Source organism: Halomonas daqiaonensis (assembly GCF_900109725.1).
GTDB classification, from domain to species: Bacteria; Pseudomonadota; Gammaproteobacteria; order Pseudomonadales; family Halomonadaceae; genus Halomonas; species Halomonas daqiaonensis.
On record NZ_FOBC01000004.1, the window covers coordinates 111,878 to 167,773 of the forward strand.

Annotated in this window: 53 protein-coding genes and 1 pseudogene (1 of these 54 running past the window's edge); 23 read left to right on the forward strand and 31 right to left on the reverse strand. The window is 66.3% G+C overall.

All coding sequences use genetic code 11. From position 1 onward, the window contains the following. From BMY30_RS04385 to BMY30_RS04400, 4 genes are all read left to right on the forward strand, one after another. Window positions 1–637, forward strand: the 3' end of a protein-coding gene (locus BMY30_RS04385; protein WP_089710977.1) for a cbb3-type cytochrome c oxidase subunit I. 719 nt of this gene lie to the left of the window's left edge; only the last 637 of its 1,356 coding nucleotides appear in the window; its start codon lies beyond the left edge, outside the window; the stop codon is at window positions 635–637. 72 nt (window positions 638–709) lie between these two features. Beyond that, window positions 710–1,522, forward strand: coding sequence for a CbbQ/NirQ/NorQ/GpvN family protein (locus tag BMY30_RS04390; RefSeq protein WP_089710979.1), 813 nt, complete (start codon window positions 710–712; stop codon window positions 1,520–1,522). A 9-nt stretch (window positions 1,523–1,531) separates the two neighbouring features. Further along, complete coding sequence (locus BMY30_RS04395) at window positions 1,532–3,478, forward strand: nitric oxide reductase activation protein NorD (RefSeq protein WP_089710981.1); 1,947 nt, start codon at window positions 1,532–1,534, stop codon at window positions 3,476–3,478. 23 nt (window positions 3,479–3,501) lie between these two features. Beyond that, window positions 3,502–3,708, forward strand: coding sequence for a hypothetical protein (locus BMY30_RS04400; protein ID WP_211607232.1), 207 nt, complete (start codon window positions 3,502–3,504; stop codon window positions 3,706–3,708). A 15-nt stretch (window positions 3,709–3,723) separates the two neighbouring features. On the opposite strand, the gene BMY30_RS04405 is transcribed toward BMY30_RS04400, so the two are convergent. The 14 genes from BMY30_RS04405 to BMY30_RS04470 all read right to left on the reverse strand — a co-directional run bounded on the left by BMY30_RS04405 (window position 3,724) and on the right by BMY30_RS04470 (window position 20,299). Beyond that, window positions 3,724–4,164, reverse strand: coding sequence for a group I truncated hemoglobin (locus BMY30_RS04405; protein WP_089710983.1), 441 nt, complete (start codon window positions 4,162–4,164; stop codon window positions 3,724–3,726). A gap of 13 nt (window positions 4,165–4,177) precedes the next feature. Further along, on the reverse strand, window positions 4,178–5,053 hold the full coding sequence (locus BMY30_RS04410) for a DUF3034 family protein (RefSeq protein WP_089710985.1): 876 nt from the start codon (window positions 5,051–5,053) through the stop codon (window positions 4,178–4,180). Next, entirely contained in the window at window positions 5,050–7,284 is a 2,235-nt protein-coding gene (locus BMY30_RS04415) for a putative bifunctional diguanylate cyclase/phosphodiesterase (protein WP_089710987.1), read from the reverse strand. The genes BMY30_RS04410 and BMY30_RS04415 overlap by 4 nt, the downstream gene beginning before the upstream one ends. Beyond that, complete coding sequence (locus tag BMY30_RS04420; RefSeq protein WP_089710989.1) at window positions 7,285–7,962, reverse strand: methylamine utilization protein; 678 nt, start codon at window positions 7,960–7,962, stop codon at window positions 7,285–7,287. A 122-nt stretch (window positions 7,963–8,084) separates the two neighbouring features. Beyond that, the gene (gene iadA, locus BMY30_RS04425; RefSeq protein ID WP_089710991.1) at window positions 8,085–9,266 is read right to left on the reverse strand and encodes a beta-aspartyl-peptidase; all 1,182 of its coding nucleotides are present in this window, start codon (window positions 9,264–9,266) and stop codon (window positions 8,085–8,087) included. Next, window positions 9,266–11,896, reverse strand: coding sequence for a cyanophycin synthetase (gene cphA, locus BMY30_RS04430; RefSeq protein ID WP_089710993.1), 2,631 nt, complete (start codon window positions 11,894–11,896; stop codon window positions 9,266–9,268). Before cphA ends, iadA begins: the two co-directional genes overlap by 1 nt. Further along, complete coding sequence (locus tag BMY30_RS04435) at window positions 11,893–12,753, reverse strand: cyanophycinase (RefSeq protein WP_089710995.1); 861 nt, start codon at window positions 12,751–12,753, stop codon at window positions 11,893–11,895. The genes cphA and BMY30_RS04435 overlap by 4 nt, the downstream gene beginning before the upstream one ends. 241 nt (window positions 12,754–12,994) lie before the next feature. After that, window positions 12,995–13,288: a cytochrome C oxidase subunit IV family protein gene (locus tag BMY30_RS04440; RefSeq protein ID WP_089710997.1), complete on the reverse strand. Its 294-nt coding sequence runs from the start codon at window positions 13,286–13,288 to the stop codon at window positions 12,995–12,997. A 52-nt stretch (window positions 13,289–13,340) separates the two neighbouring features. Then, window positions 13,341–13,910 (reverse strand): cytochrome c oxidase subunit 3 family protein, encoded by a 570-nt coding sequence (locus BMY30_RS04445; protein ID WP_089711000.1) that lies wholly within the window; start codon window positions 13,908–13,910, stop codon window positions 13,341–13,343. After that, window positions 13,907–14,347, reverse strand: coding sequence for a DUF4870 family protein (locus BMY30_RS04450; RefSeq protein WP_089711003.1), 441 nt, complete (start codon window positions 14,345–14,347; stop codon window positions 13,907–13,909). The genes BMY30_RS04445 and BMY30_RS04450 overlap by 4 nt, the downstream gene beginning before the upstream one ends. A 111-nt stretch (window positions 14,348–14,458) precedes the next feature. Further along, on the reverse strand, window positions 14,459–15,727 hold the full coding sequence (locus BMY30_RS04455) for an MFS transporter (protein ID WP_089711005.1): 1,269 nt from the start codon (window positions 15,725–15,727) through the stop codon (window positions 14,459–14,461). Between the two features lie 134 nt (window positions 15,728–15,861). Continuing rightward, entirely contained in the window at window positions 15,862–17,454 is a 1,593-nt protein-coding gene (locus BMY30_RS04460) for an MFS transporter (protein ID WP_089711007.1), read from the reverse strand. Between the two features lie 268 nt (window positions 17,455–17,722). After that, window positions 17,723–18,388, reverse strand: a complete 666-nt coding sequence (gene narL / locus BMY30_RS04465; RefSeq protein WP_089711009.1) for a two-component system response regulator NarL — start codon at window positions 18,386–18,388, stop codon at window positions 17,723–17,725. A 6-nt stretch (window positions 18,389–18,394) separates the two neighbouring features. After that, the gene (locus BMY30_RS04470) at window positions 18,395–20,299 is read right to left on the reverse strand and encodes a type IV pili methyl-accepting chemotaxis transducer N-terminal domain-containing protein (RefSeq protein WP_089711011.1); all 1,905 of its coding nucleotides are present in this window, start codon (window positions 20,297–20,299) and stop codon (window positions 18,395–18,397) included. 152 nt (window positions 20,300–20,451) lie between these two features. Here BMY30_RS04470 and BMY30_RS04475 point away from each other — a divergent pair, with 152 nt between their 5' ends. From BMY30_RS04475 to BMY30_RS04530, 12 genes are all read left to right on the forward strand, one after another. After that, a complete protein-coding gene (locus BMY30_RS04475) occupies window positions 20,452–21,777 on the forward strand; it encodes an MFS transporter (RefSeq protein WP_089711013.1) in 1,326 nt (441 codons plus the stop codon). 200 nt (window positions 21,778–21,977) lie between these two features. Beyond that, window positions 21,978–25,760 carry a nitrate reductase subunit alpha gene (locus tag BMY30_RS04480; protein ID WP_089711015.1) on the forward strand — a complete coding sequence of 1,261 codons (3,783 nt, stop codon included), beginning with the start codon at window positions 21,978–21,980 and terminating at the stop codon, window positions 25,758–25,760. Next, window positions 25,757–27,337, forward strand: a complete 1,581-nt coding sequence (narH, locus tag BMY30_RS04485; protein WP_089711016.1) for a nitrate reductase subunit beta — start codon at window positions 25,757–25,759, stop codon at window positions 27,335–27,337. Before BMY30_RS04480 ends, narH begins: the two co-directional genes overlap by 4 nt. Beyond that, on the forward strand, window positions 27,330–28,115 hold the full coding sequence (gene narJ, locus BMY30_RS04490; protein ID WP_089711018.1) for a nitrate reductase molybdenum cofactor assembly chaperone: 786 nt from the start codon (window positions 27,330–27,332) through the stop codon (window positions 28,113–28,115). Before narH ends, narJ begins: the two co-directional genes overlap by 8 nt. 12 nt (window positions 28,116–28,127) lie before the next feature. Next, window positions 28,128–28,811 carry a respiratory nitrate reductase subunit gamma gene (gene narI, locus BMY30_RS04495; RefSeq protein ID WP_089711020.1) on the forward strand — a complete coding sequence of 228 codons (684 nt, stop codon included), beginning with the start codon at window positions 28,128–28,130 and terminating at the stop codon, window positions 28,809–28,811. Between the two features lie 178 nt (window positions 28,812–28,989). Then, window positions 28,990–29,811 carry a peptidylprolyl isomerase gene (locus tag BMY30_RS04500; RefSeq protein ID WP_089711022.1) on the forward strand — a complete coding sequence of 274 codons (822 nt, stop codon included), beginning with the start codon at window positions 28,990–28,992 and terminating at the stop codon, window positions 29,809–29,811. A gap of 10 nt (window positions 29,812–29,821) precedes the next feature. Further along, on the forward strand, window positions 29,822–30,406 hold the full coding sequence (moaB, locus tag BMY30_RS04505; protein ID WP_089711024.1) for a molybdenum cofactor biosynthesis protein B: 585 nt from the start codon (window positions 29,822–29,824) through the stop codon (window positions 30,404–30,406). Next, window positions 30,403–31,662 carry a molybdopterin molybdotransferase MoeA gene (locus tag BMY30_RS04510; protein WP_089711026.1) on the forward strand — a complete coding sequence of 420 codons (1,260 nt, stop codon included), beginning with the start codon at window positions 30,403–30,405 and terminating at the stop codon, window positions 31,660–31,662. Before moaB ends, BMY30_RS04510 begins: the two co-directional genes overlap by 4 nt. Next, window positions 31,622–32,365 (forward strand): Crp/Fnr family transcriptional regulator, encoded by a 744-nt coding sequence (locus BMY30_RS04515; RefSeq protein ID WP_089711027.1) that lies wholly within the window; start codon window positions 31,622–31,624, stop codon window positions 32,363–32,365. The genes BMY30_RS04510 and BMY30_RS04515 overlap by 41 nt, the downstream gene beginning before the upstream one ends. Window positions 32,366–32,521: 156 nt before the next feature. Continuing rightward, a complete protein-coding gene (locus BMY30_RS04520; RefSeq protein WP_211607234.1) occupies window positions 32,522–33,286 on the forward strand; it encodes a sulfite exporter TauE/SafE family protein in 765 nt (254 codons plus the stop codon). Window positions 33,287–33,451: 165 nt separating this feature from the next. Beyond that, complete coding sequence (locus BMY30_RS04525; RefSeq protein WP_089711031.1) at window positions 33,452–34,855, forward strand: D-alanyl-D-alanine carboxypeptidase; 1,404 nt, start codon at window positions 33,452–33,454, stop codon at window positions 34,853–34,855. A gap of 110 nt (window positions 34,856–34,965) precedes the next feature. Continuing rightward, window positions 34,966–35,841, forward strand: a complete 876-nt coding sequence (locus BMY30_RS04530) for a DMT family transporter (RefSeq protein ID WP_244516120.1) — start codon at window positions 34,966–34,968, stop codon at window positions 35,839–35,841. Window positions 35,842–35,845: 4 nt separating this feature from the next. On the opposite strand, the gene thiE is transcribed toward BMY30_RS04530, so the two are convergent. The 4 genes from thiE to BMY30_RS04550 all read right to left on the reverse strand — a co-directional run bounded on the left by thiE (window position 35,846) and on the right by BMY30_RS04550 (window position 39,291). After that, on the reverse strand, window positions 35,846–36,463 hold the full coding sequence (gene thiE, locus BMY30_RS04535; protein ID WP_089711033.1) for a thiamine phosphate synthase: 618 nt from the start codon (window positions 36,461–36,463) through the stop codon (window positions 35,846–35,848). Beyond that, entirely contained in the window at window positions 36,453–38,234 is a 1,782-nt protein-coding gene (gene dauA / locus BMY30_RS04540) for a C4-dicarboxylic acid transporter DauA (RefSeq protein ID WP_089711035.1), read from the reverse strand. Before dauA ends, thiE begins: the two co-directional genes overlap by 11 nt. 146 nt (window positions 38,235–38,380) lie before the next feature. Beyond that, window positions 38,381–38,896 carry a C40 family peptidase gene (locus tag BMY30_RS04545; RefSeq protein WP_425283421.1) on the reverse strand — a complete coding sequence of 172 codons (516 nt, stop codon included), beginning with the start codon at window positions 38,894–38,896 and terminating at the stop codon, window positions 38,381–38,383. Window positions 38,897–38,946: 50 nt separating this feature from the next. Beyond that, complete coding sequence (locus BMY30_RS04550; protein WP_089711037.1) at window positions 38,947–39,291, reverse strand: hypothetical protein; 345 nt, start codon at window positions 39,289–39,291, stop codon at window positions 38,947–38,949. Between the two features lie 231 nt (window positions 39,292–39,522). On the opposite strand from BMY30_RS04550, the gene gloA reads away from it, so the two are divergent. Continuing rightward, window positions 39,523–40,056 (forward strand): lactoylglutathione lyase, encoded by a 534-nt coding sequence (gene gloA, locus BMY30_RS04555; protein ID WP_089711039.1) that lies wholly within the window; start codon window positions 39,523–39,525, stop codon window positions 40,054–40,056. A gap of 113 nt (window positions 40,057–40,169) precedes the next feature. Here gloA and BMY30_RS04560 read toward each other — a convergent pair whose 3' ends face one another. From BMY30_RS04560 to BMY30_RS17800, 8 genes are all read right to left on the reverse strand, one after another. Next, window positions 40,170–40,907: a DODA-type extradiol aromatic ring-opening family dioxygenase gene (locus tag BMY30_RS04560; RefSeq protein ID WP_089711041.1), complete on the reverse strand. Its 738-nt coding sequence runs from the start codon at window positions 40,905–40,907 to the stop codon at window positions 40,170–40,172. 81 nt (window positions 40,908–40,988) lie between these two features. Then, complete coding sequence (locus BMY30_RS04565) at window positions 40,989–42,146, reverse strand: lipocalin-like domain-containing protein (RefSeq protein WP_089711042.1); 1,158 nt, start codon at window positions 42,144–42,146, stop codon at window positions 40,989–40,991. Window positions 42,147–42,157: 11 nt separating this feature from the next. Further along, on the reverse strand, window positions 42,158–44,671 hold the full coding sequence (locus BMY30_RS04570) for an FtsX-like permease family protein (protein WP_244516121.1): 2,514 nt from the start codon (window positions 44,669–44,671) through the stop codon (window positions 42,158–42,160). Further along, a complete protein-coding gene (locus tag BMY30_RS04575; RefSeq protein WP_089711047.1) occupies window positions 44,668–45,351 on the reverse strand; it encodes an ABC transporter ATP-binding protein in 684 nt (227 codons plus the stop codon). Before BMY30_RS04575 ends, BMY30_RS04570 begins: the two co-directional genes overlap by 4 nt. Window positions 45,352–45,456: 105 nt before the next feature. Then, window positions 45,457–46,491 carry a metal ABC transporter solute-binding protein, Zn/Mn family gene (locus BMY30_RS04580; protein WP_089711049.1) on the reverse strand — a complete coding sequence of 345 codons (1,035 nt, stop codon included), beginning with the start codon at window positions 46,489–46,491 and terminating at the stop codon, window positions 45,457–45,459. A 37-nt stretch (window positions 46,492–46,528) separates the two neighbouring features. After that, window positions 46,529–47,419 carry a metal ABC transporter permease gene (locus BMY30_RS04585; protein ID WP_089711051.1) on the reverse strand — a complete coding sequence of 297 codons (891 nt, stop codon included), beginning with the start codon at window positions 47,417–47,419 and terminating at the stop codon, window positions 46,529–46,531. Further along, window positions 47,403–48,137, reverse strand: coding sequence for a metal ABC transporter ATP-binding protein (locus BMY30_RS04590; RefSeq protein ID WP_089711053.1), 735 nt, complete (start codon window positions 48,135–48,137; stop codon window positions 47,403–47,405). Before BMY30_RS04590 ends, BMY30_RS04585 begins: the two co-directional genes overlap by 17 nt. Continuing rightward, the gene (locus BMY30_RS17800) at window positions 48,137–48,286 is read right to left on the reverse strand and encodes a hypothetical protein (RefSeq protein ID WP_170840074.1); all 150 of its coding nucleotides are present in this window, start codon (window positions 48,284–48,286) and stop codon (window positions 48,137–48,139) included. Before BMY30_RS17800 ends, BMY30_RS04590 begins: the two co-directional genes overlap by 1 nt. 128 nt (window positions 48,287–48,414) lie before the next feature. Here BMY30_RS17800 and BMY30_RS04595 point away from each other — a divergent pair, with 128 nt between their 5' ends. After that, a complete protein-coding gene (locus BMY30_RS04595) occupies window positions 48,415–48,885 on the forward strand; it encodes a TspO/MBR family protein (RefSeq protein ID WP_089711055.1) in 471 nt (156 codons plus the stop codon). A 76-nt stretch (window positions 48,886–48,961) separates the two neighbouring features. Here the strand turns inward: BMY30_RS04595 and BMY30_RS04600 are convergent, their stop codons facing one another. The 4 genes and pseudogenes from BMY30_RS04600 to BMY30_RS17945 form a co-directional block, all read right to left on the reverse strand. Next, window positions 48,962–49,354, reverse strand: coding sequence for a type II toxin-antitoxin system VapC family toxin (locus tag BMY30_RS04600; protein ID WP_211607236.1), 393 nt, complete (start codon window positions 49,352–49,354; stop codon window positions 48,962–48,964). Further along, window positions 49,354–49,584 carry a CopG family transcriptional regulator gene (locus tag BMY30_RS04605; RefSeq protein ID WP_089711058.1) on the reverse strand — a complete coding sequence of 77 codons (231 nt, stop codon included), beginning with the start codon at window positions 49,582–49,584 and terminating at the stop codon, window positions 49,354–49,356. The genes BMY30_RS04600 and BMY30_RS04605 overlap by 1 nt, the downstream gene beginning before the upstream one ends. Before the next feature lie 308 nt (window positions 49,585–49,892). Next, window positions 49,893–50,267: pseudogene (locus BMY30_RS17805) on the reverse strand (putative inorganic carbon transporter subunit DabA). Next, complete coding sequence (locus BMY30_RS17945) at window positions 50,267–50,968, reverse strand: putative inorganic carbon transporter subunit DabA (protein ID WP_211607238.1); 702 nt, start codon at window positions 50,966–50,968, stop codon at window positions 50,267–50,269. Before BMY30_RS17945 ends, BMY30_RS17805 begins: the two are co-directional and overlap by 1 nt. Between BMY30_RS17945 and BMY30_RS17950 the strand changes: the two genes are divergently transcribed. The 3 genes from BMY30_RS17950 (at window position 50,960) to BMY30_RS04630 (ending at window position 52,809) form a co-directional block, all read left to right on the forward strand. Continuing rightward, window positions 50,960–51,259: a LysR substrate-binding domain-containing protein gene (locus tag BMY30_RS17950; RefSeq protein WP_211607240.1), complete on the forward strand. Its 300-nt coding sequence runs from the start codon at window positions 50,960–50,962 to the stop codon at window positions 51,257–51,259. The genes BMY30_RS17945 and BMY30_RS17950 overlap by 9 nt on opposite strands. Window positions 51,260–51,388: 129 nt before the next feature. Then, the gene (locus BMY30_RS04625) at window positions 51,389–52,348 is read left to right on the forward strand and encodes a DUF4349 domain-containing protein (RefSeq protein ID WP_089711066.1); all 960 of its coding nucleotides are present in this window, start codon (window positions 51,389–51,391) and stop codon (window positions 52,346–52,348) included. 227 nt (window positions 52,349–52,575) lie between these two features. Next, the gene (locus BMY30_RS04630; RefSeq protein WP_089711068.1) at window positions 52,576–52,809 is read left to right on the forward strand and encodes a hypothetical protein; all 234 of its coding nucleotides are present in this window, start codon (window positions 52,576–52,578) and stop codon (window positions 52,807–52,809) included. A gap of 87 nt (window positions 52,810–52,896) precedes the next feature. Here BMY30_RS04630 and BMY30_RS04635 read toward each other — a convergent pair whose 3' ends face one another. Next, window positions 52,897–53,910 (reverse strand): aldo/keto reductase, encoded by a 1,014-nt coding sequence (locus BMY30_RS04635; protein ID WP_244516122.1) that lies wholly within the window; start codon window positions 53,908–53,910, stop codon window positions 52,897–52,899. Window positions 53,911–54,067: 157 nt separating this feature from the next. Here BMY30_RS04635 and BMY30_RS04640 point away from each other — a divergent pair, with 157 nt between their 5' ends. Together BMY30_RS04640 and mscL are read left to right on the forward strand one after the other, a co-directional pair. Next, entirely contained in the window at window positions 54,068–55,291 is a 1,224-nt protein-coding gene (locus tag BMY30_RS04640) for a YbfB/YjiJ family MFS transporter (RefSeq protein WP_089711070.1), read from the forward strand. Between the two features lie 158 nt (window positions 55,292–55,449). Beyond that, window positions 55,450–55,881: a large conductance mechanosensitive channel protein MscL gene (gene mscL, locus BMY30_RS04645; protein WP_089711072.1), complete on the forward strand. Its 432-nt coding sequence runs from the start codon at window positions 55,450–55,452 to the stop codon at window positions 55,879–55,881. The last annotated feature ends 15 nt before the right edge of the window (window positions 55,882–55,896 follow it).

The window sequence follows — 55,896 nt, forward strand, 5'->3', positions numbered from 1 at the left end:
CTGGATCGGCGCACCGAGCTACTGGCAGCCCATCGGCAGCATCTTCTCCACCCTGGAGGTGATTCCCTTCTTCGCCATGGTGGTGTTCGCCTTCACCATGTTCTGGAAGGGCAGCCGTAACCACCCCAACAAGGCCGCCATGCTGTGGGCCCTGGGTTGCCCGGCCGTGGCCTTCTTCGGTGCCGGCGTGTGGGGCTTCATGCATACCCTGCACTGGGTCAACTATTACAGCCATGGCACTCAGGTCACCGCCGCGCATGGCCACCTGGCCTTCTATGGCGCCTACGTGATGCTGATTCTCGGTATCATCACCTTCGCCATGCCGCACCTGCGCCGCGTCCAGCCCTATAATCAGGTGCTGAACATGTGGGGCTTCTGGATCATGACCGGTGCCATGTGCTTCATGACCTTCACGCTGACGTTCGCCGGTGTCGTCCAGACGCACCTGCAGCGTGTGCTGGGGATGAACTTCATGGAGGTGCAGAGCCAGCTTGGCCTCTTCTACATGATGCGCCTGGGCGCCGGGGTGGCCGTGGCCATCGGTGCAGTAATGCTGCTCTACGCCTTCTTCGGCCCGGCCCGCGAGCAGGTGCCGGCCGGAGGCACCCAACTGACCGCAGGCCCCGATCACGCCTGACCATCCGAGGGCCCCGGTCGGGGCCCTCTTTCTTTCGGTTCTTCGTCAATCACCCTGACAGGAGTGATCTTCATGCCCCTTTCCTCCGTGGCCGCCGATGCCAGCGAGCAAGAGATTCCCTACTACGAGAGCGTGGGCAACGAGTGCACGATGTTCGAGCAAGCGTTCCAGCAGCGCCTGCCGCTGCTGCTCAAGGGGCCGACCGGCTGTGGCAAGACCCGCTTCGTCAGCCACATGGCGGCGAAGCTCGGTAAGCCGCTGTTCACCGTCTCCTGCCACGATGACCTGACCGCCGCCGACCTCACCGGACGCTACCTGCTGCAGGGCGGCGAGACCCGCTGGGTCGACGGACCACTGACGCGCGCCGTGCGTGAGGGCGGCATCTGCTACCTCGATGAGGTGGTCGAGGCGCGCAAGGACGTCACCGTGGTGATGCACCCGCTCACCGACGACCGCCGCTTGCTGCCGCTGGAACGTACCGGCGAGCTGCTCGAGGCGCCCGACGACTTCATGCTGGTGGTCTCCTACAACCCCGGCTACCAGCACATCCTCAAGTCCCTGAAGCCCAGCACTCGCCAGCGCTTCGTGGCGATGTCCTTCGACTTCCCGCCCCCCCATGTCGAGCGCGACATTGTGGCCCGCGAGAGTGGACTGGATGCGCAGCGCTGCGCATCCCTGGTCAACCTGGCGGCCAGCCTGCGCGACATGAAGGGCCAGGATCTTGAAGAGGGCGTTTCCACCCGCCTGTTGGTCTACTGTGCGACCCTGATCCAGGCCGGGATGCCGGTCCTCGATGCCGCCCGCGCCACCCTGGTGGAGCCACTCTCCGACGATGTAGACGTCCAGGAAGGCTTGATGGAAGCCATCCAGGCCACCTTTGGTTGAGAGCTGATTATGCTGGACTTTCTTGAGGTCGAAGAGACCGTCGGCCGCTTCTGGCACCGCTGGGCCTCCGGCGCGGCGAGCTATCCCGACCACCCCGAGGCGGCGGTGACCCTCGAGAGCCTGCGCCCCATGCTCGGCGTGTTCTTCCGCGCCGGCGGCGGTGAGCAGGGCATCGAGGTGGCCGCCATCGCCCGTCGTGCCTCGACGCACCGGCTGAGCCTGCGTCAGCGCCTGGGGCTCGACGAGGAGGACCTCGACCAGGCTCGCCGCGACGAGGAAAATCTGCTGCTGCCACCGCGCCTGGCGCTCTTTCCCGAGGCCGCCCTCAACCGCGACCTCTACCTGTGGCTCACCGCCTTCCTGGCCGAAGCTCGGCCGGTGCCGCTCTCCTCGGACCCGCTGCAGGCCGATCTGCAGCGCCTGCGCGAGGCGCGTCGCACGACACGGGCCGCTCTGGCACGCTTCCCGGGACTGACAGATCGCTACGTGCGACTGTGCGGCGAGCTGCTCGCCATCCGTCCACGGCGCATGCGGCTGCCGCCCATGGAGGCGGCCCTGGAGTCGGCGCTACGCGCCGAGCTGGGCGCCCCCGATCCCGACGAGGCCTGGGCCGGAGCCATGCAGCGCGCCATCCGCGAGTCGGATTTCCCGCTCGAGGCGTTCCGCGCCCCGCGCGGCTACCGCCCGCCGCTTCCGGTGCCGCTGTGGGGCCAGGCCGTGATGCTGGGAACCCGCGATAGGGCCCGCGAAGCCACCGTCGACGACGATGAAGAGGTGGCGCGTGCCGGCGACTCCCCCGAGGATGATCAGGGCAAGCGCAAGGCGGACCGTCGTGAGCAAGACCAGGCAGACCGCGACGACCCTTTGATGCTCAACAACATGGAGAAAATGCTCTCCTGGGCGGAGATGGTGAACCTCAACCGCCTGGTGGACGACGAGGAAGAGGAGGAGGCCAAGAAGGCCGCCGACCAGATCGACGAGATCGTGCTGTCACCCAACCGCCAGAAGGCTGCCTCCCGCCTCAAGCTCGACCTCGACCTGGCCCCGGACGAGGTTGCCGGTGGGCGGCTGAAGGGGCGCCATACCTATCCCGAGTGGAATCACCGCAAACAGGCCTACCTGCCCGATCACTGCGTGGTGCTCAGCAACGTGCAGAGCGAGGAGGGAGAAAACTGGTCTCCCGACGAAGCGACCCGTCGGCGTATTCGCCGCGTGCGTCGCGAGTTCGAGGCCCTGCGCCCGCGTCGCGAGATCCTGCGCGGTCAGCTGGACGGTAGCGAGCTCGACATGGACGCGGTGATCCGCTCGCAATGCGACCTGGCCGCCACCGGCGAGTCCAGCGATCGGCTCTACCTGGACACTCGCACCCAGGCTCGTGACCTGGCGGTATCGATCCTGGTGGATGTTTCGCTCTCCACCGAGGCCTGGCTGGAGGATCGCCGGGTGCTGGACGTGGCCAAGGAGGCACTGCTGGTGCTGGGCCACGGTCTGGCGGGCTGCGGCGACGACTACTCGATCCACAGCTTCACTTCCCAGCGGCGCCACAAGGTGTGGGTCAATACCCTCAAGGACTTCGATGAGCCCATGGGCGAGCGCGTCTCGCGGCGTATCGCCGCCCTCAGGCCGGGCAGCTATACCCGCATGGGGCCGGCGATCCGTCACCTGACCGGGCAACTGGCCGAGCGCCCCAACCGGCACCGGCTGCTGCTGTTGCTTACCGATGGCAAGCCCAACGACAACGACTACTACGAGGGACGCTACGGCATCGAGGATACCCGCAAGGCGGTGCTCGAGGCGCGCCGCCAGGAAGTCCGGGTGTTCGGGGTGACCATCGACCGCGAGGCGGGGCGCTATATCCCGCACCTGTTCGGCCGCGGCGGCTATGCCATCGTGCAGCGTCCCGACCACCTCTCCCTGGCGCTTCCGGGGATCTATCGCCAGATCATCGCCAGCTGAACCCACTTTCGAGGAGCCCCGTCATGACGATGCAAACCCGAATCATCCTCGCCGTGGCGACCTGGTGCCTGGCCGCCGTGGCAGTAGTACTGCCACTGGTGTGGCTGATCAACAATCGCGACTGGGGCATCGGCCTGATGCTGCTGGTGCCCTTCGTGGTCTACGGCTTGATGCGCCTGGCGCGTGCCCTGGAAGGCTGGGCTCGGGCGAGCGAGCCGCCGTCGGGGTAGCGCGAGCTACCCGCTCTACTGCAACGACATGATCTCCCCGTGGAGCCGGGCCAGGCGGCCCAGCAGTTGATTGCGTGGGCCGGGGGGAATGTCCTGATCGATCAGCGTCTGTTGCATGTGCTCGACCAGGGCATTGAAGTGGGCGTTGGTGATGCCCATGTGCTGGTGGGCGCGATCCATGGGGGGCCCACTGTAGACGCAGGGCCCGTCACTGATGCTGCAGATCTGCTCCTCCAAGGAGGCGACGAAGCGATCGATATTGGAATTGGCGAAGAACACCACGATCTCGTCGTCGCCGGCCAGCCGATAGGTGAAGTCCTCGACGATCGCCGCCACACCCGCCTCGCCGCCCAACTGGGTATACAGGGTCGGTGTTGGCGAGGTGGGCCGCTGCATGCAGCCGCTCAGCACCAGGGCGAGCAGGACGAGAACGACAAGGCAGCGAACGAGTTTCATGAAGGGCTCCTGTCTAGAAGGCGACCTGCAACGACAGGTAGCCGCCACGCTGCTGGTCCAGGCCGGCGATCGAGCCCAGGTCGAGCCAGGCACCGGTCAGCGACACATGCTTGTTGAAGAAGTAGGCGCTGTAGAGATCCTGCCAGTCATCCTCGCGAGCGAAGCCGAGATTGTCGGGCTTCTGGCGATACTCCATGCCCACCACCCAGTTCGGGGTGAGAAACAGGCCCACCGACCCCTCCGCCGCCAGGGAGCGACTCTCTTTCTCGTCACCGCCGAAGCCCAGCAAGCCGCCCTGGTTCGCCCGGGTCGAACGCAGCGTGAGGTTCACCAGCAGGTTGCGGCCGGCCACGGCATCGAACAGCAGCTTGCTGCCGCTGAGGTAGATGTCGTTGCCCTGGGTCGAATCCGCACCCACTGCCCGGGCCAGGCTGCCGTCATACAGTCGCTTGTGCTGTACGCCCAGGCTCCAGATGCCCCAGGGGTGATAGAGCACGTCGCCGACCAGCCGCAGCTTGAGGCCGTGAATATCCTGTTCCAGATCGCCACCCAGCGTATCCAGGCCTAGGCGCTGGCGGGCGAAGGACACTTCGACCCGATCCTGCCAGTTGAAAGCGACACCGCTGACCGCGAGCCGATAGTCGTCGAGCCGGGCCTCGGTGCGATTCGCGGTGACGGCCCATTCGCCCTCGCTGGCGGTGCCGGCCAGCACCCCCCAGGGCGAGAGGCCGCCTCCGGCGGCGCCCTCGATCTGCGTAACGCCACCGGTGCCCAACAGCCGACTGCCGGCCAGGGCAGGGGAGGTGGTGATGATCGCCCAGAGCAGCAGACCCATTCCTGAAAAGAGGTGTTTGCAGAACAGGCTGGCGAATCGCGGCAGGTGGCTCATGGGGTCTGCTCCTCGGGCAAAGAGGCCTGATGGTGGGTAGCCCAGTCGACGATATGTTCGGCCGCCAGTGGCCGTGAAATCAGGTAACCCTGCAGAGTGTCGCAGCCAAGCCGTTCAAGCACTGCTCGCGCGGCGGTGGTTTCCACGCCCTCGGCGACGATTGCGAGGCCCAGGTTATGGCCGAGCTCGATGGTGGAACGCACGATGATCTCGTCGTCGGCGCTCTCCTCGAGCTTGAGGATGAACGACTTGTCGATCTTGAGCTCCTGGACCGGTAGGCGCTTGAGCTGAGCCAGCGACGAGTAACCGGTGCCGAAGTCATCCACGGCAATACACAGCCCGGTACGGCGCAGCTCTTCGAGTTGTCGGCTGGCGTGTTCGGGGTCCTGCATGATGGCGCTCTCGGTCACCTCGAGACGCAGACGCTCCGGCCCCATCCCGTATTCCGCCAGGCAAGCGCGCAGCCGGGCGGGCAGGTCGATATCGGTGACGTCCTTGGCCGAGAGGTTGATCGCAGCCACCAGCGAACAGCCCTGACGGTCCCATGTCTGGAGCTGGGCGCATATCTTGTTCAGCATCCAGCGGGTCAAGCGATGAATATGCCCTGAGTGTTCGGCGAGTGAAATGAATTCGTCCGGTGGGATGAAGCCCAGGCTGGGGTGATGCCAGCGCATCAGCGCCTCGACGCCGGAAAGCCGCCCGGTCCGGGCGTCGAGCTGGGGCTGGTAGACCAGCGTGAGCTGGTCCTGGGTCACCGCTTCCTGCAGGTCGCGTACCAGCGTCAGCTGACGCAGGTGCAGCTCGTCCTGACCCTCCAGGTAGCACTGATGCTCAAGCCGGGCACGACGGGTCATGTCCAGGGCGATTTCGGCGCGCCGCAGCAACAGCGTGGCATTGTCGCCATGGAGGGGATAGCGCACCTCACCGATGGCCAGCGTCAGGCGAATCGGCGAACCTTCCAGATCAATCGGTTGCGTCAGGCGCTCCTGTAACGCCGCCAGCCAGCCGGGCTCCGCAGCCGGCGCTGCCAGATACAGCATGAATTCGTCGCCGCTCAGGCGGTAGGCCTCGATCTGCGGTGGAGGCAGGCGGTCGAGGCGGTCGGCCAGGACCTTCAGCACCTGATCGCCGATGGCATAGCCGAAGGTGTCGTTGATGGTCCGAAAATCGGTGATCGAGAGGCGCAGCAGGGTAAAGGCCTCACCCTGGGCGATGGCGTCGTCGATGTCCTGTACCGCCGAATGGCGGTTGGCCAGGTTCGTGAGCTGATCATGGCGTGACTGATAGCGCAGCGTGGTTTCGCGGCTGGCGATGTCATCCTGCATGGTCAGTAGCGTATCGGCGAGCAGTCCGATCTCGCCGTTCGGCGACACCTTGATGTCGCGCATGCGCTCACCGTGACCGATGCGGCGGGCGGCATCGACGAGCGTGGTCAACGGCCGCGCCATGCTGCGCGCGCTCAGCGCGGCGATCACCGCAGTCAACAGCAGCGTCAGGGTAAAGATCACCAGTAACTGCCAGCGAAGTGCCGAATAAGCGGCGAGCAGGTCACTGCGCCGCTGCTGTGCCACCGCATAGGCCTGTCCCTCCTCGCCGTCATAGAGCAATTGGCTGCGGCTCAAGTAGCGGTCGTCCGCGATCAATGCATCGCGCTGCTCTTCATTGACGAAGCGGGTTTCCAGGCGGGTCAGGGCGCCGATCTCCTCGGCCAAGTCGGCATCGAGCAAAAAGCCCATGCCGACCCAGCCGATCAGCCCCGGGGCTCGCACGGGCATCAGCACGAACTGATAGGGGCGCCCCTCGTGCATCACCACCTCGACCGCCTCGCCCTCCTCGCGAGCCTGTTGCCACAGCTCGGGGAAGGGCAGGGGGATGTCGGGTGTATGGTGGCTGCTGGCCAGCAACTGGCCCTCGGGGTCGCCCAGCAGCACCATGTCGGCGTTGGCGCGGTCGCCGTGGTTGGCGAGCACGCTGATCAAGGTGTCGGTGTCCTGGGTGGCCACGGCACTCTTGAAGCCGAAGTCCGAGGCGAGTATCGCCACGTTATCGCGTAGCTGGCGGCCGCGTTCCTTGAGCAGTTGACGCGTGACGTCAAGTCCCACACCGAGTTCGCGTTCGCCTCTAGCCAGCGTGTCCTGCTGAAGCGTACGCAGCGTGGCACCTGCGGCCACCAGTTGAGCGATGACGACGACGGCCAGCATTACCAGCAGAAGGCGGCGGCGAAACGACATTCAGGACCCCTCGTGGTCTTGGAGCGCCTGCCTGAATCGTTCTTGGAGTGCCGAGGGCTCGGCGGGTACCGGCAGTCTGGCCTCGAGGTCGAGCGCCACGGTGCGGGTTTCTCCCTGGGTGATCTGTCCTTCCCACCACCGCTGATGCGTGTCATCCAGGCGAGGATGCCAGATCCGCAACGCATGGCGACCCGCCGGGAGATCAGGCATCGTCACTCGGCCGTCGGCGTCGGTTCTGACGATGTGGGGGGCGTCGCTGACCACGATGAAGGCCTGCATGTGGTCATGGATATTGCAACCCAGCACCACCACGCCTGCCTGGTCGAAGATCACGGGCGGTGGGGTGTCCTGCAGGTAGAGTTCCAGGTCGAAGACCTTGGCCGGCGAAAAGGAAAAGACATGATGGCGAGTGGTATCGCGGTTGGGAAAGATGACCCGGCTACCCACGGCCACCACCGAGACATGCGGGATGAAAGTGGCATCACGCTGCGTCACCTGCGTGATGTAGCCAGCCGCCGGGGACGCGTCAGGAATCTGCACCTCGATCACGGCATTCTCCAGCGGTTCGCCGGTGCTGGCATCGATTACCTGCAACTGAGCAGCGCTTACCGGTGTCGCCAGGAAAAGGCCCAGGCCTAGCCAGGCCAGGCAGCCGAAGACGGATTTGCCGTTATTCATTCGCGCCTCGCCTCTTCGGTCGTTGGAGGTATCAGCCGTCAGGAAGGCTCGGATCGGGTGTCCCTGCGATGCTAGCACGGCGCGACGTTTACAAGGACGCCGCGTCGATGAGCCAATTTAGGTCAAGACGGCGAGGCGTCGTGATAGATGCATTTCCCCGCCACGAAAGTCTGTCGTGGCTGGAGGTCGTCATCGATGAGGGTCACGTCGGCATCGAAGCCCACGGCCAGGCGTCCCTTGTGATCCTGCAGGCCCAGCACTCTCGCCACATTGGCGCCGATCACTCCCAGGGCCAGTTCCATGGGGAGCACCTGCTCACGGACCAGGCGCTGCCAGTCGCCGATCAGGGCGGTGTTGCGGGCCACCCGCATGCCCAGATACTCGCCCTTGGCGTCGAACTCGGGGAGGCTGCCGTTGCAGTCGGAACTCATGGTGATGCGCTCGGCGGGCACGCCGCGCTCGAGCAGGAAGGACACCGCCTCGAAGGCGGAGATGTCCTCCTCACCCACCTCGTCGAAGGCGGTGACGTCCACGCAGGCTTCGAACCCCAGCGCATAGTCGGCGGCCTCCTCGAGCAGGGCGCGGTGGCGGTTGACGTGGGTGGGGATCACCTGGTCGGCTGGAATCTCGGTCTCCGCGATCAGCCGGCGCAGCGGCTCCAGGCCCCGCCTGCCATCGCCGACATGGAAGTGGCAGATGCCGCGCTTGCCGGCCAGCATGGCACCGACGCGAGTCTCGCTGACCAGTCGCTCGATCTCGTCCTGCCTGGGCTGGCTGGAGCGATGGTCCGAGATCGCCAGTTCGCCAAGGCCGATCACCTCGGGAATCCACGCCAGGTCGCGCTGGAGATCGCCGGTCAGGGTCGGTGGCGGAACGCGATAGGCGCCGGTGTACATGTAGGCCGCGATTCCCTCGGCACGCAGCCCGCGCACCTTGGCGAGAAGGTCCGCCGGGGAGCGGCTGATGCTGTCGGTGCCGAGCACCCCCACCACGGTAGCGATGCCCATGGCGGCGATCTCCTCGGCGGTGATCTCGGGGCAGCGATTGCCGCAGCCCCCTTCGCCGCCACCTCCCGTCACGTGGACGTGCTGGTCGATGAAGGCGGGTACGGCAACCAGGTCGCGCGCCTCGATCACCTCGATCGGCCAGCCTGCCGGGACCTCGATATCCCGCCCCAGGGCGGCGATGCGCCCGTCGGCGATGAGGATGTCGGTGGCCTCGAGCGGTTCCGGCGCCTGGATACGTCCGACGCGCAGCAGTGTCAGCAGGGGCTCGGCCTTCCCTTTGATCGGGGCGGATGCCATCAGCTCGATTCGCCGGCGGATTCATGCACTGGCGAGAAGCGCCGCCCCCTGAAGCGCTCGATGGCGCCGCCGATGTCATCGATCAGCAGCACCAGCAGGTCGCCCTGGCTTGCCTCGTCGAAGGCCCTGTCGACGGCCTGGGCCTCCTCCATGATGATCTCCACCCGGCAGGCGCCGCCCACCGATTCAGCGCCCTTTCGCAGCAGGCCCGCGGCCTCGCCGGGGGTACGCCCGCGGGAATCGGTCTCGTAGATGTAGACGATGTCATGCATGCGTGCGAGCAGGGTGCCCAGGCTGAACAGGTCCTCATCGCGGCGATTGCCTGGGGCGCTGGCCACGCTGATGCGCCGCCCGGCGGGAATCCGGCCGACCAGCTCGCTCAAGGCCTCGAGGGCCGGCACGTTGTGCCCGTAGTCGATGAGCACCTTGATGCCCTCGGCCTCGATGAGGTTGGTGCGCCCGGGGTTCTGTCCCGGGGTGGGGTGGAAGGTGCGCAGGCCCATCTGGACATCGGCGATGGAGAGCCCCAGAGCATAGGCCGCGGCGCTGGCCGCCAGGGCATTAGCGACGTTGAAGCTGGCGTGTCCCTCGAAGGTGATGGGTACGTCCACCACCGGAATCACCTCGGCCTCCACATGGCCCTGGCGCATCACGATGCGCTCGTTGTGGACGGTGAAGGCCACCCCGTGTTCGCGGACATGCTGACGGACCGGCCGTGAGTTGGGGTCCATGGTGAAGAAGATGGTCTCGCCACGCGCCCACTCCTGGCCGGCCAGGACACGCGGGTCGTCGGCATTGAGCACAGCGGTGCCGCTCTTGCTCACGGCATCGATGACCACCGTCTTGCAGCGTGCCAGCTCGTCCAGGGTATGGATATCGTGCTCGCCCAGGTGGTCGCTGGCGATGTTGAGCAGCACCCCCACGTCGCACTCGTCGAAGCCCAGTCCGCGGCGCATGATGCCGCCGCGGGCGACCTCGAGGACGGCGGTCTCGACGGTGGGTTCGCGCAGCACGATATTGGCCGCCTGGGGGCCGCTGTAGTCGCCGCGCATGATGACGTGGTTGTCGATCTCGATGGCGCCGGTACATGCCATGCCCACGTTGCGTCCCGCCTGGCGCAGCAGATGGGAGATCAGGCGCACCGTGGTTGTCTTGCCGTTGGTGCCGGAGACCGCAACGATAGGAATGCGCGCGTTGCTTTCGGGGTCGGGGAACAGCATGTCGACGACATGGTGGCCGACATCGCGCCCGGTGCCGTGGGTGGGCGAGATATGCATGCGAAAGCCGGGGCCGGCATTGACCTCCACCACCCCAGCGGACTGCTCCTCGAGGGGCCGGCTGAGGGTCTCGGCGAGCAGATCGATGCCGATGATGTCGAGGCCCACCAGGCGGGCGATGCGCTCCGCCGCGTACTTCACCTCGGGATGCACGTCTTCGGTCACGTCGGTGGCCGTTCCCCCGGTGCTCAGGTTGGCAGTGGGCTTGAGATAGACGATCTCCTCCTTGGGGATCACGCTCTGCAGGGTCAGGTTCTGCTGGTCGAGCATTCGCACGGACTGCTCGTCGAGCTGTATCTGGGTGAGCAGATTCTCGTGGCCGACACCGCGACGCGGGTCCTGGTTCTCCTTATCCACCAGAGCCTGCAGGGTATCGGTTCCATTGCCGACCACATGGGCGGGGCGGCGCCTGGCGGCGGCCACCAGCTTGCCGTCGATGACCAGCAGGCGATGGTCCTCGCCGCGGATGTACTGCTCGACGATCACCGAGGGGTTGCGGTGAGAGGCGATCTCGAAGGCCTCGCGCAGGGCGTGGTCATCCTCGATGTTGGTGCTCACACCGCGGCCGTGGTTGCCGATGAGGGGCTTGGTTGCCACTGGATAGCCGATGTAGCGCGCCGCCTCCAGAGCCTCCTCGAAGGAGTTGCACACTTGTCCCTGGGGCACCGGGATACCGGCATCGCCGAGGATCTGCTTGGTCCAGTCCTTGTCGTCGGCGATGCTGTAGCCGATCAGGTCCGTCTGGCAGGTTACCGTGGCCTGGATGCGCTTCTGGCGATGGCCGTGCCCCAACTGGATGTAGCTGCTGTCCTCGCTGAGGCGGGTGTAGGGGATATCGCGACGCACGGCGGCCGCCACGATGGAGGCGGTGGAGGGCCCCAGCATGTGGTCGTCACGGACCTGCCTGAGGCGGTCGAGGATCGACTCCAGGTCGATCTCGCCGTCATTGAACAGCCGCGTGACGAGATCCACCGCCTCGACCCCTGCCGCCAGACCGCAGGCCTCGTCGCGGTAGCGGTAGACCACGTTGTAGATGCCGGTCTCGTAGGAGTCGATGGTCTTGCCGTAACCCACCGAGAAGCCGATCAGGTTCTGTAGCTCGATGGCCACGTGCTCGACCACATGGCCGGCCCAGGTACCGCGCTCCAGGCGCTCCAGGAAGCCGCCGGGCCGACCCACCGAGCAGCGGTGTTCCTGCAGGCTGGGGATCAGGGTGGTGAGGCGACCGACGATGCCGGGAACGGTATCGCTGGGGCGCTCTTCCAGCTCGCCGATGTCCAGGCGCATGAAGATGGCCCGGTAGCGGCTGTAGTAGTTGGGGCCACGCAGGGCACGATGCTGGAGAATATTCATGGGGACTCCGCCAGTAGTGAGCTGAGCGCGTCGGGAACCAGGTAGCGCCGCGCCTCGATGTCGAATCCGTGGCCGCTGACCATGGCATGCAGGATCATGTGCTCGATGGCCACCGGTTCGCCCATGGACAGGCCGGCGATGTTCGAGCTCGCCAGGTCTCGGCTGTCGATGAGGATGACATGACCGGGCCCGATGGCTTCGAGGATACCGTGGGGATGGATGATCACGGCGGCATCTTCGCCCAGGCCCACTCCCAGGTGTTCCGGGTTGCTGGCCCCGACTTCCATCAGGCGTGTGAAGCGTCCGCGCTCGAGGAAGTGGCTGTCGATGATCAGGCCATCGACCAGACCCAGACCGAAGGTCATGTTGACCGCACCCTTGCGCAGGGCATCGGCGGCAGCGCCATTGTAGATCATGGTGCCCGGCATGGCCGCCGCCCCGGCACTCGTCCCGGCCACTACCGCCCCGTCATGGAGGCGTTCGCGGATAGCCGTCAGAACGCGCGAGCCACCCAGGACATTGGTCAGGCGTAGTTGGTCACCGCCGCTGAAGAAGACGACGCCGCTCTGCTCGATCAGTCGCACGGTATCGGTGTCAGCGGCCTGCTGGCGATCCTGTATCTCCAGCAAATGGACACGGCTGGCGCCCAGGCGAGAGAAGGCCGCTTCGTATTCGGGCAGGACCTGGTCGGGGATGCTGCTGGCCGTGGCGATGACCGCAACCTCGTGGTTGCCCGCCGGGGCCAGGGCGAAGACCCGTCTGAGAATCTCGAGATCGGATGTCTTGTCCTCGGCGCCGCCAATGGCCACGAGGGTGCCGGATGCCGAGGAAGGTAGCGAGGAGGGTGGCGAGGTCATAATCCTTTCGTCGCCCAGCGACGCTCTTGAGAAAACGCGGAAGTGGAGTCTGTGCGTGCAACGTTTCGCACGGCGCGGTGCTTGCGCCTACAGGCTCCCCTTATAACAGGCATCCCGGCGCGGGGCACGTCCTCGCGGCCTCTTGTGCAACGATAACGGCGAATCGATACCGCTGTGTAGTGGGCGCCAGGGGGCTCGCGTGTTCGTTCTGCGGCAGGTGTGCGTTGGGAAGGAGTCGGTGTCAACCGGCCAGTCGCGCCACCAGGTAGCTCCCGGCGATCAGCGCCAGCGTCAGTATTACCAGACCTACGAAGGTGCCCTTCCAGGCCGGGGTGGCGGCGCGCAGGTTGAGGTAGACCATCAGCAGCCGGTGGGCCTTGAAGCCAGTGGCGGCGATCACCAGCCCCGCCGACCACAGTGGCAGCGATTGCCAGTCGCCCTGGTCGAGGCGCGCCGAGACCATCGATACCACCGTCAGGGTCATCAGGATGGCCCAGGTGATCAGCAGGCGGCGGGTGCCGGGTAGCGATGTCATACGGCCTCCGGTTCAGCGCAATAGAGAGCCTTCAGCGGAATAACTAGAGCCTTCAGCGCAATAGATAGAGCAGCGGGTAGAGCAGGATCCAGATCAGGTCGACCATGTGCCAGAAGGCGGCAGCGGTCTCCACGTTCTCGGTTGAGGTGCGCCAGGTCACCAGCGCGAGCAGCGCCAGGCCGAACAGCACATGGGCGAAGTGGAAGGCGGTGAGCCCATAGTAGAAGCCGAAGAAGGCATTGGTCTCCGGGGTGATGCCGGCGGCGAACTTGTTCGAATACTCGACCACCTTGATCACGCCGAACAGCACACCCAGTCCCATGGAGGCGCCCAGCCACTGACGGGTCCGGCGGATCCGTCCAGCGCTCACCGCCTCCACGGCCAGGGCCACGCAGAGCCCGCTGGTCAGCAGCACCAGGGTGTTGAGCCCGCCCATCAGCGGATCGAGCTCACGTTGGGAGGCATCGAAGAGGGCCGTTGCCGTCACACGTTCCGCGGCGTAAAGAGCGAAGAAGGCGCTGAAGACCAGCATCTCGCTCAGGATCAGCACCCACATCAAGGGATTGCCGGGCAGTGCCGAGAACGGCCCCCACCCGGGGTTGGGTAACGCTTTTTCGCTCATCCGTCCGCCAGTGTCACCCGCGCGCCGCCGAAGGCCAGGCTGTGCGGGTTGGTCACCGGTTGGTTGGAGGTCAGGCGGCTGATGCCAACGCCGCAGCGCGCCACCATCCAGATCAGGCAGGCCGTGAAATAGATATAGCCCAGTGCCCAGGGCGCCACGGCAGGAGCGCCCACCAGGCCCAGCAGCTGCCAGGTGGCGACGAAGAGCCCGCCCCCGAGCATGCCCAGCCAGAAGGTGCGGATCTGGAACTGCAGGTGGCTCTGCACCCAGGGCTCGGCGTTGCGGCGCTTGAGGTGGGCGATCAGCACGCCGACGGGGGCGGTGACCACGGCCAGTACGCTGCCCAGGAAGAGCATGTAGACGACGATGGCCGCGCCGCGACCGCGGGCGGCCTTGTCGGGGTTGGCGGGAAGTTCGTGGGCCAGGGTGTGGGACATGGAGAACACCTCGCATCCGGCAATCGGCCGGATCCCGCATCGTGGATCCGGCCTTTGATGTATTTCAGATACCACTATAACGCGAGGCGCGGTGAATTTTCCTGGCCTGGATCAAGTCTCGACCGGCTTGCCACCGTGCGTCCCGTCGCGAGTGAGTATCGGCGCGCGGCGCTCGGTCCACCACATCCAGATGATGGAGACCAGCGTGACGCCGAAGCACAGCATCCACACGGTGGTGGCCACGCCGGTGAGGTCGACCAGGGCGCCGAACATGATCGGCAGCAGGAAGCCGCCCAGGCCACCGGCCAGGCCGACGATACCGGAGACCAGGCCCAGGTTCTCGTGGTAATCGTTGGAGAGGTACTTGAAGACCGAAGCCTTGCCGATGCCCCAGGCGATACCCACCACGAAGAGCGCGGCGGTGAACAGCCAGATGGGGATGCCGAAGCCGAACTCCACGACGCCCTCGCCACCGGCCCCCGCGATACGGTACTGGGTCTCGGGGTAGGACATGATGAACAGCGCGATCAGGCTGGCCCACATGCAGGTCCAGGTGACGGTATGCGCGCCGAAGCGGTCGGAGAGCCAGCCGCCGAAGGCACGGATCACGCCCGAGGGCAGCACGAAGATGGTGGCGATCAGGGCGGCAAGCTGGATGCCCATGCCGTACTCGGTCATGTAGTAGCGGGTCAGCCACAGCGAGACGCCCACGTAGCCGCCGAACACTACCGAGTAGTACTGGCAGTACTTCCACACCCGTGGGTCGTTGAGCACCCTGGCCTGTTCGCGCAGGGATATCTTGCTGGCGTTGCGGTGGGCGGGGTTGGAGTAGGTGAAGAACCAGAACAGGATGGCGGTCACCAGCATGATCGCCGCATAGATGTTGGGTACGGCCTGCCAGCTCAGCATCACGATGACCGTGGGGGCGATGAACTTGGTTACCGCGGCTCCGGCATTGCCGGCCCCGAAGATGCCCATTGCCAGCCCCTGGCGGTCCTTCTCGAACCACTTGGCAGTGTAGGTGATGCCCACCGAGAAGGCGCCGCCGGCCAGGCCGATGAAGGCGCCGAGTACCAGCAGCTGCCAGTACTGGGTGGCGAACTGCACCAGCCAGATGGCCGGCACGATGAGGACCAGGATGATGAAGAACACCGGGCGGCCGCCGAAACGGTCGGTCATGGCGCCCAACGGCAGGCGTGATAGTGCGCCGGTCAGGATGGGTACCGAGGTGAGAACACCGAACTGGGTGCCGTTCAGGTTGAGCTGCTCGGCGATGGGCACGCCGATCTCGCCGAACATCGTCCACACCATGAAGCACATGGTGAACGCAAAAGTATTGGCCACCAGCACCGAATATTGCTTGAAGCGTTCAGAGGCCATGAGACCCTCCGAGTTTGCCAGGTAATGGGATGATTTTCAGGAGATGCCTAAGGTGATTTTGTGGCTTGATGGGCATCAAAAAAAATCGATATAACTCATTGAAAATATGCTATTTATCCCAAGCCAACGAAGGTTCAGGGGTTCTTCACGTAGGCGCCGGGACGCAGGTAGAACCACCAGTTGACCACCAGGCAGAGCGCGTAGAAGACCGCGAAACCGTACATGGCGAGTTCCGGAGTGCCGGCTTGGATCTGCTCGCCCATCACCCGCGGGGCGATGAAGGCGCCGTAGGCGGCCACGGCGGAGGTCCAGCCGAGCACCGGACCCTTCTGTTGAGCATCGAAGATCACGCCGATGCTGCGGAAGGTGGAGCCGTTGCCGATGCCGCTGGCGGCGAACAGGACCACGAACATCATCATGAAAATCGCAAAGTAGCTGTTCGGGTCGGTGGCGTTGTAGGCCAGCATCATCACATAGCCGGTGACGGCGGAGGCGACGACCATGATCACGGAGATGATCTGGGTGACGATGGAGCCGCCCACCTTGTCGGAGATCCAGCCCCCCACCGGACGGATCAGGGCACCGACGAAGGGACCGATCCAGGCCCAGGTCAGGGCGCTGGGCGCGTCCGGGTTGGCCACCCGGGTCACGCTGCCGTCGGCGGCGACTTCCATCATGTTGCCGAAGATGACGTTGATGGAGAGTGGCAGAGCGGCGGAGAAGCCGATGAAGGAGCCGAACGTGAGGATGTAGAGTACCGTCATCGACCAGGTGTGCTTGTTCGAGAAGATCGCGAACTGTTTCTGGATGTTGGGTTTGATGTTGCCGGGAATCAGGCGCAACAGGACCACGGTCAGCACGATGGTCAGCGGCAGGGCGATCCACATGCCCAGCAGGTTGAGGGCGAACATGCCGATGATGCTGGTTACCGCGCCTACGGCGTAGAGGCCGAGGATCTTTCCGAAAGCCGACGCCGGCGTACCCGGGTCCGGGGTAATGGTGCGCAGGTTGTTCATGCCGAACCAGCCGGCGAAGGCCAGCGGGATCAGGAACAGCATCCATACGAAGCCGGCGTTCTGGATCCAGGTGTCGGTCCCGGCCTCGATGCGGCCGATCAGGGTGCCGCTGGCCTTCTGCAATTCCATGGGGTCACCGGCGATGGCGCCGAAGATGCCCACGGTCATCACCAACGGGATCAGGATCTGCATGGTGGTGACACCGAAGTTTCCCAGGCCGGCGTTCATGCCCAGGGCATAGCCTTGTTGCTTCTTGGGGAAGAAGCTGGAGATGTTGCTCATCGAGCAGGCGAAGTTGCCGCCGCCTATGCCGGAGAGCAGCGCCAGGGCCTGGAAGACCCACAGCGGGGTTCCGGGATTCATCAGCGCGATGCCGGTGCCCAGGGCGGGAATCATCAACAGGGCGGTGGTCAGGAAGATGGTGTTGCGACCGCCGGCGATGCGGATCATGAAAGAAGCCGGAATGCGCAGGGTGGCGCCGGAAAGGCCGGCCAGTGCCGTCAGAGTGAACAGTTCACCGACCGAGAACGGGAAGCCGAGGTTCTGCATCTGGGTGGTGATCATGCCCCACATCATCCAGACGGCGAAGCCCATCAGCAGGCTGGGAATGGAAATCCAGAGGTTGCGGTTGGCAACCTTCTTGCCCTCCTTTTCCCAGAACTCCTCGTTCTCGACATCCCAATGTTCGATGTCGGCATTCTTTCTGGTCATGGCATTTCCCCTCAAAGCGCTGCATGGGGCCCCGGGCCCTCGGTCATGGTTGACCGGTATCAAGCCATGGGGCTTTGCGGCGAAAGATACGCCTCGTCAGGAAATGGCGAAACGGGGTGGTCATGCCGGAAAATCAGCAGGATACCTCCAGGGAGGTAGGCGGTATCCGACTCCATATCATTGATCTTTAAGATATTTGTCGTGGAGGGAGGCGCGAGGAGAGGGGCGGCGGACGCGTCGAGGGTCTTTGGAGGTATCCACACAGGATCTACTTTTCCACACCCTCCTGGACGGCCCATACTGCGGCTTCCACCCGCGAGCGCAGGTTGAGCTTCTTGAGCAGGTGCTTGACGTGCACTTTCACCGTGCCCTCGGTGATGTCGAGCTTGCGAGCGATCAACTTGTTGGAAAGGCCGGCGGCCAGCTCGCGCAGGATCTCGCGCTCGCGCTGGGTCAGACTGTGGATATCCGGGGCCGCCGGCTGGTTGCGCTGGCTGCGCAGGGCCTCGGCCAGCAGGGCGGTGAGGCTCTCGCTGATCACCATGCGACCCAGGGCCGCCTGGCGCAGCTGGCGAACCATCTCGTCGGGGTCCATGTCCTTGAGCAGGTAGCCGTCGGCACCGTTGCGCAGGGCGGCCACCACGTCCTCCTCATGGTCCGAGACGGTGAACATCACGATGCGTCCGGCATAGCCCCGCTCGCGCAGCTGCTTCAGGGTGGCGATGCCGTCCATGCCTGGCATGTTGAGGTCGAGAAGGATCATGTCGGGGTCGAGTTCGCTGGCGAGCCGGATGCCGACCTCCGGCTCGCCCGCCTCACCGGCCAGGTCCAGGTCATCTTCCAGCTCGAGTAGCTGGGCCACGCCTCGGCGCAGCAATGGATGGTCGTCGATGAGCAGGATCGTGGCAGGGGTGTCGTGATCGGTCCGGGTCATCTTGGGCTAGTCCCTGTGTCCGTGTTGAATGGTGGTGGTCTCGGGCCCGCGGACCGGCTGCTGGGCGATCAGTCGCGCGGTTTTGGGAGAGAAAGTGAGTTCCACCAGGGTGCCGCCGGTCTGGCGGTTGCGCACCCTGAACTCTCCGCCCAGGGTATCGGCGCGGTCGCGCATGATCACCAGGCCATAGTGCATGGGTGGCGAGCCATCATCCGGCAGGCCGATGCCGTCGTCCTCGACCATGACATGCAGGCGGGCCTGCTGAAAGCCCACCGTGACCGCCGCCCAGTGGGCGCGGGCATGCTTGTGGGTGTTGGCCAGCGCCTCGCGGACCACCTGCAGTACATGGATCTCTTCGTTGGGATTGAGCAGGTGAGGCGGCACGTCGAAACACAGCTCCACCGGGAAGCCCAGCCGCTCGGCGAACTCCTCGGTGGTTTGGCGCATGGCGCTTTGCAGGCCGGGCCCCTCGAGCTTGAGTCGGAAGGTGGTGAGCAGCTCGCGCAGCTGGCGATAGGCGCTGTCCAGCCCGGTGCGCAGCTCGCCGAATACCGCCGTTTGGGCCTCGCGGGGCATTTCCCTGGCCTGCATGCGCTCGAGCCTGGCGACCTGCATCTTGAGGTAGGAGAGCGACTGGGCTAGGGAGTCGTGGAGCTCCCGGGCGATTATGGTGCGCTCGTTCATCAGCGTCACCTGCTGCTGCTCCTCGATGCGTCGCTGCAGATAGATCGCCGTGGCCAGCTGGTCGGTCAGGGCATTGAGCAGCCTACGGGTGCTGTCGGTGAGCCCGCGGTCCCTGGAATACCAGACCTCCAGGGTGCCGAGCAGGGTCGCGCCGACGCTTACCGGTAGCAGCAGGCACTCCGCTTCGCCGGTCTCGGAGAGCTCCAAGGGCTCGGGCTCGAGCAGGCAGGCATGGCAGTCGTAGTCGCGACAGTAGGTCGGGCGGCTGCGCGAATGGGTGGCCAGTATCGGCACTTCGCGGTCGTCGAAGGGGTCATGCAGCGAGAGCCGAATGGGGCCGATGTCGAGCAGCTGTTCGATGCGTCGCAGCATCGGAGCGGCGCTGGCGCAGAGGTCGTTGCCGCCGCCATAGAGGGCCCGGCTGCCGTCGTGGAGCACCTGCATGACCTGGTTGCTGCGTTCTAGCTCCTGTTGCTTGAGCGAGACGCGCTCCTCCAGCTCGGCGTAGCTGGTGGCGAGCTCGCCGGCCATGGTATCCAGGGTCCGGCCCAGCAGGGCCAGCTCGTCGCTGCCCTTGAGCCGGGTGCGGTAACGGAAGTTGCGACGACCGGCCTCCCGGGCCAGCACCACTAGCTGATGCAGCGGGGCCACCAGGTTGTGGCGGATGTCGTAGAGGGCGATGGCCACGACCACGGCAGTCAGTACGAGGAAGAGGATTTGCAATACGCTAAGCAGGCGAATCTTGGCCTCGCTGTTCCGCTCCAGATGTGTGACCAACTGGTCGATATCATCCACCAGCTCGTCCAGGGTCTGGCGCAATGCCTCGACCTCCAGTCCTCCGCCGTCAATGGTACGGGTCACCTGGGGCGCCAGTGCCTCATCCCAGCGTGCCTGCAGCATCCGGTAGTGTTGTTGCAGGGGATGGTCCTCGGCTTCGGGCAGGGCCTCGGTCAGCCGGGGACTGGCCAGCCGTTCGCGGAAGCGCTCGCCCAGTGCCTCGACTCTTTCTCGTTGCGTCTCGTCGGGCTGCTGTTCGTAGCGCTGCAGGGCCGCGACGATCTGGTAGGTGTTCATGCGCAGCGAGCCGGCCACGTTGATGGCGGCGGCATCGCCGCGGCTACCGTTGGCCACCACCATGGTCACCACGATACTGGTCAGTGCCATGGCGCTGATTGCCAGCAGCGAGGCGATGATGCGGGCCACCAGGGAGCGTTGCAGCAGTTTCATCGGCGGCAGAGCCTTCCCACGAGTATGGATTGGGGATGCCACTATACCCTAGTGGGTAGTCGTTGCTCCCTCAAAGGTGTACCTCCCTTGCCCTTTTGACCCTGCTGCCCGGGCTTCCGAGAATTCCGTCAACCCTCTCGAGCCCCGGCCCCATGTCCCGCGATCCCGACTCTCTCACGAACGCGCCGCGCGATGCGCCGGTCGATGACGAATCGGCACCCCCGGGCTATCGCTCGCTGGTGGTGGTCCTGCTATCGCCCCTGGCCTTCGCCCTGGTCTTCGCCTGCTGGACCCTGTTCGCCGTGCTCGGTGTGGAGCTCCGCCGGGAGTTGGCGCTGGGAGGCGTCGGCTTCGCGGCGTTGCTGGCTATGCCGATGCTAGCCGGGGCCCTGGCCAGCCTGCCCATGGCACTGCTGGCCCGACAGCATGGCGGGCGTCGGGTCATGCTCGGCTGTCTGCTGCTGACCTGTCCCTTCCTGTGGTGGATCAGCCGGGCGCATCACTACCTGGAATTCCTGTTGGCCGGCTTGGGGCTGGGGCTGGGGGCCGGCTCGCTGGCCGCCGGCCTGGTCTATGTGGCGAAACTCGGGCCGCCGCGCCATGCCGGCCTGTCGCTGGGCTTCTACGGGGCCGGCATGATGGGGGCGGGGCTTAGCTACCTGTTGCTGCCACTGGTCAGCCAGGCCTATGGCTGGCGCCTGGCACCGCTGCTCTACCTGCTGCCGGTGCTGCTGGTGGCGGCCCTGCTGTGGCTGTTCGCCGATGACGGTGATGTCCCCGTCGTCGAGCCCGAGGATGACGAGGCGCGACCAGCCAGGCCGTCTTCGCGCGTGCGAGTCCTTTATCTGGCCACCCGCCTCGCCGACTGGCAGCTGTGGCGGCTGGCCATCACCTACAGCTTCTTCTTCGGCGCCTTCGTGGCGCTGGCGCTATGGCTGCCCGGGCATCTGACGGCCCGCTACGGCCTCTCGCTACAGGCCGCGGCGCTCTGGTCGCTGCCCTTCACGCTCGCCGTCGGGGCGGGTCAGGTGATCGGTGGTGCCCTGGCCGATCGACGCGACTTCCGCAGCCTGCGCTGGTGGATCAGCGCCTTCGTGCTGGTCTGCCTCTTCCTGCTCTCCTATCCCCCCTTCTCCATGCGCATCGAGGGCATGCATGGCGAACTGACGCTGCACTATGCGGCACCACTATGGGGCTTTCTGGGGCTGCTGGTGGCCATGGGCGTCGCCATGGGGATGGGCCAGGGCAGCCTGATGCGGCTGATCCATCGCGATCATGGTGACGGCATGGCGCTGGTGGGGGGGCTGGCGCTGACCTTGGGCGGGCTCTTCGCTGCCCTGCTACCACCGGTCTTCGTGCTGGGCGGTGAATGGCTGGGGGTGCCTACCGCGGGCTTCATGTTCCTCTATGCCGCCCTGGTGGTGTGCATGCTGGTGATGGTGGCCGACCATGCGCGAGGACCTCGCCGTGAACGTTGAGATTGTTGGCCTAACCCTTCAACCACCAGTGCCTATCCCCTTGGAGGTAGGGCCCATGTATATGGAGGTAACCGGGCAGTATTCCCCCTTCCCATGCCGCAGAATCCTCCCCATGGAAGCTGCCTGAGCCCTGTGAGGGAGCGGCAGTCCGAGTGGCCCGGAGTGGTCACGCATCTTTATCAGGAGCCTGGAGAGCGACCATGAGTCACTTCATCGATCGGCTGAACTTCTTCCGCAAGGCCCGCGAACCCTTCGCCAACGAACATGGCGAGCTTCGTCAGGAGTCCCGCGAGTGGGAGAACGGTTACCGGCAGCGCTGGCAGCACGACAAGGTGGTGAGGTCCACCCACGGGGTGAACTGCACCGGTTCGTGCAGCTGGAAGATCTATGTCAAGAATGGCCTGGTCACCTGGGAGACCCAGCAGACCGACTACCCGCGCACCCGGCCTGATTTGCCCAATCACGAGCCGCGGGGCTGCCCGCGTGGCGCCAGCTACTCCTGGTACATCTACAGCGCCAACCGCCTCAAGCACCCGCTGATCAGGAAGCCGCTGCTCAAGCTGTGGCGCGAGGCGCTGGAGCTCAAGAAGGACCCCGTCGAGGCCTGGGCCTATATCGTCGAGGACCCGACGAAGACCAAGGAATACAAGCGGGCCCGCGGCATGGGCGGCTTCGTGCGCGCCGACTGGAACGAACTCAACGAGCTGATCGCCGCCTCCAACGTCTACACTGCCAAGCAGTTCGGCCCGGACCGCATCATCGGCTTCTCGCCGATCCCCGCCATGTCCATGGTCAGCTACGCCGCGGGTAGCCGCTATCTGTCGCTGATCGGCGGCGTCTGCATGAGCTTCTACGACTGGTACTGCGACCTGCCGCCGGCCAGCCCCCAGACCTGGGGCGAGCAGACCGACGTGCCCGAGTCCGCCGATTGGTACAACTCCGGCTATATCATTGCCTGGGGCTCCAACGTCCCGCAGACCCGTACCCCGGATGCCCACTTCTTCACCGAGGTACGCTACAAGGGCACCAAGACCGTCTCGATCACCCCGGACTATGCCGAGGTCTCCAAGCTCACCGACGAGTGGCTTTCCGCCAAGCAGGGCACCGATGCTGCCCTGGCCATGGCCATGGGGCACGTCATCCTCAAGGAGTTCCACCTCGACACGCCCAGCGCCTACTTCACCGACTATGTGCGCCAGTACACCGACATGCCCTTCCTGGTCGAGCTCGAGGCCCGCGAGGACGGCAGCTATGCCCCGGGGCGCCAGCTGCGTGCCAGCGATTTCGATGCCAACCTGGGCCAGGACAACAACCCCGAATGGAAGACCGTCGCCTGGGACGAGACCCGCGACCAGCTGGTGGTGCCGCGCGGCTCCATCGGCTTCCGCTGGGGCGAGACCGGTGACGAGGTAGGCAAGTGGAACCTCGAGCCGCTGGATGCCGAAGGTGCCGAGATCAAGCCACTGCTGACGCTGGCCGAACACCACGACAGCGTGGCGAGGGTGGCGTTTCCCTACTTCGGTGGCATCGCCCACGAGCACTTCGAGCATGTGAAGGGTGAAGGTGCCGGCGCTGCCGACGACCTGCTCTTCCACAACCTGCCCGTCAAGAAGATGAAGAAGGCCGACGGCAGCGAGATGCTGGCGGTCACCGTGTTCGACCTGATGTGTGCCAACTACGGCATCGACCGTGGTTTCACCGGTGACGGCGAAGACGACGGGGCGACCTCCTACGATCAGGTGCGCCCCTATACCCCCGCCTGGCAGGAGAAGATCACCGGCGTGCCGGCCGAGCAGGCTACCCGCATCGCCCGTGAGTTCGCCGACAACGCGAACAAGACCCAGGGACGCAGCATGATTATCGTCGGTGCCGGCATGAACCACTGGTACCACATGGACATGAACTACCGTGGCCTGATCAACATGCTGGTCATGTGTGGTTGCGTCGGCCAGAGCGGCGGCGGCTGGTCCCACTACGTGGGCCAGGAGAAGCTGCGGCCACAGACCGGCTGGACCCCGCTGGCCTTCGGCCTCGACTGGCAGCGCCCGCCGCGCCACATGAACTCCACCTCCTTCTTCTACAACCACTCCTCCCAGTGGCGCTACGAGAAGCTCAAGATCAAGGAGATCCTCTCGCCCCTGGCAAAGGCCGAGGACTACCCCGGCAGTCTGGTCGACTTCAACGTGCGCTCCGAGCGCATGGGCTGGCTGCCCTCCGCCCCGCAGCTCGCCACCAACCCGCTGCGCCTGGCCGAGAAAGCCCAAGCCGCGGGACTGTCCACCAAGGACTATGCCGTCGAGCAGCTCAAGAGCGGCGAGCTGGCGTTTGCCGCGGAGGATCCGGATGCCCCCCAGAACTTCCCGCGCAACATGTTCATCTGGCGCTCCAACCTGCTGGGCAGTTCCGGCAAGGGCCATGAGTACATGCTCAAGTACCTGCTGGGCACCCGTCACGGCATCCAGGGCAAGGACCTGGGCGAGGAGGGCGGCACCAAGCCCGAGGAGGTCAAGTGGCATGACGAGGCGCCCGAGGGCAAGCTCGATCTGCTGGTGACCCTGGACTTCCGCATGTCCACCACCTGCCTCTACTCGGACATCGTGCTGCCCACGGCGACCTGGTACGAGAAGGACGACCTCAATACATCCGACATGCACCCCTTCATCCACCCGCTCACCGCGGCGACGGACCCGGCGTGGGAGTCGCGCAGCGACTGGGAGATCTACAAGGGCATCGCCAAGGCCTTCTCGAAGGTCTGCGTGGGGCACCTGGGCGAGGAGACTGATCTCGTCACCCTGCCGCACCAGCACGACTCTCCCGCCGAGCTGGCCCAGGTCGAGGTCAAGGACTGGAAGAAGGGTGAGTGCGAGCCGATCCCCGGCAAGACCATGCCGGCACTGATCGAGGTCAAGCGTCATTACCCCGAGACCTATGAACGCTTCACCTCCGTGGGCCCGCTGCTGGAGAGCATCGGCAACGGCGGCAAGGGCATCAGCTGGAACACCGAGAAGGAGGTGGACCTGCTCGGCAAGCTCAACCACCGCAAGCCAGACGGGCCGCACAAGGGGCGTCCGCAGATCGAGAGTGCCGTTGACGCCGCCGAGATGATCCTGACCCTGGCGCCGGAGACCAACGGCCAGGTGGCGGTGAAGGCCTGGGACGCGCTGTCGAAGATCACCGGGCGGGACCATACCCACCTGGCGCATCCCAAGGAGGAGGAGAAGATCCGCTTCCGCGACATCGTCGCCCAGCCGCGCAAGATCATCTCCAGTCCGACCTGGTCCGGTCTCGAGGACGAGCACGTCTCCTACAACGCCGGCTACACCAACGTCCACGAGTTGATCCCCTGGCGTACCGTCAGCGGTCGCCAGCAGTTCTACCAGGATCACCCCTGGATGCGTGCCTTCGGCGAGAGCCTGCTGGTCTATCGTCCGCCCATCGACACCAAGGCGGCGGTGAGCGTGGCCGAGCCCAAGGGCAACGGCAATCCGGAGATCGCCCTGAACTGGATCACTCCGCACCAGAAATGGGGCATCCACTCCACCTACAGTGACAACCTGCTGATGCAGACCCTGTCGCGGGGCGGCCCCATCGTCTGGCTGTCCGAGGATGACGCCAAGTCCATCGGCGTCGAGGACAACGACTGGATCGAGCTGTACAACGCCAACGGTGCCATCGCGGCCCGTGCGGTAGTCAGCCAGCGGGTCAAGAACGGCATGGCGATGATGTATCACGCCCAGGAGCGCATCCTGAACATGCCGGGCTCCGAGATGACGGGCACCCGGGGCGGTATCCACAACTCCGTGACCCGCGTGTGTCCCAAGCCGACCCACATGATCGGCGGCTACGCCCAGCTGTCCTACAGCTTCAACTACTACGGCACCGTCGGCTCCAACCGCGACGAATTCGTCATCGTGCGAAAGATGAAGAAGATCGACTGGCTGGATGGCGAAGGCAATGACTACGAGCAGGAGGCCGTGAAATGAAGATTCGTTCCCAGGTAGGCATGGTCCTCAACCTCGACAAGTGCATCGGCTGCCACACCTGCTCGGTGACCTGCAAGAACGTCTGGACCAGCCGTGAGGGCGTCGAGTACGCCTGGTTCAACAACGTCGAGACCAAGCCCGGCATCGGCTATCCCAAGGAGTGGGAGAACCAGCACAAGTGGAAGGGCGGCTGGCTGCGTCGCAAGGATGGCAAGATCGAGCCGCGTATCGGCGGCAAGTGGCGGGTGCTGGCGAACATCTTCGCCAACCCCGACCTGCCGGAGATCGACGACTATTACGAGCCGTTCACCTTCGACTACCAGCATCTGCACACCGCCAAGCAGGGCGAGCACCAGCCCACTGCGCGGCCGCGCTCGCTGATCTCCGGCCAGCGCATGAACAAGATCGAATGGGGCCCGAACTGGGAGGAGATCCTCGGCACCGAGTTCGCCAAGCGGCGCAAGGACGCGAACTTCGAGAAGATCCAGGCCGACATCTACGGCCAGTTCGAGAACACCTTCATGATGTACCTGCCGCGGCTGTGCGAGCACTGCCTCAACCCGACCTGCGTGGCGTCGTGCCCGAGTGGCGCGATCTACAAGCGCGAGGAGGACGGCATCGTCCTGATCGACCAGGACAAGTGCCGCGGCTGGCGGATGTGCATCTCCGGCTGCCCCTACAAGAAGATCTACTACAACTGGAAGACCGGGAAGTCCGAGAAGTGCATCTTCTGCTATCCGCGCATCGAGGCCGGCCAGCCGACCGTCTGCTCCGAGACCTGTGTAGGCCGGATCCGCTACCTCGGTGTGCTGCTTTACGATGCCGACCGCATCGAGGAAGTCGCCAGCTCCCCGGACGAGCGTGATCTCTATCATCGCCAGTGCGAGATCTTCCTGGATCCCAACGATCCGGAAGTGATCGCCCAGGCGAAGAAGGACGGCATCACCGATAACGTGATAGCCGCCGCCCAGGCCTCGCCGGTCTACAAGTTGGCCATGGACTGGGGGCTGGCGCTGCCGCTGCACCCGGAGTATCGCACCCTGCCGATGGTCTGGTACGTACCGCCGCTGTCGCCGATCCAGTCCGCCGCCGAGACCGGCAACGTCGAGTTTGACGGCGTCATGCCCAAGATCGAGTCGCTGCGTATTCCGGTCAAGTACCTGGCCAACATGCTCACCGCCGGTGAGGAAGAGCCCGTGATATTGGCGCTCAAGCGCCTGATGGCCATGCGCCTCTACATGCGCGGCAAGCACGTCGAGGGCAAGGCCGAGACCGAGGTGCTGGAGAGCGTGGGGCTCAGCGAGGCCCAGGTGGAGGACATGTATCGGTATCTGGCCATCGCCAATTACGAAGATCGCTTCGTGATCCCCACCAGCCACCGCGAGATGGCCACCGAGGCCTTCCCGGAGCGCGGTGGCTGCGGCTTCACCTTCGGTGACGGCTGCCATGGCGAGAGCAAGCCCAGCCTTTTCAACGGCCGCTCTCAGACCACCACCCTGGTCAAGCCGGTAGAAACCTTTGATCCGCAGAGCGTGGGTCGGCGCGATGAGAAAGCCGAGGAGGCCCGTCATGGCTGAGGCAGCGATGCAATACCCCGCGACTGAGCCGGACATGCTGAGCCTGCGCGTGCTGGCCCGGCTGCTGGACTACCCCTCCGCAGAGCTCCAGGCTGCCGCGCCGGAAATGATCGAGATACTCGACGGCGAGCGCCGCTGGAAGGCGGCGCTGCGCACCCGCCTGATGGCGTGGTGCCAGCGTCTGCTGGAGGCCGACCTGATGGAGCTGCAGGCCGAGTACGTGGCGCTGTTCGACAAGGGGCGCAGCACCTCGTTGCTGCTCTTCGAGCACGTCCACGGCGAGTCCCGCGATCGCGGCCAAGCCATGGTCGACCTGATGGCCGAATACAGCGCCGCGGGCTTCGAGCTCGATGCCCGTGAGCTGCCGGACTATCTGCCGCTGTTCCTGGAGTATCTCTCGACCCGCCACGAGGCCGACATCGGTCGCTGGCTGGGCGAGATCCGCCATATCCTGGCTCTGCTCGCCGCCCGGCTGGAAGAGCGCGACGCCGACCATGCCCTCGTGCCACTGGCGCTGCTGGCGCTGATCGGGGCCGAGGGAGATGTCGACGCCCATCGCGAGACGGTGAAGGAGGAGGCTCCCGACGATACCCCGGAGGCGCTGGACGAGGTCTGGGAGGAGGAGGCGGTGCGCTTCAGTGCCGATTCCGACCAGGACTGCGCGCTGCAGTCCGCCGAAGGACGGCGTCTGGCCGAACGCAAGAAGGCCGTGCCCAGCGACCCCGTCAAGATCATGTCCAGCAGCGGCGCGTCCGACCGCGCCCCGACCGATCGCTAAAGGAGAACCGTCATGTTTAGCGAATACCTGCAACACCTGCTCTACGGCTACTACCCGTACCTGGCCGGTACGGTGTTCCTGGTCGGCAGTCTGCTGCGTTACGACCACGGCCAGTACACCTGGAAGACCGGTTCCAGCCAGATGCTCTCGTCGAAGAACATGCGCCTGGCCAGCAACCTCTTCCATATCGGCATCATCGTGATCTTCTTCGGTCACCTGTTCGGCATGCTGACGCCGCACTGGGCCTATGCCCCCTTCCTGTCGGCGGGTGCCAAGCAGGTGCTGGCCATCGTCATCGGTGGGATCGCCGGCGTGATGTGCCTGACGGGCGGCGCCATGCTGCTCTATCGTCGCCTGAACAACCCGCGGGTCAAGGCTTCGTCCGCTCCGATGGACAACGTCATCCTCGGGCTGATCGTCTTCCAGGCGGCGCTGGGCATCATCAGCGTGTTCTTCTCGCTGGGCCACCTGGACGGCGAGATGATGCTCACCCTGGCCGCCTGGGCGCAGTCCATCGTCTTCTTCGGCGGCGGGGCGGCGGATTACATGACCGAGGTCTCCTGGATCTACAAGCTCCACGTCTTCCTCGGTCTGACCATCATCCTGCTGTTCCCCTTCTCGCGCCTGGTGCATGTGTGGAGCGTGCCGCTGGGGTATATCACTCGTCGCTATCAATTGGTTCGCAAGCGGGGCTGAGTAAAGGCCTTGCCCACACCCTTGGAAGGGGCGCCGTGGGCAGGACGAAGAAGAGGTCCTACGCCACGAATGGCGTCGGTAGCGCCCAGGGAGGGGTTCACAGCGTCGCCTCGCAGTCCTGTCGCCGGAATAGCCCCTCTTACCCAGGCTAGTTGAGAAGAGCTTCAAGGATTCTGTCATGTTAAAGATCGATATCGAGCAGATCCCCGGGGGCGCCAGCCCCCCGCCCATCCGGGTCGGTGAGGCCACCATCGCGGAGGCCGACATCGCCGAGGAGATGCAGTACCACCCGGCGGACTCCGCCGGAACTGCCCAGCTCAAGGCGGCCCGCGCCCTGGTGGTGCGCGAGCTGCTGCGCCAGCGGGCGGCCGCCCTGGGAGTGGCCGAGGCCGCCGACGAGGCGGTCGATGAGGCCGATGTCGCCATCGCCGAGCTGCTGGAGCGCGAACTGGAGGTGCCCGAGCCCGCCGAGGAAGACTGCCGTCGCTTCCACGCCGCCCATCCCGAGCGCTTCAGCGAGCCCACCCGCTTGCGGGTGCGCCACGTGCTGCTGGCCGCTGCCCCGGATGACGCCCCGGCCCGCGACGCCGGCTATCGCCAGGGTGAGAAGCTGATCCGCCAGCTGCAGGAAGTGCCCGAGCGCTTCACCGAGTTCGCCCAGCGCCACTCCGCCTGTCCCTCCAGGGAGGAAGGCGGCGAGCTGGGCTGGCTGGCGCCCGGCCAGACCGTGGCCGAGCTCGACCGCGCCCTGCAGCATCTGCCCGAGGGGCTCCACGACCGCCCGCTGGCTTCCCGCTATGGCTGGCATGTCGTCAGCATTGACGAGCGCCTGGAGGGACGTGAGTTGCCTTACGAGCAGGTCGCCGAGCACGTCCGCCACAGCCTGCGCGAGCAGGCCACCCGTCGTGCCCTGCGCCACTACTTGCTGGCGCTGGAGGCTGAGATCGGTGTCGAAGGCATCGCGCTCGACGACGACAGCGCCAGTGCCCTGATGCAATAGGAGAGACTCCATGGCCCATGTCCACGCCGATACACCCTTCGCCCCACTCGGCCTCGCCGTGCTGACCGTCTCCGACACACGCGGCTTCAATGAGGACGGTAGCGGCGATCTGCTCGGCGAACGGCTCACCCAGGCAGGCCATGCGCTGGTGGAGCGACAGATCGTGCCCGATGACGTCTACCGCATCCGCGCGGTGGTCTCGGCCTGGGTGGTACGCGAGGACATCCAGGTGATCCTGGTCAACGGCGGTACCGGCTTCATGCCACGCGATACCACCCCCGAGGCCCTCGCACCGCTGTTCGACAAGTCGGTCGAGGGCTACGGCGAGCTGTTTCGCCAGCTGTCGCTGGAAACCATCGGCACCTCCACCATCCAGTCCCGGGCTGTGGCCGGCCTGATCGACCGTACCCTGGTGTTCGCCATGCCCGGCTCACCCAAGGCCTGTGCCACCGCCTGGGATGGCATCCTGGCCGCGCAGCTCGATGCCCGCACCCGCCCCTGCAACTTCGTCGCCATGGTGCTGCCGGAGGCGAAGCACTGCGGGTCCCGGCAGGTGAGCGCCGACGAGGACGTGGCGGAAAGGGCCGGGGCATGAACTGCGGCTGTTCGGAGGTCATCACGCCCGGCCTGCTCGACCTCTTCGATGCCCGCGCCCTGATGGTAGCGGCCGGCGTGGCGGTGGACGGCAACGAGCGGGTTGCCCTGGCGGATGCCGCCGGCCGAGTGCTGGCCGAGGATGCTCTGGCCGAGCTCGACCTGCCCGGCGTCGATAACAGCGCCATGGACGGCTATGCCTTGCGTCGCCACGAGCTTGCCGCGAGCCAGTCCGGCCTGCCGGTGACGCTGCGCGTGCCGGCCGGTGCCGGGGTGCTCAGGTTGCCCGAAGGGGGCTGTGCCCGCATCTTCACCGGCGCCCCGGTGCCGCTGGGCGCGGATGCCGTGGTGCCTCAGGAGAAGGTGAACCTGGACCGCGAGGGGCGGGTGCACATCGAGGATGGGCTGGCCGCGGGCGACAATATCCGTCGCCGAGGCGAGGAGAGCCGCGCCGGGGACGTGGTGCTGGCGGCGGGCGCGCGGCTGAACGCCGCGGCCATCGCCCTGCTGGCCAGCCAGGGCATCGCTGATGTGAGGGTGCGTCGGCGGGTGCGCGTGGCCCTGGTCAGCACCGGTGACGAGCTGATCGAGCCTGGCCAGCCCTGGGCGCCCGGCCAGGTCTACAACAGCAATGGTGCCATGCTGCGTGCTCTGCTCGCACAGCAGGACTGCGAGGTTCGTGACCTGGGCGTTGCTGCCGACACCGCAGCTGACTTGAGTCAATGCTTTGCCCGGGCGTGCGAACAAGCCGATCTGATAGTGTGTACGGGCGGGGTCTCGGTGGGGGAGGAGGACCATGTGCGCCCGGTGCTGGAGCGTCTGGGCGGTATCAGCTTCCATGGGGTGGCGATCAAGCCCGGCAAGCCGTTTGTTTTCGGCTGGCTCGGCCCTTCACTGCATGACGGTGGTACACCGCTGATCGGCCTGCCTGGCAACCCGGTGGCCTCGCTGGTGGGCTGGCAGTGGCTGGCGTTGCCCTTCGTGCAGGGGCGGCAAGGGCGTACCCCGCCTGCACTGCAGCGCTTCCCGGTCACCGCCGGTTTCTCCCGGAAGGCGCCGCGAGGCCGGCGCGAGCTCTTGAGGGTGGTGCTGGACTGGACCGGCGGTGCCCCCGTTGCACGGCTGGCCGGCGGGCAGGGCTCGCATATGCTCGGCGCCGCCAGCCAGGCCCATGGCTACCTGATCATCGATGCCGATACCCATGTGGAGGAAGGCCATGTCTACGGATACTGCCCCGGTGCCCAGTTCCTCGACTGAGCTGCTGTTTCGGCCCCGGCAGCTGCGCGACCTGGTGCGTGGGGTGCCCTGGCTGGGCGACCTCGACGATGACCGGATCGAGGCCCTGCTGGAGGACTCCACGGTACGCACCCTCAAGGCCCGCGAGTGGCTGTTCCGCCAGGATGCGCCGGCCGAATGGCTCTACGTGGTGATCAGTGGGGTGGTGCGCCTGGTGCGCAGTGCCGGCGATGGCCGCCTGGCGACCATCCGCTGCGTGGAGCGCGGTGGCACCCTGGGTGAGCTGAGCATGGTGTCCAATGCCCGCGTCTACCTCTATTCCGCCGAAGCCCTGCGTCGCACCCATCTGCTGGCCATCCCCGCAGCACGCTGCCGTGAGATCATGGACAGCCAGCCGGCCTGCCGGGCGGAGTTCTTGAGTCGCCTGGCCCTGGAGCTTACCGAACGCCTCGAGGACATGGCCCTGCTGACCCAGGCCGATGCCATGGCGCGTCTGGTCAGTTACATCCTGCGCCAGCTCCCGACAGGCCGCGCCAAAGGGCCCCGGGTGGTGCGGCTGACCATTCCCAAGCGCTGGCTGGCCGCCCAGCTGGCCATGACCCCGGAGACCCTGTCGCGCCTGCTGGCCAAGCTGCGCGAGGAGGGGGTCATCAACATCGACCGCCAGCGCCTGCTGGTGCTCGACGAGCAGAAGCTGCGCGATCTCATGCTGAACGACGACTGACGGTCGTACCGTCGTTACTGGTATGGCCCGTGTCTCTGTTTGCTCGGTGATGCGATGGACGTAACGCTGAGCGATGCCGATGGCCTGCTGCTGGAGTCGACGAGGCGATCCCGGGCTCGGGTATAGTGGCCTCCTCACATGACCATGAGTAAGTCGATGCTTCTGGAGAGCCTTTCGCCGCTGTCGGGAATGATCAACCTGGTGCTGGTGCTGCTGTCGGTGCTTACCTCGGCCTTCACCGCCGCGGTGGGTGTCGGGGGCGGGGTGCTGATGATCATGGCACTGGCTCAGGTGATGCCGGCGGCAGCGCTGATCCCGGTCCACGGCATGGTGCAGCTCGGTTCCAACGTCGGCCGCACGGCGATGACCTGGCGCCATGTCAATCGTGCCATGCTCGCCGCCTTCCTGCCGGGGGTGGTGCTGGGCGCGCTGGCGGCCGCCTGGTTGCTGGTGCGTTTGCCGGCCGGGGTGCTGGAGTTGAGTATCGCCGCCTTTGTGCTTTTTACCTGCTGGGGGCCGGGACTACCGAAACGGGCCCTGGGGCGAGGGGGCATACTGATCGTCGGCGCCGTTACCACCTTGCTCTCCAGCCTGGTAGGCGCCAGCGGCCCCGTGGTAGCTGCCTTCATCAAGCAGAGCCAGGAAGGTCGCCTGGCCAAGGTAGCGACCTTCTCCGCCTGCATGCTGCTGCAGCACCTGAGCAAGGCCTTCGTGTTCGGCGTGGCCGGCTTCGTCTTCCGGGACTGGCTGCCGCTGATGCTGGTGATGGTGGCGGCGGGCTTTGTCGGCACCTGGCTGGGCCTGCGCCTACTGCATTGGCTCCCGGAGCACCGCTTCGACAACCTGTTCAAGTGGGCGCTGACGCTGCTTGCTTTGCGCCTAGTGTGGCTTGGCGGGCAGCGGTTGGCAGGAGCAGGATGATAGACGCACTTAATTGGGTCGGGCAGCGGCCTAAAAGGGCAGGGCGAAAGGAAGGAGTAATACGGCGAAAAGTCGGGAAAAAAGTCCGGTATTCACCCTGTACAGTGCGCACTAGGCGGCCATAATGGCATGGGGGTAATTGTAAAAAACTAGAGGGAACGCGACATGGTGCCTATCACAACAAACAACTGGCGCCGGAAAGGGGGCATCTTCGCGCTGCTGACCTGCCTGCTGCTTGCTGCCACGGCCGTCCAGGCCAATCCTCGCTATGCCGGGATCGTCATCGATGCCGACAGCCAGGAGATCCTCTACGCCGAAAATGCCGATAAGCTGCGCTATCCGGCCTCGCTCACCAAGATGATGACGCTTTACCTGCTCTTCGAGGCGCTGGAGCGGGGCGATCTGCAGCTCGATTCGCCGCTTCCGGTCTCCGCTTATGCCGCCTCCAGACAGGCGTCCAAGCTGTATGTGAAGGCGGGCTCGACCATTCCCGTGGATAAAGCCATCCAGGCCCTTGTGATCAAGTCGGCCAACGATGTGGCCGTGGTGGTGGCCGAAGCCCTGGGCGGAAGCGAAGCGCATTTCAGTCGCATGATGACCGACAAGGCTCGCGAGCTGGACATGACCCGTACCACCTTCCGTAATCCCAATGGCCTGCCCGATGCCGGCCAGGTCACCACGGCACGCGACATGGCGGTGCTCGCTCGTAGCGTGATGCGCGACTTCCCTCAGTACTATCCCTATTTCTCGCGGACGAGCTTCACCTGGCGCGGCAAGACCATTACGGGTCATAACCGTCTGCTGGACAACTACGCCGGCGCCGACGGCATGAAGACGGGCTACATTCGTGCCTCGGGTTTCAACGTGGCCACCTCGGCAGTGCGTGATGGTCGTCGCCTGCTCACCGTGGTGATGGGCGGCTTCACCGCTGCCTCACGGGATGCGCACACCGCCGACCTGCTCGATCGCAGTTTCATGCGTGCCTCGCTGGCCGATGGTAGCGGCTGGCTGGCCAGTGCGGATATCTCCGGCGGCCGGCTGATGCCGGGCGAGCCCCAGGCCCCGGGCCAGCCGGTCGGCCACCGGGTTCGCCTGGCCAGCCTTGGCACATCGGCTGTGACCTCACCGGCTGCGGTGGCGGCGCCAACGGCGGCAGTGAACGCCCCGAGACAGGTGGTATCGCGGATCGTCCGTGTCGAGTCGCCGGCCTTCGTTGCCATGGCGGGCCTGGAGCAGGGCTCGGCCGATGATCCCATACGCGAGCTGATGGCCAGCACCGGTGAGTCGGCGGAACCCGTCACGCTTCCGGAAGGCATTGTCCAGCGCGGAGGCTGGGGCGTGCAGGTCGGGGCCTTCAGCGATGCCGGCCATGCCCGCACCCTGGCGTCACGCGCCGCCAACCAGCTGGCCAGCGACCTCGTCGAGGCTCGGGTCGCCGTGGGGGATGCCGGGAAGGCCGGCGTCTACCGTGCACGTCTGGTAGACATGGACGAGCGCCAGGCCCATACGGCCTGCCGTCGCCTGGTGGCCCAGGGCATGGAATGCATGGTGGTCCAGGCCAGCCTCTGAGGCCTTGCCCTCCGACACGTCACCGACTAGCGTAGTGATCTCCACCCACCCCGCCGGCCCCAGGTCGGCGGGGTAACATTTTGGGGGTTCGGCCAAGGGAGGGCATCGAGGTGTCATCGTCATTCAAGGGCATCGGCTTCATGTGCCTGGGTGTGCTCTGCCTGGCCATCGGCGACGGCATCGCCAAGTGGCTGGGCGAGGTGCACTCGCCGCTGCAGATCATCTTCTTTCGTACCCTGGTCTCGCTGCCACTGATTGCGCTGCTAGCCTATTTTGGCGGCGGCCTGAGCAAGCTGCGTACCCGTCGTCCCGGGGTCCATCTACTGCGCGGGTTGATCTACACCGGCACCATGGGCTGTTTCGTGCTGGGCCTCACCCTCTTGCCGCTTGCCGAGGCGACCGCCATTGCCTTCGCCGCCCCCATGTTCGTGACGCTGCTCTCTGTGCCGCTGCTGGGGGAGCGAATCGAGCGGCCGGTCCTCGCCGCATCGCTACTGGGGTTTGTCGGCGTGATGATCATCGTGCGTCCGGGTGGCGAAGCGTTTCAGATGGGTTCCCTGGTAATGATCGGGGCCGCCCTCTTTTACGCATTGATGATGATTACCGCTCGGCGCTGGGGCGGCACCGAGCACCTCTGGGCCATGGTCTTCTACATGACCCTGGTGCCCTTCGTGCTAACGGCCCTGGTGCTGCCCTGGGTGTGGCAGACGCCCCATCCCTGGCACTGGCCAGGATTTTTGGGCTCGGGCATCTTCGGGGTCGGTGCCACCGCCAGCATTACCATCGCCTTTCGCTACGCACCGGCCGCCATTGCCGCTCCTTTTGACTACACTGCCATGCTCTGGGCCGTGCTGTTGGGCTGGTGGTTCTGGGGGGAAATGCCGGATATCTGGGTCTTCGTCGGCAGCATTCTGATCATTGGCAGCGGCCTGGCCATCGCCTACCGTGAGCGTCGTACCACCCTGAAGCGCCGGCCGACGTCGTGACGCTTCAGTGCCGGGAACGGAAGGCTCGTGCGGCGGCCTCGGGGTCGGGATTGCCGCAGATTGCCGAGATCACTGCCAAGCCCTGGGCGCCGGCGTTCCGGGTTGCGGCCACATGTTCGGCCTTGAGGCCACCGATGGCCACGGCGGGCAGGGGGCTTGCCGCCACCAGGCTCGCCAGTCCTTCGAAGCCCAGCGGTTCGGCGTGGTCGTGCTTGCTGGGGGTGGCGAACACCGGGCCCAGCCCCAGGTAGTCGAGGCGTTCGGCATCGACGCGGGCCATCTGCTCATGGGTCTGAACCGACAGCCCGAGGATCGCCTCCGGGCCCAGCGCCGCGCGGGCCTTGGCCACGTCGCCGTCGTCTTGGCCGATGTGCAGGCCGTCGGCACCGGCGGCCAGGGCCACCTCCAGCCGGTCATTGATGATCAGCGGCACGCCGGTACCGGAAAGCGCTGCCTTGAGGCGACGCGCCTGGTCGATCAGTTCGGCATCGCTGGCATGCTTGTCGCGCAGCTGTACCACTGTCACGCCGCCTCGCACTGCCGCCACCACGGTTTCCACCAGGTCTCGGTTGCCGCAAAGGTCCGGGTCGGTGATCAGGTACAGCGAGAGATCAAGGCGCATCGTGTGCCTCCAGGCGGGACTCTTCTGTAGCGAGCCAGCGTATGGCTACCCTTCGGGCCTGTGCAAGTTCCCGGCACCAGGTCAGTCGGCCGGCCGACCTGTGGATGCCGGCCCGGCGCAGTTTGACGAGGATCCGCGCGGGTAACCCGACCAGCACCAGTGCCACCCCCTCGTGGTGCATCTCGTCGATCAGCGTCTTCAGGGCCACGATGGCGGTGCCATCCATGCTCGGCACGTCGTGCATATCAAGAATGACGACCCGTACCCTCGGGTCCACCAGGTGCAGCGAGGTCAGCGCCCTCTCGGCGGCACCGAAGAACAGCGGGCCATCGATGTCGTAGAGGGCGACCTCGTCGGGCAAGTCGTCGATACCGGCATGGGTTCCGGCGTCGATCCGCTGGGTCTGGGTCAGCAGCGACATGCGGCGGATGAAAAGGGCGGCGGCCAGCCCGATACCCACGGCCACTGCCAGCACCATGTCGAAGAACACGGTCAGCGTGAAGCAGGTCACCAGGATGGCCACGTCTCCCGGAGGAGCCGAGCGCAGGGTGTGCAGGAAGTGGCGGGCCTCGCTCATGTTCCAGGCGACGATGAACAGTAGCGCCGCCAACGCGGCCATTGGCACTAACCCCAGCAGGCCCGCCAGGGCGACCACCGCCAGCAGCACCACCAGCGCATGCACCACCGCCGCGATCGGCGAGCGGGCGCCGCTGCGGATGTTGGTGGCGGTCCGGGCGAGGGCGGCCGTGGCGGTGATGCCGCCGAACAGTGGCGCGACGATATTGCCCAGTCCCTGGCCGATCAGCTCGGCGTTGGGGTCATGCCGGGTGCGAGTCAGGCCGTCGGACACCACCGCACACAGCAGCGACTCGATCGCTCCCAGCATGGCGATGGCGAACGCCGGCCCCAGCAGGGCACGAATCAGTTCGAAGCTCAGTGCCAGGGATTCTCCATCCGCGCCGGGTAGCCGCAAGGGGGCCACGAAGCTCGGCGCGATCGGCGGAATGCCGCTGCCCGTCTCGCCTTGGGCCTCCCAGGAGAAGCGCGAGGCAATGGTCTCCACCACGTTATCCGTGCCTGGGTTACCTAGCCACTGGTTGACCGCATAGGCCACCATCGCGCCCACCACCAGCCCAATCAGGGGTGCCGGAATCGGCACGCGCAGGCGTGGCCAGAGCAGCATGACGCCCAGGGTGAAGGCGCCGACTCCCAGCTCGAGTGGATCCAGGCTTGGCAGCGAGGTGACGATGCGTCCCAGGTTCTCGACGAAGTGCTCGCCCAGCTGTCCGACCTCCAGCCCCAGGAAGTCGGGTATCTGCAACACCGCGATCACCACCGCGATCCCCGCCGTGAAGCCCAGTACCACCGGATAGGGCACGTACTGGATGAGGCGCCCCATGCCGGAGAGGCCCAGCGCCACCAGGATCACGCCAGCCATCATCGTGGCGATCAGCAGGCCGCCCAGACCGTACTGCTGGACGATGGGAAAGAGGATGACAACGAACGCCGCAGTCGGGCCCGAGACATTGAAGCGGGAACCGCCGGTCAGCGCGATGATGGCGCCCGCGACGATCGCCGTGTAGAGCCCATGCTGGGGTGGCACGCCCGTGGCGATGGCCAGAGCCATGGAGAGTGGCACCGCCACGGTGCCGATGGTCAGGCCGGCCAGCACGTCGCGGCGCAGATCGTCCAGGCCGTAGCCGTCTCGCCAGGCAGCGCGCAGCCCGGTGGCGATGCCGGGGAGTCGCGGGTACCAATGGTGGCGTGCCATGCGTGAATTCCTTTCAGGGCCTTCGTGCCGTGGGGCACAGCCACGGCATGGAGGGCGAGACGCGGTCTGGGCTAGCCAGCAGGGACGGATCGTAGCGGGAATGATGATTGTGGTGCGTGCTCGCCATTGCCGGAAGGGAGCGAGCGTCAGGGAGCAGGCGCGGCGGCACCCAGGAAACGTTCCTGCCAGTAGTCCAGCGCCAGGGCAGTGGTGGTTACTCGACGGCCCCTTCCCGGGGCGTGGATCATCTCGCCGTCGCCGAGGTAGATACCCACGTGGCTCGGCTTGCCGCCCCCGGCGGTGGCGAAGAACAGCAGGTCGCCGGGGCGCGCCTCGTCGACCCGCGGCAGGGCCTCGAACTGCTGCCGTGAGGTGCGCGGCACGCGGATGCCGGCACGGGAGTAGGTCCGCTGCACCAGCCCGGAGCAATCCAAGCCACGGTCGGTAGTGCCACCCAGGCGGTAGGGAGTGCCCAGGGCGCGCTTGGCCTCGGCGAGGATCATCGCCCGGTCGATGGAGAGTTCTCCCGGCTCCTCGCGGGTAGCGAGCTCCCGGCCCGCACAGCCGGCCAGCAGTACAATGACAAACGCCATGACCAGCAGGCGGCTGCTGGTCATCAGATAGACGGACGGGTTGCGAGGCAGGGTAGGTATCTCGGCCATTTCGGGGTCACCACGGGCGATTGTACTTTTAGCCTACCCCTGGTTACGCATCAGCGAAAGGCGATCCGTGTACCGCTGGCCAGCATCTCGTCCGGTGAGAGGGCGTGCCCCGGCACGCCGATCATCTCGTCGCCACACTGGTCTCCCCAGGTCAGCACGCCGTGAGTTAGCCCGATGCCGCCGAGCAGATCGCGGATCTCACCGGTACCAAGGAAGGTGCGGGTCTTTCCCTGGTTGTCCGAGAGTTCCGAGACGTTGTTGGCGTGGTGGAATCGCACCGTATAGATGCCATCCATCGACTCGACTTCGACGATCGGCATGAGGCCATGGGAGATGGCATTGCCAATTTCCTTGAGGGTGACATGGTCACCCAGCTGATAGGCCGGGATGGACATGGGGCTGCCTCGTGTAAGCTCGTGAATGTACAACTAGTGTAGAAGCCGACTCGGCCCTATCAAGCGAGATCTACGATGGAAGTGGTCGGCGAACGCCACGTTTGTATATGCCTTATAAAGCCAATGGTGGAATCCAGTGCCGAACGTGCCCCTTTCGGCGGGGTGGAAAAGCGCCTTGGTCGCCCTTACATCGTTGCAACTGACCGTTCACCATAGCGAAAAGGAGTCCCCATGAGCTTTCAGGGAGAACAGTATCCAGGCGTTCAGGCGCCCACCGCCGATAGCGAGGGTTTTCGCCTCAACCACACCATGTTGCGGATCAAGGATCCGGAAAAGGCGCTCACCTTCTATACCCGGGTCTTCGGCATGCGGGTCCTGCGCCGGCTCGACTTCGAGGAGATGCAGTTCTCACTCTACTTCCTGGCGCGGCCTGAAGCGGGCGAAGATATGCCAGAGGATGCCGGTGAGCGCACCGTCTGGACCTTCAGCCAGCGCGGCGTGCTGGAGCTGACCCACAACTGGGGCACCGAGGAGAAGGAAGGCTTCGCCTACCATGACGGCAACGCCGAGCCCCAGGGCTTCGGCCACATCTGTTTCTCGGTACCGGACCTCGACGCCGCCGAGGCCTGGTTCGATGCCAACGACGTGGCGTTCGTCAAGCGCGCCGATCAGGGCAAGATGAAGGACGTGGTCTTCGTGAAGGACGTTGACGGCTACTGGATCGAGGTGATTCAGGCCGATCGCCTCGGCCAGATGGGCGACTGAGACAGCGCCGCTTTCTTGACGCCTGATCTCGCCGTGATGCGTGATACGACGAGGCCGCCTGAGGGGGCCGGCATTGTTTCACCTGGGCTTGGTGATAGACGGGCGCTTCGGCTTCAAGCGAAAGCATAGAGGTCCATGGCCAGCACGCCGTGCTCCACGCTGTGGTGGAGTCGTTTGGCCTGGCCGCCTGCTCCCATGGCCACCAGAAGTGGCTGGAAGTGCTCCGGTGTGGGGTGGTTCTTGCGGGCATTCGGGGCCGATTCCCAGTCGAGCAGGGCGCTACGGTCGTCGGCTTCCAGGCGGTCATGGGTCCAGTCGGCGAACTCGCCGACCCAGGCCGGCATCGGCGCCTCCAGGGCCTGCAGTTCCGCCAGGTTGTGGGTCAGGCTGCCCGAGCCGACCACCAGGATGTCCTCCTCGCGCAGCGCAGCGAGCTTCTCGCCCAGGGCCATCAGCTCGGCGTTCGACCATTCCACCGGCAGCGATAGCGAGACCACCGGAATATCGGCCTCCGGATACATCAGCATCAGCGGTACCCAGGCGCCGTGATCCAGGCCGCGCTCAGTGGGCACGGCGTTGAGCTCCCTGGCCAGGCGCATCGCCAGTTCGGGTTCGCCCAGGGCAGGGTACTGGCAGTCGAAGAGCGCCTGGGGAAAGCCACCGAAGTCGTGGATGGTCTCGGGGCGCGCGCTGGTACTGACCAGCAGTTGCCGGCTTTCCCAGTGGGCCGAGACCACCACGATGGCCTTGGGCTCCCATTCGCCGCCCAGCTGGCGCAGGAAATCGTGGGCCGACCCGGGTGTCAGGGCCAGCATGGGGGAACCGTGGGAGATGAAGAGGCTCGGTAGCATAGGGAGCTCCAGAGAAGGAATTTCATCAGGATAGCGCCTGGTGATGGAATTATAGATAGCATGCTTGCTAATTGCTGCCTGTTAATAGCCCGTCATCTCCAGGTAGCCTTCGCCCAGTCTTTCCCCGCTTTCGCGGTCGCGGGCGATCACCTCTCCCTCCCAGTAGGCCACCGAGGTAGCCATCCAGCGGTTGGCATGGGGCGCCTGGATCACCAGATCGAGCCCTTGTACCGGGACTTCCAGCTGCCAGCGGGTGGGCATGTCGCGGCCCGCTACATGGCTCGTTTCCAACGGCGTCAGCGACATTTCCGTCCCGTCTATCGAAGTGGAGTCGCCCTCGGGCCCAATCAGGTTGCCGAAGAGGTAGTCACCACTGCCCTCGTCGCGACCACCGCGCAGCCGATAGGCCATGAGTTTGCGGCCATCGGCCAGGTGCAGCGACACCCAGTCCCAGCCGGTCTGCCAGGGCTCGAGCATCTGGCTGCTCCATTCCCGGTCGAGCCATGCGCGGCCCGTCACTGAGCGCGTCTCGCCGTCCAGGATGACCTTGCCGTCGATCCGATAGAAGGGCTGGCTGTAGTACATCGAACCCTGGCCATCGGCGGTCTTCTGGCTGAAGCCGTCCTCGCCGTGGAGCACCAGGGGCCCCTCGGCGATGAGCTCCAGCCGGTAGCCGAAGGGCTCGCCATTGTGTTCGGCCATGGCTTCGAGCTCGAGCCGCGAGAGGGGGTCGCGTTGCGGGTCGGTGACGCGACTCTCGAGCCGCCAGTTATCGAGCCAGGCCCGAAAGGGCTCGAGGGTCACGCCGGCCTGCTGGCGCGAGGGGGCGCTACTCGCTGTGAGGCCCCGGGCGAAGCGCTCGGCCACTCGATGGGTCTCGCCACGCGACACCGCCATATGGGCCATCCACAGTTGGTCGGCCACCCAGGGGCCCGGCTCGGGCCGCTCGTCGGGGGGAATCGACGCCTGGCGGAAGAGGGTCCACTGCAGGCCCAGCGACTCACCTTGCTCGTCCTCCAGGTTGGCGGTGAGGTACCACCACTCGATGCGAAAGTCGGGATGGGAACCGTGGTCCTCCGGGATACTCAGCGGCGTGCCGGGCTGTGCGCGATTGAACGCCGGAGCCTGCTCGCCCAGTCCGGCGAAGCCGGCAGAGCTCTCTCGCTGCGCCTCCCTGTCGCAAGCGGTCAGCGAGAGGGCGGCCAAAAGTGCCAGCCCGATTCGCAAGGGTCGTGTCATCGCCGGTTGTCTCATGTGATTTCCCCCTCGGCCAGCAGGGCACGGGGTGGGGTACGCCACAGGGTGACGGTGGGGATGGCGCCGGCCAGCAGGGCGACGATCACCGCGGTGGCCAGCGTCAGCAGGATATCGCCGGGGAAGAGGTGCAAGGGCAGGCGCCAGCCGAAGGCCGCGACGTTGATCACCTTCACCAAGCCGGCGGTGATGGCGATACCCAGCGGGATGGCCAGCAGGGCGGTGGCCAGGGCCATGCCACTGAGCTGGGCCAGTTGACTGGTGACCAGCCGCAAGCGAGGCACGCCCAGCGCCCAGAGCGGGGCCAATTGACGGCGGCGTTGCCGCGCCTGGGCCAGCAGGCTGGCGAGCAGGGCAAGGGCCGCCACTACCAAGGTCAGTGCATTCAGGGCCTGGGTGATGCGGAAGGTGCGCTCGAAGATGGTGGTGGCGATGCGCTTCACTTCGCGCTGATCCTGCAGGGCATCCTCGCCCAGGTCGAAGCGCGCGGTGAGCTCGCTTCCCAGGCGCTGCCCGTCGGCGCCGGGGCGCAGCACGATGCCCAGCGAGCCCGGCGGCGCGGCGAAGCGTTCTGCCAGGCGAGGAGTGGCCAGCAGCACCTCGCCGCGGGGGTTGCCGTAGTCCGGATAGATCGCGATCACTCGCACCCTCTCCTCGCCGCCGGGGGCGGAGAGGGTCAGGCGATCGCCGGGGGAGAGCCCCTTGCCGATGGCGAGTTGCTCGTTGATGAAGGCCTCGCCCCGGCTCAGCTCCTGCCAGGCAGCCTGCCGTCCCTCGAGGGTGTCCAGCAGCGGCCAACTGGGTCTCAGGTGCTCGCCCGGGGTGATGCCGAAGAGGTTCACCGGCAGGCCAAGGGAACGGGTCGTGTCGTCACTCTCGACCTCGATCAGCCTGGCCTCGCTGCTGCGGGTGGCGAGGCGTTCGGCGACTTCCGGCCGGATCGAGAGCCAGCTGTCGATGCTCTCGAACTGAGCCGGGGTCGGGCGCAGGTAGAGATCCGCCACCAGGCGCTGGTCCAGCCAGTCGAGGAAAGTCAGGCGGAAGCCGCCGACCATGCTGCTCACGCCCAGGTTGGCGGAGAGCGCGATCATCAGCGCCATCATGGCCAGGGCCAGGCGCGGTAGCTGCAGCTGGAGATCGGCCAGGGCCCACTGTGCCAGCGGTCGCCGGCGTACGAGCCGCGCGAGCCCCGCCAGCATCGCGGCCAGCAGCGGCGGCAGGAAGAGGGCGCTGGCCAGCAGCAGCATCGCCAGCATGCCGAAACCGGTCAGCAGTCCCTCGCCCGGTGGTCGGCTGGCCACCCAGGCCCAGAGCCCGAGACCCGCCAGGGCGCAGGTACCGCCGGCCAGGCCCATGGAGCGCAGCTGGCGCCGAAAGCGGTGGCGCCAGGCCTGGGCCTGGCCGAGGGCCAGGATGTCGAGACGCGCGGCGCGCCACAACACGCCGCTGCCGGCGACCAGCAGGCCGGCGAAGGTCACCCCCAGCCCGCCGAGCCAGTAGTGCCATGGCAGGCGCAGCTCGGTGCCCACCTGCTCGCCATAGAGGCTACCCAAGGTGGCGGCCACGTCCGGCAGCAGGGCGCGGGCCAACCAGACACCGCTGACGATGCCGGCCAGTGCGCCGAGGAGCCCAAGCAAGAGCAGCTCCAGCGCCAGCAGCCCGACCAGGGAGCGGCCGGCGACCCCCAAGGCACGCAGGGTGCGCAGCATGCCCAGCCGTTGCTCGAGTGCCAGGCCCAGCGCCGCCTGGACGATGAAGAGCCCCACCACCAGGGAGAGCAGGGCCAGGGCAGTGAGATTGAGGTGAAAACTCTCGGTGAGCTGCCCCGGCGAGGCCAGGGCCTCGGCACGGGTCAGTCGCCAGCCGTCGGGTGCCGCTTCCAGGGCGTCGGGGGCGGTCACCAGGCGCGAGAGCGTCTCGCCGACCTCCAGCAGCCTGGCCGCCGCGGCGATATCCATCACCAGGGTGTCTGGTGGCAGGGAGGGGGAGAGCCTCAGGGCTGGCAGCTGGTGGCCATCGGGAAGCCGGGGCTCGGCGCCTTCAGCCTCGGCGGCATCGAGCTCCAGGGCGGCGAGGGTGTCCGGTGCCAGCCGGGTCCGCCAGGGCGGGATGAGGAAGTCGCCGAGTTCCGCGGTGCTGCCCGCCACGGCGAAGGCGTTGTCGCCGGGCAGGGTCAGGGGATCGATGCCGATCACCGTCAGACGGGTGCCGTCGGCTACCTCGATCTGGCCTTCGAGCAGCGGCGAGACGGGCAGGCCCTGGCGGCGCAGGCGCAGGAAGTCTTCGCGGGTCGGGGGCTCGCCGTCCTGGCGTTCCAGGCGGTCCAGGCCGGTGGTGAAGAGGGCCTCGGCGCGAGCGTAGCTGTCCCGGGCCGAGGCGTTGATCGCCTGCACGCTGCTCCACAGGGCGCTGGCCACCCAGAGCCCCAGCAGCAACATGGCCAGCTGGCCTGGATGGCGGCGATAGTGAGAGAGCAGCGTGGCCAGGGTGATGATCATCGGGTCTCTCACCAGTTCTCTCGTCCCGCCTGGCGGGTATCGTCAAGGCGGCCGTGACTGAGTTTCAGGCAGCGATTCAGGGGAGCCGCCACTCGAGAACTGTGGGTGGCGACCAACAAGGCACTGCCGAGATCGCGTACCAGGGCCAGCAGTAGCTCGAGCACCTCGTCGGCGGTGGCCTCGTCCAGGTTGCCGGTGGGCTCGTCGGCGAGCAGCAGGGCGGGACGCGGCGCCAAGGCACGGCCGATGGCCAGACGCTGCTGCTGGCCGCCGGAGAGCTGCTCCGGATAGCGCGTCTCGAAGCCGGCGAGACCCAGCCGCTCGATCAATTCGGTGGACCAGTCGACGTCTTCGCGACCGGCCAGTCGGGCCTGCAGGCGCAGGTTGTCGGCCACGTTCAGGCTCGGCACCAGGTGAAACTGCTGGAACACCAGCCCCAGGGTCTCGCGGCGCAATTTGGCCCGGCCGGCATCGTCAAGCGATGAGATCGATCTTTCCTCGAGACGCACCTCGCCGTCGTCGGGGAGGTCCAGCCCCGCCGCCAGGTGCAGCAGGGTCGACTTGCCGCTACCCGACTCGCCCATCAGCGCCAGGCTCTCGCCGGCCTCGAGGGAGAGATCGATACCATCCAGCACCTTCAGCGGTCCCTGTGGCGTGGCATAGGCCTTGTGGACCTGGCGGAACTCGAGCATGGGAGACATCCTTCGTGGCCGGAGCTCGATGGTCCCATAAAACCGGCGTCCATATAAAAACAGCGCCACCCGAAGGTGGCGTTGGCCGCGTGGCAAGGCTATCGGTCAGTGCTCGTGGCCATGGTCGTCGTTGTCGTGGTCATCGTTTCCGTGGTCGTCATGGCCCGGCTCGGCCAGGGCGTTGTGCAGGGTGCGGGCGTTGTGGCGCATCATGCCCAGCCAGCTGCTGGCCTCGCCTTCGCTGGCAAGAGCATCGGCGAAGAGGGTGCCGGCCACCGGCAGGCCGGTCTCCTCGGCCAGCTGGTCGATCATCGCCGGGCTGGTCATGTTCTCGTGGAACAGCGCCTGGACGCTCTCCTCGCGGATCACGTCGATCAACCGCGCCATGTTGGCCGCGCTGGGCTCGGCCTCGGTGGAGAGCCCCTGGGGCGAGAGGAACGCCAGGCCGTAGGCGCGGGCGAAGTGGCCGAAGGAGTCGTGGCCGGTGATCACGCTGGTACCGGCGGGAATCTCGCCGAGCAGCTCTCGGAGTTCGATATCGGTGGCGGCGATCTCCTCCAGGTAGCGCTCGGCGCTGGCCCGGTAGGCTTCGCTGTTGTCCGGATCGGCCTCGATCAGGCCTGCGAGGATGTTGTCCACATAGACCCGGCCCATGCCCAGGTCCTGCCAGGCGTGGGGGTCGATGGGGCCATGGTCATGCTCGTCGTGGCCATCATGATCGTGGTGGTCGTGCGCTTGATGCCCCTGATCATGCGCATCGTCATGGTCATCATGGCCGTCGTCCTCCGCGGCGGAGATCCGCGCCGCGATGCCATCGGTGGCGACGACCCGGGGGCCGGCGAACTCGCTGGCGTCGATCAGCCGTTCCATCCAGCCTTCGAACTGCAGGCCGTTGAACACGACCAGGTCGGCCTCGGCCAGGGCGCGGGCGTCGGTGGGTCGCGGCGAATAGACGTGGGCATCGCTGCCCGGCCCCACCAGCGAGGTTACCTCGACATGCTCGTCGCCGACGTTCTCGATCATGTCGGCAAGGATGCTGAAACTGGTGACGACCTGGAGGCGTTCAGTGGCCTGGGCCGCGGGCAGGGCCAGCAGGGTCGAGACCCCGGCGAGCAGGGCGGAGGTGAGGGAAAGGCGCATGGCAGGTTTCCTGGGTTCGCTTTGTCGGTTAGCTGTGTCAATCGTGTTCGGGAGTGCCCAGCGGCGCGGCATGGCGGCGCCAGCGGGCGGTCAGGCTGTGGTGGCGGCCGAACAGCGCGGAGAGCACATAGCCGCTGCCGGCCAGCAGGATGATGGCCGGCCCCGAGGGCAGGCTGAGATGGTAGGAGAGCAGCAGGCCGCCGGTGCTGGCCACCAGGGCGATACCGATGGCGATGGCGATCAGTCCCTCCAGGCGGTGGCTCCAGAAGCGCGCCGTGGTAGCCGGCAGCATCATCAGGCCGACCGCCATCAGGGTGCCCAGGGTCTGGAAGCCGGCGGTGAGATTGAGCACCACCAGCCCCAGGAAGATGCCGTGGACCACCCCGCCGCGTACCCCCTGGCCGCGCAGGAACAGCGGGTCCAGGCACTCTACCACCAGGGCGCGGAAGATCACCGCCAGGATCACCACGATCAGGCTGCTGATGCCGGCGATCAGCACCAGGGCGGTGGTGTCCACGGCCAGTATCGAGCCGAATAGCACATGGGTGAGGTCGACGCTGCTGCCTCCCAGCGACACCAGCATTACCCCGGCGGCCAGCGAGATCAAAAAGAAGCTGGCCATGGCCGAGTCTTCGCGGTGGCCGGTCATCTGCGACACGCTGCCGGCGAGCACCGCCACCAGCAGCCCCGAGAGGATGCCGCCCAGGCTCATGATCGGCAGCGAGAAGCCGGCGGCCAGGAAGCCCAGCGCCACCCCGGGCAGGATGGCGTGGGCCATGGCGTCGCCGATCAGGCTCATGCCGCGCAGCATCAGGAAGACGCCCAGCGGCGGGGCGGCCAGCGACAGCGCCAGGCCGGCCACCAGGGCGCGCTGCATGAAGCCGTAGTCGAAGGGGGCCAGCAGCAAGGCCTCAAGCATTGCCAGCATGGGAGGCATCCGGAAAGGTCAGGGGCAGGCGCGGCGCCCGGGGCGGCTGGCCGGCGTAGCGATCGAGCAGAGAGTCGGGACTGACCCAGCGGCCGTGGCCGCCGGCCAGGAAGAGCACATCGTCGGCAAGTCGCGAGAGTTGCTCCATGTCGTGGAGCACCACGATGATGGTGGCACCCTGCCTGGCCATGTCACGCAGTACCTCCATCAGCACGTCCACCGTCTCGATGTCGACGTTGGCGAAGGGCTCGTCGAGCAGCAGCAGTTCGGCCTCCTGCATCAGGGTGCGGCCCAGCAGGGCGCGCTGGCGCTGGCCGCCGGAGAGCTCGCCCAGCGGTCGGTGGGCCAGATGCGAGATGCCTAGCCGCGCCATGATCTCGCGACCGCGCCGGTAGTGGGGGCCACAGTAGCCCTTCAGCCCGCCGTGACTGGGCCAAGTGCCGGTCATGATCAGCTCTTCCACGCTCATCGGAAAGGTCAGGTCCAGCGCCAGCTGCTGGGGCAGCCAGGCGCAGCGTTCACGGGGCACCCGGCTCTCCACGGATCCGGCTACCGGGGTCAGCATGCCCATAATCGCCGAGATCAGGGTGCTCTTGCCGGACCCGTTGGCGCCGATCAGGGCGGTGATGGCGCCGTCCATGAAGCGGCCGTCCAAGTGTTCGAGGACCGTTTGGCCGCCGCGGGCCAGCTGTAAGTCATGCAGTTGCAGGCGTGACATCAGGACCACCACCCCGCCGCCCAGGAGACAGCCAGCCACAGGGCGAGCAGCGGCGCGGCGACCAGCAGCAGGCGGCGGGTCGCGGAGAGCGACATCAGCGAGAAATGGCAGGGCCCTTCCGGGCGGTGCCGGTGTCGATGGTGTGCCATGGGGGAGCCTCCGGAAAACTGGCGGAGGTTATAACATAACAATAATGGGTCTGCCACCGTTGCCACCGGCCGGCATATCAGGGGAGTGTGCTAACCTCCGTTGACCCCGACTGGCAAGGAGGCCGCGCATGACCCCGACTCGCTCCTTGATGATCCTCCTCGGCTGGCTGGCGCTGGTGACGCTGACCGCGATGAGCGGCATTGCCACGCCCCCCGGCGACTGGTACGCCGGCTTGGTCAAGCCACCGCTGACGCCGCCCGATCTGGCGTTCCCCATCGCCTGGGGCACGCTCTACCTGCTGATGGCCATCGCCGCCTGGCGCGCCACCCTGGCGGCACCGGCCGCATCGCGCTGGTACACTCTCTGGCCCTTCGTCGCCCAGCTCGCCGTCAACGCCCTCTGGTCGATCCTCTTCTTCGGCTTACATTGGATGCTGGTGGCGCTGGTCGATCTGCTGCTGCTGTGGGGGCTGATCGTGCTGACCCTGCGCCGCTTCGCGCGAGTATCCCCCCTCGCGGCCTGGCTGCTGGTTCCTTACCTGGCCTGGGTCAGCTTCGCCGCCTATCTCAACGCCGCCGTCTGGTGGCTCAACGGTTGAGCCGGGCGGTGAGCACCTTGCCGGTATGGCTGGGGTAAAGGTCGTCCCGGCTCGCTGAAACACCCCGCCGCCATCCTCAATACCAGTTTTCGACTCGCAATGTCGCGATTCGGCCGAACTCCCGGGTGTTGCGGCTCACCAGGATGGCCCCATGGGCCAGCGCCGTACCGGCAATCAGGGTGTCATAGGGGCCGATGGGCCTGCCTTCGCGCTCCAGGGCGGCACGGAGTTCTGCCGCGGCCTGAGCCTCGCGTTGGTGGAAGGGCAGTACCTGAACCACCGAGATGAGCTCCTGAAGCTGCCGGGAACGCTTGTCCGGCGAGAAGGATTTGGCAATCCCCACTTGCAGCTCATAGAGGACAATGGCGGGAATGCCGATGTCCCGGGGTGAGTGCGCCAGCAGCCTGTCGGCTACCTGGCCTTCCCCCTTGAAAAAGTAGATCAGCGTATTGGTATCCAACACCCACATCACAGCGCTTCCCGGTCCGTGTCGGCGCCCGTCCCGGCGCGCAGTATCTCCAGCGAAGGGAAGTCTTCCCAGCTGCCCGGCAGCTCCCGCACCGTGTCAGGCCAGTCGTCTACCAGCTTTTCCCGGATCACGTTGGCAATCCACTTGCTTTTCGACAGGTTCATGACCCGGGCATTGGCGGCCATTTTCTTTTCGGTCTCGTCATCGAGGTAAATCGTTACTTGTCCCATGGGCTGCCTCTTGGCACATATAGGTGGAATTATATGTGCCCGGTATGGGCCAGGCAACAATCCCGCCGGCATCATCACCGCGCTCATCGGCGTGCCCAATTTCATTGCGCTGCCGTGCGACTACCCCCTGCTCCTCAGCGGCTTGGCAGTTTCGGTTGGCGCGCTCGCCGAGACCTGCACCGTCGAGTTGCCAGTGGCGCCGCAGCGCATAGTCTCCCTGCACGACACCGTCATCACCCATGCGTTGATCGAGCTGGGAGCGCCCTTTACCCGCTTGGTTTGTCGTCTCGGTCCGACCCGGCTGTACTTCATGCAATGCACTGCCAGCCGCCCGGTGTATAGCGCTCCAGCCCTGCCGCGGTGAGGCTACAGAGCCACAGCCAGCGATGCTCGACCAGCCGGGCCAAGTCGGGCTGGCGCGCCAGCACCCCCTCGATGCGCTCGCGGGGCGCGTCGATCACCACCGTCAGGCGCAGCGGCTCGTGTCACCAGGCGCTGCCGTCGTGCAACGACTGTATCGGCAGCCCGATGCGCAGCTGGGGCGAGTTACCCTCGACCACCCCGACGTGGCCGCCCACCACTGAGTGCAGCAGCTTGTTGCCGGCGCTGTGGAGTTCGGGCTAGGCCACGGAGGCGTAGTACTGCAGGTTGATCCAGTTGGCCACCAGCATGGGGGCGCTCATCAGCGCCTCCAGGGTGCGGCCGTCGGGGTCGCGCCCGGCGGTTGCCGGCGCCGCCCCCCACTGCGCCGCCCAGCGGGCACGCCGCGGGGGCCAGCTCGGCCAGCCCCAGCCACTCCCAGGCCAGCAGCACCACCAGCAGCTGGTCGATGCCGGCGTGGGCGGCGGCGTGGGGGGGTGTGCCAGGCCAGCCCCTGGCACCAGGAGGCCCAGCCGTTGACCCGCAGCAGCAGGGCGTGGGCCAGCGCCTCCAGCGCCTCCGGTGGCAGCGCGAGCTCGTCGACGAGCCGCTCGCGGGCCGCGTCGGCATCGGCGGGCAGGGCTGCCACCCGCCGTCGCTGGGCGGCACTCAGGCGCCGGTCGTGGCGGCTCTGGTCGTGCCACCAGGCGTAGAGCGGGGTGGTTGTGTCGCGCTCCCAGCGCTGCTGGTGGTGGTCGAAGTAGCCGGCGCAACACTCGGCCACCGCCTCGAAGGCGTCGTCGGCCGTCGGCGCGGAGTCCTCGTCGGCCAGCGCCCAGGCGCTCGCCGACATCCGGGGGGCAGATTCCTGGCGCTCCAGCCTCGCCAGCAGGGCGGCCTCGTCCAGCGGCGCGTCGCCGAGGGCGATCGCCGCGCGCAGCGCCTCGGCCCGCCGGCGCCCTTCCCCGAGGGGCTCGCCGGCCGCGGCCTGATTGTGCCGGGCCCCGAGAGCAGCGTGCGCCACGCCTTCGACTGTCTCTGCGAGCTCCACCGGCTGTCGCCGACGATCATCGCCGAGGTGGACGACATGGCGCTGATGCGCCTGCTGGCCCGGGACACCGCACACTTGGCGGTGTTGCCGCCGGTGGTGGTGCGCGATGAGCTGCGCGTCGGGACCCTGAGCGACTTCGGCGCCCTGCCCGGCGTGTTCGAGGAGCTCTACGCCATCACCGTTCGCCGCCAATTCGAGTCGCCGCTGATGCAGCAGCTGCTCGCCCAATCCAGCGAGATGCTGCTGCCCACCCCGCCGGTATGACGCAGGGGGCTGCCTTGTCCAGGCCGGCCGTCGAGACCTCCACGGAGAGTACCCGAAGGTCGCGAGCGACCTCTGTCTGGCGCCCGGTGCTACGCTTGAGGTTCCTCAGCCGCCACGTAGACTCTCGCCATGCCCGCCATGCGCTGTTCGTATCGCGTTCTCCTGCCGCCCCTGCTGCTGGCCGCCACCCTTGGACTCGCGGGCTGCGACGGCCCCGGCCTCGACGCCCCATCGCCGCGGCCGACCGCGTCGGAGAGCGCTATCTCCGGCGAGGCGATGGTGCGCCAGGCCGATGTGGCCAGTTCCACCCTGCCAGCCAACGGGGCGGGTGAGGCGCCTGACGCCCGCATCGAGGAGCGGCGCCATTACCAGCTGCAGTTCGATGAGGCCGATGCTTTGCTGGCCGCCTACCGGGAGACTCAGGAGGCCTGTGTGGCGAGCGCGCATTGCCGGATAGAGCAGGGGCGCCTGCAGACGCCGCGTCAGGGGCTGGCCAGCGGCTATTTGGCCCTACGCGTGGCCCGCGACAGGGTGGACACCGCCGAGCCAGTCAGGCTGGTGGCGGAGTCCCCGGCGCTCAGCGGTGTGGAGATCACCCGCCACGACCGCACCCAGCAATTCATCGACACCGAGGCGCGGCTGGCCCAGCAGAAGGTGCTGCGCGAGCGCCTCAAGGAGCTTGCCCAGCAGGGGCGGGGGTTTAGCGAGCGGCGCATTCAAGACCTGCTGCAGGTCGAGCGCGAGCTCGCCAGGGTGCAGGGCGAGATTGAGTCCATGCAGGGCCAGCAGCGTCATCTCGCCCGCGTGACCGACAGTGTGGCGATCACCGCCAACTTCCAGGAACAGCGCTGGGTGGAACCCCATCAGCATGGCGTGTTGGCGCCGCTATGGCGGGCGCTGGATCGTAGCCTGTCGCTGTTCTTCGAATCGGTTGGCCAGGTGATCCTGGTGGTGGTGTTTCTGACCCCTTGGCTGGTGATCGGCCTGCCCGCGCTGTGGCTGCTCAGCCGGCTATGGCGACCGGTCCGCCGCGCCTTCTCACGGCTGGGCGATAAGCGCCGGGCGCGCAGGAAGGCGGAGGATGCCTAGCAGAGCCTCAGGCTTGAGCGATCGACTCCAGCGAGCTGGATGCCTCGCGTTCGAGACGAGCGCCGGGCATCTGCTAGGGTGAAAGGAGTCGGACGAGACGTGGTCCAGGCCCTCCGGTCGTTTCGTGACCGTCGTCTCCGGCCCCGCAAAGCTCCGCTCTGACAAGGCCTTTATGAGGCGGCGGGCCAGAAACCCATTCACCGCGGAATCCTGTTAGGAGGTGTGTGATGAGTACCTGTGCAACGTGCGGCAATGAATACGGTGATACCTTCACGGTCACCAAGGATGGCCAGAGCTTCGATTTTGACTCCTTCGAGTGCGCCATTCACAAGCTGGCGCCATCGTGCTCGCAATGCGGCTGTCGGGTGGTGGGCCACGGTGTCCAGCATGGCGATACGGTCTACTGCTGCGCCCATTGTGCCAAAGCAGCCGGAGATGAGGGGCTGGTCGACCGTAACTGACCATGACCGAGGGCTGAGCCGTCACCCGCCAGGACGGCGCAGCCATCGCCTTCCCCCGCCTCTGGACGCCTCGCGTCCACGCGGGGGTTATGCGTCTGACTCGCCAAACTCCTCGGTGTCGACTTCCGCCTGCTGGGCCTCGCCGTAGCGTGCCCCCGCCACTTGGTCGGGGGTCATCATGGCGTTCAGGCGGGCCACGTCGTCCGCTGCCAAGGCAAGGTGCTCTGCCGCCAGGTTCTCGCGCAGGTGATCGATATTGCGCGAGCCGGGAATCGGCAGAATGTCGTCGCCCTGGGCACACAACCAGGCCAGCGCCAGCTGGCCCGGTGTCATCTCCAGTTCCTCTGCCAGTGCCGTGAACGCCGCGAGCAGGCGTAGGTTGTGGGCGTGGTTCTCGGCGCTGAAGCGCGGCATGCTGCGACGCATGTCGTTCTCCTCAAGGCGTGAGGGGTCGTTGACGGCGCCGGCCAGGAAGCCGCGGCCCAAGGGGCTGAAGGCCACCAGCAGGGTGTCCGCCTCGCGGCAGGCATCGATCAGGCCGATTTCGGGGTTGCGCGTCCACAGCGAATACTCGGACTGCACCGCGGCGATGGGCTGTTCGGCTCGGGCGCGACGCAGGGTGGCCGCGGACACCTCGGAGAGCCCGATGGCGCCGATCTTGCCTTGCTCCACCAGCCGGCCCAGCGCGCCGACGCTCTCCTCGATGGGCACGCCCTTGTCCCAGCGGTGCAGGTAGTAGAGATCCAGATGATCGGTCTTCAGCCGCTGCAGGCTCGCCTCGCACTGGTGGCGCAGGGTTTCCGGGCGCCCATCGATCACCTTGCGGCCGAGTGCCGGGTCCATGGCCATGCCGCACTTGCTGGCCAGCAGGATCTCGCTGCGCTTGCTGGCAAGTGCCTTGCCCACCAGCTGCTCATTGGCCGTGGCGCCGTAGAGGGTGGCGGTATCGAAGTGGCGGTAGCCCATTTCGAAGGCGCCCTGCAGGGCATGCTCTGCTTCGCGCTCGGGGAGCGGGCTACCGTAGCCATGGGAGACGTTCATGCAGCCCAGGCCAATGGAAGGCGAGGCAAGGGCGTTTAGGCGAGCGGTCAAGGGGGACATGAGGACTCCTTCTCGGCATTCGCGGGCATACTGGGCCCTGGGCGGTGAACGGCAGCAGGGACGGTCGCCCTCTTTGGTCGCACGCGACCGGCCTGGTGGCAGGCGTGCGGTATGATAGCCGACCGCAAGCACGACAGGGACCCAGGGAGTGCCAGGTATGGCCACATTCGATGTTCTTCACCCGCGCTACCGTGTGCTGCTGGCCGGCGTGTTCAGCCAGATTCTATGTATCGGCGTGGCACGTTTCGCCTATACGCCGCTGCTGCCGGTGATGCAGCAGCAGACCTGGCTGAGTGATGCCCAGGGCGGCTGGCTGGCCGCGCTCAATTACGCCGGTTATATGCTGGGGGCGCTGGTGGCAGCCTCACTCCACGGCATCCGGCTCAAGGACACCCTCTACCGTCTCACCCTGCTGCTGGCGGTGCTCTCCACCGCCGGTATGGCGCTGGCCGACCACTTCTGGCTATGGGCGGGCATGCGTTTCGTGGCCGGCTTCTCGAGCAGCGGCGCCATGTTGTTGGCCTCGGGGCTGATCCTTCACTGGCTGATTAGTCACCGTCAGCGCGGCGAACTGGGTATCCACTTTGCCGGCCTGGGGCTGGGCATCCTGGTGGCCGCCCTGGCGGTGGAGCTGATGCTGCAGCTAGCCCTGGACTGGCAGGCCCAGTGGTGGGGCTTCACCCTCCTGGCCGCGGGGCTGCTGGTGCCTGCCTGGCGCTGGCTGCCGCGACCCGCCAAACCCATGGAAGGTAGTGGTGGCAGTCGCCCACGCCAGGCCACGCCGCCCACTCGCACCTTCATGCGGCTGATGCTCGCTGCCTACTTCTGCGCCGGCTACGGCTACGTGATCAGCGCCACCTTCATCGTCACCATCGTCGAGCGCGAACCGCTGCTGGCCGGCGCCGGCAACTGGACCTTCGCCCTGGTGGGGCTGGCCGCCGCCCCCGCGGTGATGGTGTGGGATCTGGTGGCCCGGCGCATCGGCTACTTGGGCGCACTGATCAGCGCCATGGCCCTGCAGGTGGTCGGCATCGTGCTGCCGGCGCTGACCACCAGCCTGGCCGGGGTGCTGCTCAGTGCGGTGCTCTATGGTGGCACCTTTCTGGGCTGTGTGAGCCTGGTGCTGACCATGGCCGGCCGGCTCTACCCGCAGAGCCCGGCACGGCTGATGGGGCGCATGACGCTGGCCTACGGCGCGGCGCAGATCGTCGCCCCGGCGCTGACCGGCATGCTCGCCGAGGCTACTGGCCACTACGACATCGGCCTGTGGCTGGCCGGCGGCTTCGTGGCCCTGGGCACCGTCTTGCTTGCCTGGTTGCGCGCAGTGGACCAGACCGCCCAGCGGCTGGATGCCGAGGCGAAGGCGGCTCCGGCGGGTTGAGGTGTTTTCTCCAGAGGTGGTTGATCATGTAAGACCCCGCGGGTGTCGGCATTCCTACATGTCGCATCCGGAGTACACTTTGTCCGATCGGCCTGGCCGGCGTCGTCAAAGGTGGCGCCCAAGGGTGACGGCTGAGTTATGGCTTCGAGGAGAGAAAGATGTTCAGGGAATTCAAGGAATTTGCGGTACGCGGCAATGTGGTGGACATGGCGGTGGGCATCATCATCGGTGGGGCGTTCGGCACCATCGTCTCGAGCCTGGTCAATGACATCCTGATGCCGCCCATCGGGCTGCTGATGGGCGGCGTCGACTTCTCCGATATCTTTCTTGTGCTCAAGGGCGAAGGGCCTTACGCCACCCTGGCCGATGCCACGGCGGCAGGGGCGGTGACCATGAACGTGGGGGTGTTCGTCAACAACGTGATCAGCTTTCTGATCGTGGCACTCGCTGTATTCCTGTTGGTGAAGGGCATCAACCGCCTGCGCCGCCAGGAGGCTGCCGCGCCGACAGAGCCCACCGCCCCACCCGAGGATATCCTGCTGCTGCGCGAGATTCGCGACAGCCTGGCCAGGCGTTCCGAGGAGCCGTGATCGTTAATTGGTGAC

Bases quoted from the DNA above. Each gene is read 5' to 3' on its own strand.
- BMY30_RS04390 (WP_089710979.1), top strand. From the start codon at position 710: ATGCCCCTTTCCTCCGTGGCCGCCGATGCCAGCGAGCAAGAGATTCCC.
- BMY30_RS04395 (WP_089710981.1), top strand. From the start codon at position 1,532: ATGCTGGACTTTCTTGAGGTCGAAGAGACCGTCGGCCGCTTCTGGCAC.
- BMY30_RS04400 (WP_211607232.1), top strand. From the start codon at position 3,502: ATGACGATGCAAACCCGAATCATCCTCGCCGTGGCGACCTGGTGCCTG.
- BMY30_RS04405 (WP_089710983.1), bottom strand. From the start codon at position 4,164: ATGAAACTCGTTCGCTGCCTTGTCGTTCTCGTCCTGCTCGCCCTGGTG.
- BMY30_RS04410 (WP_089710985.1), bottom strand. From the start codon at position 5,053: ATGAGCCACCTGCCGCGATTCGCCAGCCTGTTCTGCAAACACCTCTTT.
- BMY30_RS04415 (WP_089710987.1), bottom strand. From the start codon at position 7,284: ATGTCGTTTCGCCGCCGCCTTCTGCTGGTAATGCTGGCCGTCGTCGTC.
- BMY30_RS04420 (WP_089710989.1), bottom strand. From the start codon at position 7,962: ATGAATAACGGCAAATCCGTCTTCGGCTGCCTGGCCTGGCTAGGCCTG.
- iadA (WP_089710991.1), bottom strand. From the start codon at position 9,266: ATGGCATCCGCCCCGATCAAAGGGAAGGCCGAGCCCCTGCTGACACTG.
- cphA (WP_089710993.1), bottom strand. From the start codon at position 11,896: ATGAATATTCTCCAGCATCGTGCCCTGCGTGGCCCCAACTACTACAGC.
- BMY30_RS04435 (WP_089710995.1), bottom strand. From the start codon at position 12,753: ATGACCTCGCCACCCTCCTCGCTACCTTCCTCGGCATCCGGCACCCTC.
- BMY30_RS04440 (WP_089710997.1), bottom strand. From the start codon at position 13,288: ATGACATCGCTACCCGGCACCCGCCGCCTGCTGATCACCTGGGCCATC.
- BMY30_RS04445 (WP_089711000.1), bottom strand. From the start codon at position 13,910: ATGAGCGAAAAAGCGTTACCCAACCCCGGGTGGGGGCCGTTCTCGGCA.
- BMY30_RS04450 (WP_089711003.1), bottom strand. From the start codon at position 14,347: ATGTCCCACACCCTGGCCCACGAACTTCCCGCCAACCCCGACAAGGCC.
- BMY30_RS04455 (WP_089711005.1), bottom strand. From the start codon at position 15,727: ATGGCCTCTGAACGCTTCAAGCAATATTCGGTGCTGGTGGCCAATACT.
- BMY30_RS04460 (WP_089711007.1), bottom strand. From the start codon at position 17,454: ATGACCAGAAAGAATGCCGACATCGAACATTGGGATGTCGAGAACGAG.
- narL (WP_089711009.1), bottom strand. From the start codon at position 18,388: ATGACCCGGACCGATCACGACACCCCTGCCACGATCCTGCTCATCGAC.
- BMY30_RS04470 (WP_089711011.1), bottom strand. From the start codon at position 20,299: ATGAAACTGCTGCAACGCTCCCTGGTGGCCCGCATCATCGCCTCGCTG.
- BMY30_RS04475 (WP_089711013.1), top strand. From the start codon at position 20,452: ATGTCCCGCGATCCCGACTCTCTCACGAACGCGCCGCGCGATGCGCCG.
- BMY30_RS04480 (WP_089711015.1), top strand. From the start codon at position 21,978: ATGAGTCACTTCATCGATCGGCTGAACTTCTTCCGCAAGGCCCGCGAA.
- narH (WP_089711016.1), top strand. From the start codon at position 25,757: ATGAAGATTCGTTCCCAGGTAGGCATGGTCCTCAACCTCGACAAGTGC.
- narJ (WP_089711018.1), top strand. From the start codon at position 27,330: ATGGCTGAGGCAGCGATGCAATACCCCGCGACTGAGCCGGACATGCTG.
- narI (WP_089711020.1), top strand. From the start codon at position 28,128: ATGTTTAGCGAATACCTGCAACACCTGCTCTACGGCTACTACCCGTAC.
- BMY30_RS04500 (WP_089711022.1), top strand. From the start codon at position 28,990: ATGTTAAAGATCGATATCGAGCAGATCCCCGGGGGCGCCAGCCCCCCG.
- moaB (WP_089711024.1), top strand. From the start codon at position 29,822: ATGGCCCATGTCCACGCCGATACACCCTTCGCCCCACTCGGCCTCGCC.
- BMY30_RS04510 (WP_089711026.1), top strand. From the start codon at position 30,403: ATGAACTGCGGCTGTTCGGAGGTCATCACGCCCGGCCTGCTCGACCTC.
- BMY30_RS04515 (WP_089711027.1), top strand. From the start codon at position 31,622: ATGTCTACGGATACTGCCCCGGTGCCCAGTTCCTCGACTGAGCTGCTG.
- BMY30_RS04520 (WP_211607234.1), top strand. From the start codon at position 32,522: ATGCTTCTGGAGAGCCTTTCGCCGCTGTCGGGAATGATCAACCTGGTG.
- BMY30_RS04525 (WP_089711031.1), top strand. From the start codon at position 33,452: ATGGTGCCTATCACAACAAACAACTGGCGCCGGAAAGGGGGCATCTTC.
- thiE (WP_089711033.1), bottom strand. From the start codon at position 36,463: ATGCGCCTTGATCTCTCGCTGTACCTGATCACCGACCCGGACCTTTGC.
- dauA (WP_089711035.1), bottom strand. From the start codon at position 38,234: ATGGCACGCCACCATTGGTACCCGCGACTCCCCGGCATCGCCACCGGG.
- BMY30_RS04545 (WP_425283421.1), bottom strand. From the start codon at position 38,896: ATGGCCGAGATACCTACCCTGCCTCGCAACCCGTCCGTCTATCTGATG.
- BMY30_RS04550 (WP_089711037.1), bottom strand. From the start codon at position 39,291: ATGTCCATCCCGGCCTATCAGCTGGGTGACCATGTCACCCTCAAGGAA.
- gloA (WP_089711039.1), top strand. From the start codon at position 39,523: ATGAGCTTTCAGGGAGAACAGTATCCAGGCGTTCAGGCGCCCACCGCC.
- BMY30_RS04560 (WP_089711041.1), bottom strand. From the start codon at position 40,907: ATGCTACCGAGCCTCTTCATCTCCCACGGTTCCCCCATGCTGGCCCTG.
- BMY30_RS04565 (WP_089711042.1), bottom strand. From the start codon at position 42,146: ATGACACGACCCTTGCGAATCGGGCTGGCACTTTTGGCCGCCCTCTCG.
- BMY30_RS04575 (WP_089711047.1), bottom strand. From the start codon at position 45,351: ATGCTCGAGTTCCGCCAGGTCCACAAGGCCTATGCCACGCCACAGGGA.
- BMY30_RS04580 (WP_089711049.1), bottom strand. From the start codon at position 46,491: ATGCGCCTTTCCCTCACCTCCGCCCTGCTCGCCGGGGTCTCGACCCTG.
- BMY30_RS04585 (WP_089711051.1), bottom strand. From the start codon at position 47,419: ATGCTGGCAATGCTTGAGGCCTTGCTGCTGGCCCCCTTCGACTACGGC.
- BMY30_RS04590 (WP_089711053.1), bottom strand. From the start codon at position 48,137: ATGTCACGCCTGCAACTGCATGACTTACAGCTGGCCCGCGGCGGCCAA.
- BMY30_RS17800 (WP_170840074.1), bottom strand. From the start codon at position 48,286: ATGGCACACCATCGACACCGGCACCGCCCGGAAGGGCCCTGCCATTTC.
- BMY30_RS04595 (WP_089711055.1), top strand. From the start codon at position 48,415: ATGACCCCGACTCGCTCCTTGATGATCCTCCTCGGCTGGCTGGCGCTG.
- BMY30_RS04600 (WP_211607236.1), bottom strand. From the start codon at position 49,354: ATGTGGGTGTTGGATACCAATACGCTGATCTACTTTTTCAAGGGGGAA.
- BMY30_RS04605 (WP_089711058.1), bottom strand. From the start codon at position 49,584: ATGGGACAAGTAACGATTTACCTCGATGACGAGACCGAAAAGAAAATG.
- BMY30_RS04625 (WP_089711066.1), top strand. From the start codon at position 51,389: ATGCCCGCCATGCGCTGTTCGTATCGCGTTCTCCTGCCGCCCCTGCTG.
- BMY30_RS04630 (WP_089711068.1), top strand. From the start codon at position 52,576: ATGAGTACCTGTGCAACGTGCGGCAATGAATACGGTGATACCTTCACG.
- BMY30_RS04635 (WP_244516122.1), bottom strand. From the start codon at position 53,910: ATGTCCCCCTTGACCGCTCGCCTAAACGCCCTTGCCTCGCCTTCCATT.
- BMY30_RS04640 (WP_089711070.1), top strand. From the start codon at position 54,068: ATGGCCACATTCGATGTTCTTCACCCGCGCTACCGTGTGCTGCTGGCC.
- mscL (WP_089711072.1), top strand. From the start codon at position 55,450: ATGTTCAGGGAATTCAAGGAATTTGCGGTACGCGGCAATGTGGTGGAC.